This window comes from Ancylobacter novellus DSM 506 (assembly GCF_000092925.1).
Classification (GTDB): Bacteria; Pseudomonadota; Alphaproteobacteria; order Rhizobiales; family Xanthobacteraceae; genus Ancylobacter; species Ancylobacter novellus.
In genome coordinates this window covers 4,657,929-4,713,698 of record NC_014217.1, presented here as the reverse complement: position 1 = coordinate 4,713,698, position 55,770 = coordinate 4,657,929, and the positions used below count along the sequence as shown (strand labels likewise).

Annotated in this window: 51 protein-coding genes (1 of these 51 cut by a window edge); 20 read left to right on the top strand and 31 right to left on the bottom strand. The window is 68.9% G+C overall.

Annotation, left to right across the window (positions count from 1 at the left end; translation table 11 throughout):
* Nucleotides 1-35: 35 nt before the first annotated feature.
* The 7 genes from hisG to SNOV_RS22130 form a co-directional block, all read right to left on the bottom strand.
* Entirely contained in the window at nt 36-1,007 is a 972-nt protein-coding gene (gene hisG / locus SNOV_RS22160; protein WP_013169214.1) for an ATP phosphoribosyltransferase, read from the bottom strand.
* Nucleotides 1,004-2,122, bottom strand: coding sequence for an ATP phosphoribosyltransferase regulatory subunit (locus SNOV_RS22155; protein ID WP_013169213.1), 1,119 nt, complete (start codon nt 2,120-2,122; stop codon nt 1,004-1,006). Before SNOV_RS22155 ends, hisG begins: the two co-directional genes overlap by 4 nt.
* 284 nt (nt 2,123-2,406) lie before the next feature.
* A complete protein-coding gene (hisS, locus tag SNOV_RS22150) occupies nt 2,407-3,957 on the bottom strand; it encodes a histidine--tRNA ligase (RefSeq protein WP_417872120.1) in 1,551 nt (516 codons plus the stop codon).
* A 518-nt stretch (nt 3,958-4,475) separates the two neighbouring features.
* The gene (locus SNOV_RS22145; RefSeq protein ID WP_013169211.1) at nt 4,476-6,071 is read right to left on the bottom strand and encodes a hypothetical protein; all 1,596 of its coding nucleotides are present in this window, start codon (nt 6,069-6,071) and stop codon (nt 4,476-4,478) included.
* A gap of 153 nt (nt 6,072-6,224) precedes the next feature.
* Complete coding sequence (phnX, locus tag SNOV_RS22140) at nt 6,225-7,025, bottom strand: phosphonoacetaldehyde hydrolase (RefSeq protein WP_013169210.1); 801 nt, start codon at nt 7,023-7,025, stop codon at nt 6,225-6,227.
* A gap of 12 nt (nt 7,026-7,037) precedes the next feature.
* Entirely contained in the window at nt 7,038-8,153 is a 1,116-nt protein-coding gene (locus SNOV_RS22135) for a TIGR03364 family FAD-dependent oxidoreductase (RefSeq protein WP_013169209.1), read from the bottom strand.
* Between the two features lie 99 nt (nt 8,154-8,252).
* Nucleotides 8,253-10,169, bottom strand: coding sequence for a hypothetical protein (locus tag SNOV_RS22130; RefSeq protein WP_013169208.1), 1,917 nt, complete (start codon nt 10,167-10,169; stop codon nt 8,253-8,255).
* Nucleotides 10,170-10,428: 259 nt separating this feature from the next.
* On the opposite strand from SNOV_RS22130, the gene aptA reads away from it, so the two are divergent.
* The 3 genes from aptA to SNOV_RS22115 all read left to right on the top strand — a co-directional run bounded on the left by aptA (nt 10,429) and on the right by SNOV_RS22115 (nt 14,829).
* The gene (gene aptA / locus SNOV_RS22125; RefSeq protein ID WP_013169207.1) at nt 10,429-11,778 is read left to right on the top strand and encodes an omega-aminotransferase AptA; all 1,350 of its coding nucleotides are present in this window, start codon (nt 10,429-10,431) and stop codon (nt 11,776-11,778) included.
* Between the two features lie 154 nt (nt 11,779-11,932).
* Nucleotides 11,933-14,416, top strand: a complete 2,484-nt coding sequence (gene hrpB, locus SNOV_RS22120; RefSeq protein WP_013169206.1) for an ATP-dependent helicase HrpB — start codon at nt 11,933-11,935, stop codon at nt 14,414-14,416.
* A 215-nt stretch (nt 14,417-14,631) separates the two neighbouring features.
* Complete coding sequence (locus tag SNOV_RS22115) at nt 14,632-14,829, top strand: hypothetical protein (protein ID WP_244412821.1); 198 nt, start codon at nt 14,632-14,634, stop codon at nt 14,827-14,829.
* Here the strand turns inward: SNOV_RS22115 and SNOV_RS22110 are convergent, their stop codons facing one another.
* On the bottom strand, nt 14,830-16,149 hold the full coding sequence (locus SNOV_RS22110) for a hemolysin family protein (protein WP_013169204.1): 1,320 nt from the start codon (nt 16,147-16,149) through the stop codon (nt 14,830-14,832).
* Nucleotides 16,150-16,305: 156 nt separating this feature from the next.
* On the opposite strand from SNOV_RS22110, the gene aroC reads away from it, so the two are divergent.
* From aroC to SNOV_RS22095, 3 genes are all read left to right on the top strand, one after another.
* Nucleotides 16,306-17,418, top strand: a complete 1,113-nt coding sequence (gene aroC, locus SNOV_RS22105; RefSeq protein ID WP_013169203.1) for a chorismate synthase — start codon at nt 16,306-16,308, stop codon at nt 17,416-17,418.
* A gap of 925 nt (nt 17,419-18,343) precedes the next feature.
* On the top strand, nt 18,344-19,648 hold the full coding sequence (gene ribB / locus SNOV_RS22100; protein WP_013169202.1) for a 3,4-dihydroxy-2-butanone-4-phosphate synthase: 1,305 nt from the start codon (nt 18,344-18,346) through the stop codon (nt 19,646-19,648).
* 163 nt (nt 19,649-19,811) lie between these two features.
* On the top strand, nt 19,812-20,615 hold the full coding sequence (locus SNOV_RS22095) for a DUF1194 domain-containing protein (RefSeq protein ID WP_013169201.1): 804 nt from the start codon (nt 19,812-19,814) through the stop codon (nt 20,613-20,615).
* 37 nt (nt 20,616-20,652) lie between these two features.
* Here SNOV_RS22095 and SNOV_RS22090 read toward each other — a convergent pair whose 3' ends face one another.
* Together SNOV_RS22090 and SNOV_RS22085 are read right to left on the bottom strand one after the other, a co-directional pair.
* Nucleotides 20,653-21,219 (bottom strand): DUF4142 domain-containing protein, encoded by a 567-nt coding sequence (locus tag SNOV_RS22090; protein ID WP_013169200.1) that lies wholly within the window; start codon nt 21,217-21,219, stop codon nt 20,653-20,655.
* Between the two features lie 97 nt (nt 21,220-21,316).
* Nucleotides 21,317-22,597 (bottom strand): class I SAM-dependent RNA methyltransferase, encoded by a 1,281-nt coding sequence (locus tag SNOV_RS22085; RefSeq protein WP_013169199.1) that lies wholly within the window; start codon nt 22,595-22,597, stop codon nt 21,317-21,319.
* 186 nt (nt 22,598-22,783) lie between these two features.
* On the opposite strand from SNOV_RS22085, the gene SNOV_RS22080 reads away from it, so the two are divergent.
* Nucleotides 22,784-23,320, top strand: a complete 537-nt coding sequence (locus SNOV_RS22080; RefSeq protein ID WP_013169198.1) for a DUF1097 domain-containing protein — start codon at nt 22,784-22,786, stop codon at nt 23,318-23,320.
* A gap of 37 nt (nt 23,321-23,357) precedes the next feature.
* Here the strand turns inward: SNOV_RS22080 and SNOV_RS22075 are convergent, their stop codons facing one another.
* Nucleotides 23,358-24,089 (bottom strand): TlyA family RNA methyltransferase, encoded by a 732-nt coding sequence (locus tag SNOV_RS22075; protein WP_013169197.1) that lies wholly within the window; start codon nt 24,087-24,089, stop codon nt 23,358-23,360.
* Nucleotides 24,090-24,095: 6 nt separating this feature from the next.
* On the bottom strand, nt 24,096-26,018 hold the full coding sequence (dxs, locus tag SNOV_RS22070; RefSeq protein WP_013169196.1) for a 1-deoxy-D-xylulose-5-phosphate synthase: 1,923 nt from the start codon (nt 26,016-26,018) through the stop codon (nt 24,096-24,098).
* Nucleotides 26,019-26,235: 217 nt separating this feature from the next.
* On the opposite strand from dxs, the gene SNOV_RS22065 reads away from it, so the two are divergent.
* Nucleotides 26,236-27,522, top strand: a complete 1,287-nt coding sequence (locus tag SNOV_RS22065; RefSeq protein ID WP_013169195.1) for a hypothetical protein — start codon at nt 26,236-26,238, stop codon at nt 27,520-27,522.
* Nucleotides 27,519-28,106: a protein-S-isoprenylcysteine O-methyltransferase gene (locus tag SNOV_RS22060; protein ID WP_013169194.1), complete on the top strand. Its 588-nt coding sequence runs from the start codon at nt 27,519-27,521 to the stop codon at nt 28,104-28,106. The genes SNOV_RS22065 and SNOV_RS22060 overlap by 4 nt, the downstream gene beginning before the upstream one ends.
* Here the strand turns inward: SNOV_RS22060 and SNOV_RS22055 are convergent.
* From SNOV_RS22055 to SNOV_RS22045, 3 genes are read right to left on the bottom strand one after another with little or no spacing between them, the layout of a single operon-like run.
* A complete protein-coding gene (locus SNOV_RS22055) occupies nt 28,064-28,531 on the bottom strand; it encodes a DUF1284 domain-containing protein (protein ID WP_013169193.1) in 468 nt (155 codons plus the stop codon). The genes SNOV_RS22060 and SNOV_RS22055 overlap by 43 nt on opposite strands.
* Before the next feature lie 25 nt (nt 28,532-28,556).
* The gene (locus SNOV_RS22050; protein ID WP_013169192.1) at nt 28,557-28,802 is read right to left on the bottom strand and encodes an exodeoxyribonuclease VII small subunit; all 246 of its coding nucleotides are present in this window, start codon (nt 28,800-28,802) and stop codon (nt 28,557-28,559) included.
* A 59-nt stretch (nt 28,803-28,861) separates the two neighbouring features.
* Nucleotides 28,862-29,791, bottom strand: a complete 930-nt coding sequence (locus SNOV_RS22045) for a histone deacetylase family protein (protein ID WP_013169191.1) — start codon at nt 29,789-29,791, stop codon at nt 28,862-28,864.
* A 182-nt stretch (nt 29,792-29,973) separates the two neighbouring features.
* On the opposite strand from SNOV_RS22045, the gene SNOV_RS22040 reads away from it, so the two are divergent.
* On the top strand, nt 29,974-30,981 hold the full coding sequence (locus tag SNOV_RS22040; RefSeq protein WP_013169190.1) for an L-threonylcarbamoyladenylate synthase: 1,008 nt from the start codon (nt 29,974-29,976) through the stop codon (nt 30,979-30,981).
* A gap of 164 nt (nt 30,982-31,145) precedes the next feature.
* Nucleotides 31,146-32,423 (top strand): cell wall hydrolase, encoded by a 1,278-nt coding sequence (locus SNOV_RS22035; protein WP_013169189.1) that lies wholly within the window; start codon nt 31,146-31,148, stop codon nt 32,421-32,423.
* Between the two features lie 297 nt (nt 32,424-32,720).
* Here the strand turns inward: SNOV_RS22035 and SNOV_RS22030 are convergent, their stop codons facing one another.
* The 6 genes from SNOV_RS22030 to SNOV_RS22005 all read right to left on the bottom strand — a co-directional run bounded on the left by SNOV_RS22030 (nt 32,721) and on the right by SNOV_RS22005 (nt 39,211).
* Nucleotides 32,721-33,203 carry a F0F1 ATP synthase subunit B family protein gene (locus tag SNOV_RS22030; RefSeq protein WP_013169188.1) on the bottom strand — a complete coding sequence of 161 codons (483 nt, stop codon included), beginning with the start codon at nt 33,201-33,203 and terminating at the stop codon, nt 32,721-32,723.
* Between the two features lie 10 nt (nt 33,204-33,213).
* Nucleotides 33,214-33,828 (bottom strand): F0F1 ATP synthase subunit B, encoded by a 615-nt coding sequence (locus tag SNOV_RS22025; protein ID WP_013169187.1) that lies wholly within the window; start codon nt 33,826-33,828, stop codon nt 33,214-33,216.
* An 80-nt stretch (nt 33,829-33,908) separates the two neighbouring features.
* Nucleotides 33,909-34,136 (bottom strand): F0F1 ATP synthase subunit C, encoded by a 228-nt coding sequence (locus tag SNOV_RS22020; RefSeq protein ID WP_013169186.1) that lies wholly within the window; start codon nt 34,134-34,136, stop codon nt 33,909-33,911.
* 60 nt (nt 34,137-34,196) lie between these two features.
* Complete coding sequence (locus tag SNOV_RS22015; RefSeq protein ID WP_187291167.1) at nt 34,197-34,946, bottom strand: F0F1 ATP synthase subunit A; 750 nt, start codon at nt 34,944-34,946, stop codon at nt 34,197-34,199.
* 130 nt (nt 34,947-35,076) lie between these two features.
* Complete coding sequence (locus tag SNOV_RS22010; RefSeq protein ID WP_013169184.1) at nt 35,077-35,463, bottom strand: AtpZ/AtpI family protein; 387 nt, start codon at nt 35,461-35,463, stop codon at nt 35,077-35,079.
* Nucleotides 35,464-35,758: 295 nt separating this feature from the next.
* Nucleotides 35,759-39,211, bottom strand: coding sequence for a chromosome segregation SMC family protein (locus SNOV_RS22005; protein WP_013169183.1), 3,453 nt, complete (start codon nt 39,209-39,211; stop codon nt 35,759-35,761).
* A 198-nt stretch (nt 39,212-39,409) separates the two neighbouring features.
* Here SNOV_RS22005 and SNOV_RS22000 point away from each other — a divergent pair, with 198 nt between their 5' ends.
* Nucleotides 39,410-40,063: a methyltransferase family protein gene (locus SNOV_RS22000; RefSeq protein WP_013169182.1), complete on the top strand. Its 654-nt coding sequence runs from the start codon at nt 39,410-39,412 to the stop codon at nt 40,061-40,063.
* Between the two features lie 110 nt (nt 40,064-40,173).
* Here SNOV_RS22000 and SNOV_RS21995 read toward each other — a convergent pair whose 3' ends face one another.
* The gene (locus SNOV_RS21995; RefSeq protein ID WP_013169181.1) at nt 40,174-41,229 is read right to left on the bottom strand and encodes an FUSC family protein; all 1,056 of its coding nucleotides are present in this window, start codon (nt 41,227-41,229) and stop codon (nt 40,174-40,176) included.
* 101 nt (nt 41,230-41,330) lie between these two features.
* On the opposite strand from SNOV_RS21995, the gene SNOV_RS21990 reads away from it, so the two are divergent.
* Nucleotides 41,331-42,518, top strand: coding sequence for a site-specific DNA-methyltransferase (locus SNOV_RS21990; protein ID WP_013169180.1), 1,188 nt, complete (start codon nt 41,331-41,333; stop codon nt 42,516-42,518).
* A gap of 6 nt (nt 42,519-42,524) precedes the next feature.
* Here SNOV_RS21990 and mutY read toward each other — a convergent pair whose 3' ends face one another.
* Nucleotides 42,525-43,604, bottom strand: coding sequence for an A/G-specific adenine glycosylase (gene mutY, locus SNOV_RS21985; protein ID WP_013169179.1), 1,080 nt, complete (start codon nt 43,602-43,604; stop codon nt 42,525-42,527).
* Between the two features lie 65 nt (nt 43,605-43,669).
* Between mutY and SNOV_RS21980 the strand changes: the two genes are divergently transcribed.
* Both SNOV_RS21980 and SNOV_RS21975 read left to right on the top strand, forming a co-directional pair.
* Entirely contained in the window at nt 43,670-44,173 is a 504-nt protein-coding gene (locus SNOV_RS21980) for a DUF721 domain-containing protein (protein ID WP_013169178.1), read from the top strand.
* A gap of 103 nt (nt 44,174-44,276) precedes the next feature.
* Nucleotides 44,277-44,942 (top strand): DsbA family protein, encoded by a 666-nt coding sequence (locus SNOV_RS21975; protein ID WP_013169177.1) that lies wholly within the window; start codon nt 44,277-44,279, stop codon nt 44,940-44,942.
* A 205-nt stretch (nt 44,943-45,147) separates the two neighbouring features.
* Here the strand turns inward: SNOV_RS21975 and SNOV_RS21970 are convergent, their stop codons facing one another.
* Both SNOV_RS21970 and SNOV_RS21965 read right to left on the bottom strand, forming a co-directional pair.
* Complete coding sequence (locus SNOV_RS21970) at nt 45,148-45,690, bottom strand: VOC family protein (protein ID WP_013169176.1); 543 nt, start codon at nt 45,688-45,690, stop codon at nt 45,148-45,150.
* Nucleotides 45,687-46,802, bottom strand: coding sequence for a PA0069 family radical SAM protein (locus SNOV_RS21965; protein ID WP_187291166.1), 1,116 nt, complete (start codon nt 46,800-46,802; stop codon nt 45,687-45,689). Before SNOV_RS21965 ends, SNOV_RS21970 begins: the two co-directional genes overlap by 4 nt.
* Before the next feature lie 320 nt (nt 46,803-47,122).
* Here SNOV_RS21965 and SNOV_RS21960 point away from each other — a divergent pair, with 320 nt between their 5' ends.
* Nucleotides 47,123-47,707, top strand: a complete 585-nt coding sequence (locus tag SNOV_RS21960) for a glycosyltransferase family protein (protein ID WP_013169174.1) — start codon at nt 47,123-47,125, stop codon at nt 47,705-47,707.
* Between the two features lie 4 nt (nt 47,708-47,711).
* Here SNOV_RS21960 and moaB read toward each other — a convergent pair whose 3' ends face one another.
* The 4 genes from moaB to SNOV_RS21940 form a co-directional block, all read right to left on the bottom strand.
* The gene (gene moaB, locus SNOV_RS21955) at nt 47,712-48,275 is read right to left on the bottom strand and encodes a molybdenum cofactor biosynthesis protein B (RefSeq protein ID WP_013169173.1); all 564 of its coding nucleotides are present in this window, start codon (nt 48,273-48,275) and stop codon (nt 47,712-47,714) included.
* The gene (gene ypfJ / locus SNOV_RS21950; RefSeq protein WP_013169172.1) at nt 48,275-49,171 is read right to left on the bottom strand and encodes a KPN_02809 family neutral zinc metallopeptidase; all 897 of its coding nucleotides are present in this window, start codon (nt 49,169-49,171) and stop codon (nt 48,275-48,277) included. The genes moaB and ypfJ overlap by 1 nt, the downstream gene beginning before the upstream one ends.
* A 100-nt stretch (nt 49,172-49,271) precedes the next feature.
* Nucleotides 49,272-49,904 (bottom strand): alpha/beta hydrolase, encoded by a 633-nt coding sequence (locus SNOV_RS21945; RefSeq protein ID WP_041783771.1) that lies wholly within the window; start codon nt 49,902-49,904, stop codon nt 49,272-49,274.
* 174 nt (nt 49,905-50,078) lie between these two features.
* The gene (locus SNOV_RS21940) at nt 50,079-51,011 is read right to left on the bottom strand and encodes a ring-cleaving dioxygenase (RefSeq protein ID WP_013169170.1); all 933 of its coding nucleotides are present in this window, start codon (nt 51,009-51,011) and stop codon (nt 50,079-50,081) included.
* Between the two features lie 192 nt (nt 51,012-51,203).
* Here SNOV_RS21940 and SNOV_RS21935 point away from each other — a divergent pair, with 192 nt between their 5' ends.
* On the top strand, nt 51,204-52,154 hold the full coding sequence (locus SNOV_RS21935) for a LysR family transcriptional regulator (RefSeq protein ID WP_013169169.1): 951 nt from the start codon (nt 51,204-51,206) through the stop codon (nt 52,152-52,154).
* Here SNOV_RS21935 and SNOV_RS21930 read toward each other — a convergent pair.
* Nucleotides 52,144-52,593 carry a MarR family winged helix-turn-helix transcriptional regulator gene (locus SNOV_RS21930; RefSeq protein ID WP_013169168.1) on the bottom strand — a complete coding sequence of 150 codons (450 nt, stop codon included), beginning with the start codon at nt 52,591-52,593 and terminating at the stop codon, nt 52,144-52,146. The two genes, SNOV_RS21935 and SNOV_RS21930, sit on opposite strands and share 11 nt — an antisense overlap.
* 181 nt (nt 52,594-52,774) lie before the next feature.
* Between SNOV_RS21930 and SNOV_RS21925 the strand changes: the two genes are divergently transcribed.
* Together SNOV_RS21925 and SNOV_RS21920 are read left to right on the top strand one after the other, a co-directional pair.
* Nucleotides 52,775-53,797, top strand: a complete 1,023-nt coding sequence (locus tag SNOV_RS21925; RefSeq protein ID WP_013169167.1) for a sugar-binding transcriptional regulator — start codon at nt 52,775-52,777, stop codon at nt 53,795-53,797.
* 123 nt (nt 53,798-53,920) lie between these two features.
* On the top strand, nt 53,921-55,255 hold the full coding sequence (locus tag SNOV_RS21920) for an NAD(P)H-dependent oxidoreductase (RefSeq protein WP_013169166.1): 1,335 nt from the start codon (nt 53,921-53,923) through the stop codon (nt 55,253-55,255).
* Nucleotides 55,256-55,267: 12 nt separating this feature from the next.
* Here the strand turns inward: SNOV_RS21920 and SNOV_RS21915 are convergent, their stop codons facing one another.
* Nucleotides 55,268-55,522, bottom strand: a complete 255-nt coding sequence (locus SNOV_RS21915) for a GlsB/YeaQ/YmgE family stress response membrane protein (RefSeq protein ID WP_013169165.1) — start codon at nt 55,520-55,522, stop codon at nt 55,268-55,270.
* 75 nt (nt 55,523-55,597) lie between these two features.
* On the opposite strand from SNOV_RS21915, the gene SNOV_RS21910 reads away from it, so the two are divergent.
* Nucleotides 55,598-55,770, top strand: partial view of a YidB family protein gene (locus SNOV_RS21910; protein WP_013169164.1) — the 5' portion only. 376 nt of this gene lie beyond the right edge of the window; 173 of the gene's 549 nt are visible here — the first part of the coding sequence; the start codon lies at nt 55,598-55,600; its stop codon lies beyond the right edge, outside the window.

Here is a 55,770-nt window from a genome sequence, read left to right as displayed (position 1 = left end):
GGCACGGCCATGAGGGCGCGAGGTTAGCTCCGCCCTTACCCGATCTTCTCTTCCAGCTTCTCGTAGAGCGGGTTCTCGGCCGCGAACACATAGTCCAGCGGGCCGACCGAGACCGTCGCCGCGCCCTTCTCCCGCAGATAGACCGCGAGCGCGTGCAGCGTGTCCGGCGGGCAGTGCAGCGTCACCATGCCGGACGAGGTCGGCGCGCCGAAGGGTGCGATGGCGTTGAAGCGGCGCACCGCCTCCAGCACCACCGTGCTGTCGCAGGCAGGAAAGCGCGTCTTCACCTCGCGCATGGTCGCCGCGCGCTTGGCGGCGGTGATGCGGTCGAGCAGCGCCCGCGCCGCCGCCTTGGCCTGCGGCGTCCAGTCCGCCCCGAGCGAGGCGACGAGGTTCGCCTCCGAGCGCAATATGGTGCCGTCGTCGACCACCTTCAGCGCGTTGGCGGCCAGCGTAGAACCCGTCGTGGTGATGTCGACGATCAGCTCCGCCGTCCCGGCCGCCGGCGTGCCCTCGGTGGCCCCGAGGCTCTCGACGATGCGGTAGTCGACGATGCCGTGGCGGGCGAAGAAGCCGCGCGTCAGGTTCAGGTACTTCGTCGCTACCCGCACGCGCCGCCCGCGCGTGGCATGGAAATGCGTGGCGACATCGTCGAGGTCGCGCATGGTGCGCACGTCGATCCAGGCCTGCGGTACGGCCACCACGACATTGGCGTAGCCGAAGCCCAGCCCTTCCACCAGCAGCACCTTGGCATCGGCATCGGGAATGCTCTCGCGCACCAGATCCTCGCCGGTGACGCCGAGATGCACCGCGCCGAGCGCGAGCTGGCTGGCGATCTCGGAGGCCGAGAGATAAGCCACCTCGACGCCCTCGACGCCCGACAGCGCACCGCGATATTCGCGGGCGCCGCGCGCCTGCGTCAGCGTCATGCCGGCACGGGCGAAGAAGGCGGCGGCGTTCTCCTGCAGCCGGCCCTTCGAGGGCAGCGCGACGATGAGAGCGCTCATTGGCGGGCCTCCACGGCGTCGAGCCGTTCCAGCCAGACGGCGAAGCCGACCGCCGGGATCGGCACGCCGGCGCCGAGCCGGGCGAGCAGCCCGTCATAGCGCCCGCCGGCGACGAGCGGGGCGCGCGAGCCGTTCTCGTGCAGCTCGAACACCATGCCGGAATAATAGTCGAGCGGCCGGCCGAAGGCGGCGGCGAAGGAGAGCTTCTCCACCTCGATGCCCTGCGCGGCGATGAAATTGGTGCGCACCTCGAAGGCGTCGAGCGCCGCGTCGAGGTCGAGCCCGGCTTCGCCCGCGAGCCTGCGCAGCGCCGCCGCGGCGACGTCCGGGTTGCCCTGGATGGCAAGATAGCGCTCGATCACCGCGACCTTCTCCGCCGACAGCCCCTCGGCGTCGCCCGGGGCCGCCTGTTCGAGGAAGCGCTCGGCGATCTCCGAGACGCTGCGCCCGCCCACCGTCGAGATGCCGGCGATGGAGAGCAGGTCCGTCACCAGCGCATGCGCGGCGGCGGGGTCCGAGCCCGCCAGGGCCGAGAGCACGCCGGCATGGGCAGTGACACCGCCGCCTTCCGGGCGCTGCTTCAGCGTGGCGAGGTCGGCGCCGAGGTCGCCGGAGCGGGCGAAGTCCTTGATCAGCCGCCGCCGCCAGCCGGGCGGCAGGTTCAGCGCGTCGAGCAGCGTGGCGAACAGGCCGGCATCGCCGAGCCGGATGGTCGGCTCGAACACGCCCCACAGCGCCGCGGTCTCGAGGCCCAGCGCCAGCAATTCGGCGTCCGCCGCCTCGCGGTCGGGCCGGCCGAAGGATTCGACCCCCGCCTGCAGCACCTCGCCCTCCGGCGCATCCGAGCGGAACACCGTGCCGAGATAGGCGAAGTCGCGCGGCTGCACGGCGCCCTCGGCGATGTAGAGCCGGCACACGGGCAGCGTCAGGTCCGGCCGCAGGCAGAGCTCGCGCCCTTCCGGGTCGGTGGTGAGGAACATGGTGCGCCGCATCTCCTCGCCGGAGAGATCGAGGAAGGCGTCGGCGGGCTGGAGCACCGGCGGCTCGACGCGCGCGAAGCCGGCGCGCGCATAGAGCGCGAGCAGTTCCTCGGCGTGGCTGAAGTCGGCGGGCATGCGTCGGGTCCGGTGTTCGGATGGGTTGCGCGCTTCTAGCAAAGGGGGCGGGCGGGGTCCATGCACGGGAGATGACATGGTTGCCTGCGGGACAACGCGCCCCATCTGCCCTGCCCCTGCTCCCCGTCATCCCGGCCGAAGCGAAGCGGAGAGCCGGGATCGCGTCCCGCCTCTCCCTGCCTGCGATCCCGGATCGGCCTTGCGGCCGTCCGGGATGACGTCACGCCCTGCGCTTCCCGCCCGGCGCAGCCGCCGGCGGAGCGCCGAGCCGGGAACAAGGATCCTCAGCCCAGCTTGTCGCCGTGTGGCACGCCGTGATGGTCGAGCACTTCCTTCACCTTCGCGATCAGCTCGGCCTCGGGGCAGGAGAATTGCGCCGGACGGCTCTCGCGCCATTCGGCATTGTCGGTGATGGCCGCCGCTGCCTTGGCGCCCTCGATCAGATCCTTGATCTGCACCTGCCCGGAAGCGCGCTCGTCCGACCCCTGGATGACGACGCAGGGGGCGTTGCGGCGGTCGGCATATTTGAACTGGTTGCCGAGATTCTTCGGGTTGCCGAGATACATCTCGGCGCGGATGCCTTCCTTACGAAGACGCGCGACGAGGCCCATGTAATGGGCGGTCTGGTCGCGATCCATGACCACGACGACCACCGGGCCGAATTCCGGCTTGGCGTCCGCCTTGAGATAGGAGAGCGCCGAGGCAAGGCGGGAGACGCCGATAGAGAAGCCGGTCGCCGGCACCTGTTCGCCGCGGAAGCGCCCGACCAGCCCGTCATAGCGCCCGCCGCCGCCCACCGAGCCGAAGCGCACCGGGCGGCCCTTCTCGTCCTTCACCTCGAAGGTCAGCTCGGCCTCGAAGACCGGGCCGGTGTAGTATTCGAGGCCGCGGACGACGGAGGGGTCGATGCGGATGCGGTCGGCGAAATAGCCAGTCCGAGCGGCGAGCGCCTGAATTTCTTCGAGTTCGTTCAAGCCTTCCAATGCCAAAGCATTGTCGGCGAACTCCTTCTTGAGAACCTTGATAGTCCAAGCATTATTGATTTGGAATTCACGGGAGACGTCACCGAAGTCCTGGCCGAACCAGGTCTCACGCTCGGTTTCGATCCAGGCTGTGACGTCGCCGTGCTCGGCTGCAACTGCGGCGCCGTTCTCCCAAACAGGCACTCCTGCTTGGACATAAGCCAGAACGCGGTCGGCTTGCTCGTTGGAGAGCCCCGCGCCTTTGGTGAAGTCGCCGCTCTTGGCCTCGGGGTTCTCCCAGCGGCCCTCGCCAAGCAGATCGCGCACACCGGCGGTGCCGACCTTGTCCAGCTTGTCGATGGCGCGCAGCACCGTGAGCCGGCGGGCGGCATTCTCGTCGCCGCCGAGGCCGATGGCCTCCAGCACGCCGTCGAGCACCTTGCGGTTGTTGACCTTGATGACGTAGTCGCCGCGCTTGATGCCCAGCGCCTCCAGCGTGTCGGCGGCCATCATGCAGATCTCGGCATCCGCCGCGACGGTCGGCGCGCCCACGGTATCGGCGTCGAACTGCATGAACTGGCGGAAACGTCCGGGGCCGGGCTTCTCGTTGCGGAAGACCCAGCCGGCCCGATAGGAGCGGAAGGGCTTCGGCACGCGGTCGAAATTCTCCGCGACATGGCGGGCGAGCGGCGCGGTGAGGTCGTAGCGCAGGCTCAGCCACTGCTCGTCGTCGTCCTGGAAGGAGAATACGCCCTCGTTCGGCCGGTCCTGGTCGGGCAGGAATTTTCCCAGCGCGTCGGTGTACTCGATGAAGGGCGTCTCCAGCGCCTCGAAGCCGTAGAGCTCGTAGACCTTGCGGATGGTCTCCAGCATCTCGCGCGTTCCCGCGAGCTCGCCCGGCCCGCGATCGGCGAAGCCGCGCGGCATGCGGGCCTTGAGCTTGGTGGATTTGTCCTTGGCCATCGGGCGCCGTTCCTTCGGGAATTACGGCGCGGGGTTTAGAGGACGGGCGGGTGGCGGGCAAGGGTAAGGCGGTCGCAGAAAAAGTGAGGCGGGAACAAACAGGAAACTTCCATAAGTTGCATATGATGATATTATGCAACCTAAAATAGGAACTCGCTGATGTTCATCCGCTGCTCTGTTGGCCTTCTCGCACTCGCACCTAATCCTCTTCCCGAGCGGAGCCGAAGCGCAATTCTTCGGGTTGCCCCCGCCACCGCCGCCGGTCTTCGCTGCCCCGCCGCCAATGTATCCGTCACCGGTGCCGGGCTTCCAGCAAGGCCTCGGCCAGCGCTGCGCCACGCAGTTCGGCGTCTGCTTGATGAATGGCGGTGGTCCGCTCAATGCCCCGTGCTTTTGTCAATCGATACAAGGGCCGATGGGCGGCGTGATCATCCCTTGACCGGCGCCAAGGTCGTGAAGAGCTGACGCTCACTCTTGCGTAGTACCGCCGCAAGCAAGGGCTGGAACCGCCCGGGCACCTCGATCTTCTCGTCGATCCATTCGCCGATCTTGTTCTCGTCGACCCGCACCGCGTCCGCCAGATCTTTCACGGTCATACTGCGTTCCTGCATGGCCGCTGCGAGGCCAAATCCCCAGCGGTCGCCATGCTGGCCGAGCCCGCCGAGCCAAGCGGAAGCCCGATCGTGAAACACCTCGATCACACGTCCCGCCACGAGGCCCGCCGTGATCCCGACGAATCCCAGAAAGAACGGGCTGATCGTGGACTCGTCCTTCATGCCGCTGTTGTCGGCGATCGCCAGCACGCCCGATCTGAGTATGATGTAGAGGATGAGCGCACAGACAACCCCTTGTATGGGGGCGATTAACAGGCTGCCGAGCGTCGGATCCTTCCCAATGCGTTGGTTCATGAAGAGGATATTCATGAACCCGCCAAGGGCACCACACATGGTGACAAGCCAGATCGAAATATAATCACTTGGGCTTAGAATCAGCTTTTCAAAAAAGTCGGTTTTTATGAAGAAAACGTACTCATCCAGAGTGGTATAAAACATATAGTTGCTGACCAGTTCGAAACTTCGCTGGTGACCGCTCGTGTCCAGGGCCGAAAGATCTGGCGGCTGCAGATTCAGACCGGCGTTAGGCTGCCCAGGTGCCCCGCTTCCGAGCGTCGGCTGCGTGGCTTCGCCGGCTGCGCTGGCAAGGAGAATATGATCCGTCCAATAGGACGGCAGGACCAAATCGTGACATTTCTGCGCAGAGACGCGGCGATAGGCTATCGTCGATCTGATTTGGTTATATTCGTTGCATATGTAATTGAATTCATCGATACGACGCTTGTATATAGTTTGTAGATCTACATAAAAATCAGCATTAAGTAACACAATCTGCGAGATTTTATTACGTAATGATTCCTTGATTGACGGCTTCTCCTTGCTTCCTAGATCCGCATAAAGAGACGCGGCTATATCGACAACTTCATCTTCGTCCAATATTCCATACTGCGGCTGAATATCGGGGGACACGTCGCTGAATGCGAACCGCGTGCCGCCGAGCACCGGTATTGGACGCTCCATCCTGGATGGAAGAACCCCGCGCAGGAATCGGACACACCGGTCATGTTTCGATGTAGCGCCCTCAGCCACAAGCGAGTTGACCAAGATCTTGCAGAAGCTGTCGATCTCTCCGCGCACACGCGTAAGAACACCGCTTGTCTCCTGCTCCACGTTCAAGACGCTATCCCGCCGGTCGTAAAGCTCCGACACGACCTGAACCGAACGTCGTTCCGCCTCGACATATTCGATCAACTGTCCAGGCGTCAGGTTCGGCATGGCGTTCAGTAGTCGCGTCTGGAACTGCATGAACGCGATCAGCCCACCGACGATGAGCATCAGCACTACAGCAAAGATGCTGGAGATGATCAGCGTCGAGCCGTGATTCAGCCGGACCAGCCAGTCGCAATCCGCCTCTCGTTGGTGAGACGGCGTCATCTCCTGATGTGACTTGTCAGGCAATTGCCCAGCCATCGCCATCCCCGCCCATAGAGACCGGATCGTACAGCCAGCCGCGCATCGCAATCAATAGGTTTATTGTTAAATCAATAAATCTTAGGTTGTATAAATTCGATCAATCAACACTCCGGCGCTCGGCGGTGCGTGGCACCAACCGTCCCGAAGTCCCTAAGGCCGCAGCCCCGCCGCCAGCCGGGCTTCGATCGCATCCAGCACCGGCAGCAGGTCGGCCACACTGTCGATGACGAAATGCGCGCCGGCACGGAACAGCTTCTCGGCCGCCTGCGCCCGCACCGCCGCCAGTTCCTCAGCCGACAGGGCCTCCAGCTCCTCGCGGGAGAACCCTGCGCTGTTGCCTGACAGAGCGAGGCCGACGGTCCAACAACCGGCGGCCAGCCCCTCGGCGATGCCGGGCTCGGTGTCGTCGAGTTTCACGCAGGCAGACGGCGGCCACACGCCGATATCGGCAAAGGTGCGGTACATCATGAGCGGGCTCGGCCGCCCGGCCGCGAGGTCGCCGGCGCAGACTACATTGTCCGGCGCGTAGCCGGCGGCGGCGGCCAGAGGCATCAGCTTCTCCATGATCGGGCGGGTATAGCCCGTGGTGGAGCCGATCTTCATGCCACGGGCGCGGGCTTCAGTGATCACGTCGAGAAGGCCGGGGATCAGGTCGGCATGGCGCGGGATCACCTCGACGTTCAGCGGTTCGAACACGGCGAGCACCGCGTCGACGTCCGCTTCCGTCGGCGCCGCGCCATGCGCCTTCTGCCAGCGGGCGGAGATGTCCGGGCTGGCCAGCAGCGCCGCCACATGGTCGCGCTTGGGCAGGCCCATCGGCCCGCGCGCCTCGGGGATCGAGATGCTCACGCCGAAACGCGAGAACGCCTCGACGAAGGCGCCCATCGGCGCGCGCGAGCCGAAATCGACCGCCGTGCCGGCCCAGTCGAGGATGAGCGCCTTTAGGGCCATGATTATCTCCCGTCAGTCGAACAGCTCCGCAATCGCCTCTTCGGCGATGGCGAAGCCGGTGGAGGCGCCGGTGCCGCTGGTCACCACCACCAGGCGGATATGGTCGTGCGGCCGGTCGATGAAGGCGAGGCGGTCGGGCGCGGAGGCATAGGTGCCGATCCAGCGCTCCAACACCTGCGGACGGCGCCCGAACAAGGCGGCGTATTCGTCGAGGATCAGCTCATCGACGAAATCGGGCGCGAAGGGGTCGGGCGTCGCCGCGTAATGGTGGCTGTCGCCCACCACCAGCGAGCCGTCCGCCGACTGCACCACGATGAGGTGGATGCCGTGCGCGAGGTGGTCGGCCTGCTCGGCTTCCAGGATACGCTTCAGCGGTTCCGCCTCGGGCAGCTCGGCATAGCCGAGATAGCGGCCGAGCGAGAGGTCGGTCATCACCGAACCGGGCAGCCGGCCGAGGGCCGGGTCGGTGACGCGCAGCATGTGCAGCTTGCAGCGGGTGAGCCCGTAAGGCTTGAAGCGATCCTCGAACAGGGTGTGGAAGTCGTCGCCCGGCGCCACGACGATGCGCGCCGCCTCGACCGTGCCGCCGGAGGTGTGGACGCGGCCCGGCTCGACGCCCGTCACCGCCGTCTCGCGGCGGAATTCGATGCCCTGCGCGGCGAGCCAGGCGGCGAGCCTGGGGATCGCCAGGCGCGATTCCACCCGCATGTCGTGCGGGCTCCACAGCGCGCCTTCGATCCCGCCGGTCAGCGCCGGCAGCCGGGCGCGGGCCTCGGCGGGCGAGAGCAGCGCGCAGTCCTCTCCCATCTCGGTCGCCATGAAGGCATCGAGCACCGCCACCGCTTCGGGCCGGCGCGCGGCGACCAGCAGGCCCTGATGGATCACCTCGATGCCGGCGGCCGGGGCGATCTCGGCCCAGATGTCGCGCGAGCGCATCGCCCGGCGCCAGCATTCCCCGCGCTGCTGGCCGGTGACGGTGACGAAGCCGAAATTGCGCACCGAGGCGCCGTTGGCCTGCGCGTCGCGGTCGATCACGACCGTTCGCAGCCCGCGCCGCCGCGCGGCAATGGCATGGCCGAGCCCGACGACGCCCGCGCCGACGATGGCGAGATCGAAGCTGTCCGACATGGGTGTGATCCGGCTGGAGGGACACCGATGCTCATAGCCGCTTCGCGGCGCCGATGCCACGCGATCTTTGCGCCGGCGCGCAATAAGCGTGGAGTGCGCTCAGTTGGCCACGGCGGCGGAGTTGCGGATCGGCAGGCCGACGGCGGCGAGGTCGGAACGTACCCGCCGCGCCACCGCCGGATCGGGGAAGAAGCGGGCGATCATGGCGTCGGGCTCGCTGCCCCAGACGGGCACGAGGGCGATAAGCTTGCGCACGTCGGCGCGCGCTGCCTCGTCCTCACCGGCAAGGTGGCTCGCCAGGGCACGGGCGAGCAGGCCAGGCGCATAGCCTTCGCCCATCAACTGGTCCGCGGCCGTGGCCGCCGCCGGCGCGTCGTGCCTGAGATAGGCGGCGATGACGCGGTGATAGTCGACCCAGGGTGGCAGGCCCGGCGCGGCTTGCGCTGCCTTGGCAAGCATGGCCTCGCCGCGCTCGATCTCGCCCAGCGCGGCAAGCCGGCCGCCGAAATCGGCGAGGACATCGACATCGTAGGGGTTCAGCGCCAGCGCCGCCTCCCCGGCCGCGATGGCGGCGCCGCGCTCGCCGCGGAAGAAGTGCACGTCCATCAGCACGCGCTGGGCATAGGCGCTGGTCGGGGCGAGCTCGACCGCCTGCTCGGCGGCGGCGAGCGCCCGGTTCAGCGGCGGCGCGCCCGGCTCCGGGTTCACGCCGTTGCGCACCTCGTCGAGATAGAGCTCGGCCAGCAGCGCGTTGCCGAGGGCGAAGGTAGGATCGGCAGCCACCGCCTTCTCCAGGCACTCGCGCGCCTGCTTGTGCTCGGCCGGCAGATAGGAGCGCCAATAGGAATAGGCCATCAGCACGCAGCCATAGGGACCGGCCGCGGACGTCCCGCCGGCGGCGGTGACACGGGCGCGGGCGCGGGCCTGGATGATGCCGTAGGGCTCGGCGATGGCGGCCATGATGTCGCGCACCAGCGCCACTTCGGAGGCTGTGGCGTCGCTGCCGCGCCTCAGGCTGTCGAACTCGCGCGACCAGACGATGGTGCCGTCGCACAGGTCGGAGAGCCGCAGCAGCACCGAGATGCTGCCGTCGTCATGGTTCTCCACGAGACCCGCGAGGGCGAAGACGGAATAGGGCGAGACGCCCTCCGCGCCGCAGCTCAGTGCCGGACGGGCATCGGGGCTTGCCAGCACGTCGAGCAGGTCGAAGCGGGCCAGCGCGTCGCGCACCCGCACCTCGATGGCGCGGGCGGTGAAGTCGCCGCTGCTGACCGCGCCGGCGCTGCCGGCGATCTCGCTCGGCGGCAGCGGCGCGCCACCGGTGACGTCGAAGTCGCGCACCTCCACCATCGGGATGCCCAGCCGGTTGGTGCGTTCCAACGGCTGCCAGGCGGCGCCGGTGATGAGGGCGCGCAGGCCGAGCGGATCGGTGGTCTCCACCACCACGCCGGCGGTGAGCACCAGGATCACCAGCGCGGCCAGCGCGACCGCCGTGCCCCAGCGCAGCCGCCAGCGCCGCGCCGCCGGCACGGTGCGGCCCGGCGGAAGCGCCTCCCTGGGCTCTTCGGCGGTGGCCTCGATCGCGGGGGCGATGTCGGAATCGTGCTCCTCCGCCCGGGCGGCGCCGCGTGGCAGGAATTGCGGCACATAGCTGCCGCGCGGCACGACGATCTCGATCTCGTCGCTCGCCCCGGCGCCGGCATAGTAACGCTCCAGCGCCCGGCGCAGCCGCGTTGCCTCGACGCGGACGATGGGATCGGCCTGCGGATCGAAGGAGGCGTCGCGGCCCAGCGCCTCGACGGCGATGGTATAGCCCTTGATCGCCTCGCTGCGGCCGTCCAGCGTCACCTCGACGACGAAGCGCAATATGTTGGCGAGCTGCGGCGAGGAGCGCAGCTCCTCCGAATCGAGCACACGCGACAGCGCCCGCCGCACCGCCTCGGGCGTGACGCCGGCCGCCCCGTCCGCCGGCTCCGCGCCGGCGTCGGGCTTCTCAGCTATCGTGCTCTCGGGCACTCGCAATCCAATCGTAATGCCGGCCCCGACCGGAGGCCCTTGAGCCGCCACGGGAAAGAGAACGCATGACGCAAGGTGACTGTAGCATGCCTTGCGGCGAGTTGATGGCCGCGAAGGGGCCTTGCGGTCAAGCGGCCGGGCGAGACAGAAAGGAAAGTGATCACATCATCATTATTTCTCGTGAGCGCCCGCTGCCCACGCATTATACATGACTAAAAAAGCGCGGCTGTCCCTGCCCACCGCCCGACCGGAGCTCATCATGTCTGTCGCTTACGATTTCGGCGCGAATGCCAATGCCAGCCCGAACGACCTCGAGGCGTTCTTCATGCCCTTCACGCCCAACCGGGCGTTCAAGGCGCGGCCCCGCCTGCTGTCGCGCTCGAAGGACATGCACTACTACACGCCGGAGGGCCGGGCGGTGCTCGACGCGACCGCCGGCCTGTGGTGCGCCAATGCCGGCCACAACCGCGATCCCATCGTCGAGGCCATCCAGAGCCAGGCGGCGGAGATGGACTTCGCCCCGCCCTTCCAGTACGGCCACCCCAAGGCCTTCGCGGTCTCGGCCCGCATCGCCGCGCTGGCGCCGGGCGATCTCGATCACGTCTTCCTGTGCAATTCCGGCTCGGAAGCGGGTGACACGGCGCTGAAGATCGCCCTCGCCTATCACGCTACCAAAGGCAACGCGACGCGCACCCGCCTCATCGGCCGCGAGCGCGGCTATCACGGCGTCGGCTTCGGCGGCATCTCGGTCGGCGGCATCTCGCCCAACCGCAAGATGTTCGGTTCGCTGCTGCCCGGCGTCGACCACCTGCCGCACACCTATAACCGCGAGAAGCAGGCCTTTTCCAAGGGCGAGCCAGAGTGGGGCGCCGAGCGCGCCGACGCGCTGGAGAGCCTCGTCGCCCTGCACGATGCCTCGACCATCGCCGCGGTGATCGTCGAGCCGATGGCCGGCTCCACCGGCGCCATCCCGGCGCCGCAGGGCTATCTCAAGCGGCTGCGCGAGATCTGCGACAAGTACGGCATCCTGCTCATCTTCGACGAGGTCATCACCGGCTTCGGCCGCCTCGGCTATGCCTTCGCCGCCGAGCGCTACGGCGTGGTGCCGGACATGATCACCTTCGCCAAGGGCGTCACCTCCGGCGCGGTGCCGATGGGCGGCGTGCTGGTGCGCAAGCACATCTACGACACCTTCGTGAAGAGCGACGACCCGGTCATCGACCTGTTCCACGGCTACACCTATTCGGCGCATCCCCTCGCCTGCGCCGCCTCGCTCGCCACGCTCGACCTCTACCGTGACGAGGGCCTGTTCGAGCGGGCGCGCGCGCTGGAGCCGGTCTGGGCCGATGCCTTCCACTCGCTGCGCTCGAAGCCGGGCGTGCTCGACATCCGCACCGTCGGCCTTGTCGGCGCCATCGACTTCGAATCGCGCGCCGACGGCGTGGGCCGCCGCGCCTATGAGGGCATGGAGCGGCTGTTCCACGACGAGGGCATGATGGTACGCACCGCCGGCGACACCTTCGCGGTGAGCCCGCCGCTCATCGTCAGCGAGAGCCAGATGGGCGAGATCGTCGAGAAGATCGGCCGCACGCTCGACGCGATCTTCTGAAGAACATTTGCGTCATCCCGGCCGCAGCCCGAAGGGCGGAGAGCCGGGATCGCTCTCCAATTCCGCAGACGATCCCGGATACGGCCTGACGGCTGTTCCGGGATGACGTTCGATAGTTCCGGGATCCGGCAACCGGCTGTATAGCCATCGCCCGATGCCGGTCTCTCATCCCACGCCCTTGCCCATCGACGACGCGCTGCCGGCGCTGACCGCAGCGCTGCGCGTGGGCTCGTCGGCCGTACTGGTCGCTCCGCCTGGCGCGGGCAAGACCACGCGCGTGCCGCTAGTGCTGCTCGACGAGCCGTGGGTTAAGTGCCGGCGCATCCTCGTGCTGGAACCGCGCCGCATCGCCGCCCGCGCCGCCGCCGAGCGCATGGCGTCGACGCTCGGCGAGAGCGCCGGGCAGAGGGTCGGCTACCGCGCCCGCTTCGGCTCGAAGGTCGGGCGCAGCACCCGCATCGAGGTGATCACCGAGGGCATCTTCACACGCATGATGCTCGACGATCCGGAACTGTCGGACGTCGCCGCCGTGCTGTTCGACGAGTTCCATGAGCGCAGCCTCGACGCCGATCTCGGCCTGGCGCTGGCGCTCGATGCACAGGGCGCGCTGCGCGAGGATCTGCGGCTGCTGGTGATGTCCGCCACGCTCGACGGCGCCCGCGTCGCCAGGCTGCTCGGAGAGGCGCCGGTGATCGAGAGCTTAGGGCGCGCCTACCCCGTCGAGACCCGCTATCTTGGTCGCGCCCCCCGCGCGCCCATCGACCGGCAGATGACCGATGCGGTGCTGCGCGCGCTCAATTCCGAGACCGGCTCGGTGCTCGCCTTCCTGCCCGGCGCCGCCGAAATCCGCCGCACCGAGCGCGCCCTGCGCGAGGCGGTCCGCGATCCCGCCATCGACATCGACCCGCTCTATGGCGCGCTCGATCCGCGCGATCAGGACCGCGCCATCTCCCCCGCCCCGGCAGGCCGGCGCAAGGTGGTGCTCGCCACCTCCATCGCCGAGACCAGCCTGACCATCGAGGGCGTGCGCATCGTGGTGGATAGCGGCCTCGCCCGCGTGCCGCGCTTCGAGCCGGGCGTCGGGCTTACGCGGCTGGAGACGGTGCGCGTCTCGCGTGCCGCCGCCGACCAGCGGCGCGGACGCGCCGGCCGCACCGAGCCGGGCGTGTGCCTGCGCCTCTGGAACGAGCCGGAGACCGCGAGCCTGCTCGCCTTCGCGACGCCGGAAATTCTCGCCGCCGACCTCTCCCGTCTCGTGCTCGACCTCGCCGTGTGGGGCGTGCGCGATCCGGCCACCCTCGCCTTCCTCGACCCGCCGCCCGAGCCGGCGGTGAAGGAGGCTAAGGCACTGCTCATTGCGCTGGGTGCGCTCGATGCGGGCGGTCAGGTGACCGATCTCGGCCGCGCCATGTCCCGCCTGCCGCTGGAGCCGCGCCTCGCCCGCATGGTGATCGAGGGCGCGCGGCGTGGCGCGGGCGAACAAGCCGCGCTGATCGCCGCCATCGCCTCCGAGCGCGGGCTCGGCGGCGACGCGCCGGACCTCATGCACCGCCTCGATGATCTCAGGCGCGACCGCTCCCGCCGCGCCGAGGAGGCCCGCCGGCTGACCGAGCGCTGGGCGCGCGAGGCGGCGGGGCTGACGGCGCAGGTTCAGATCACGGGCCCGCAACCAACCTGCGCCGCGTTGCTCGCCCTCGCCTTTCCCGACCGCGTCGCCCGCGGGCGCGGCGATGGACGGCGCTTCGTGCTGGCAAACGGGCGCGGCGCGGCGCTCGACCCCGCCTCCCCGCTCGCCCGCGCGCGTTATCTGGCGGTGGCCGAACTCACCGGCACGGCGGACGAGGCGCGCATCCTGCTCGCCGCCGAACTGACCGAAGCCGAGATCGAGGCCGAGTTCGGCGACGCGATCACCGAGGGCGTCGAGACCGGCTTCGACGCCGCCTCCGGCGCGCTGCGCGCCCGCCATGTCCGCCGGCTCGGTAGCCTCGTCCTCGCCGAGCGCACCGCTGCCCTGAAGCCGGGACCGGAGACCGCCCGCGCGCTCGCCCGTGCCGCCGCCGCACGCGGGCTGGAGCGGCTCTCATGGTCGGATCACCAGCGCCAGTGGCTCGACCGGGCCCGCTTCCTCCACGCCAGCGCGCCGGACATCTGGCCGGACCTGTCCTGGCCCATGCTGGCGGAAACGGCCGAGGACTGGCTGGCGCCGCAGCTCGACGGCGTCACCGCGCTCGGCCAGATCGATGCCGACGTGCTCGGCCGCGCGCTCTCAGGCCTGCTGCCCTGGGAACTCGCCCGCCGCATGGAACGGGAGGCGCCGACGCATTTCGAGGTGCCGACCGGCTCGCGCCTGCCCATCGATTATGCCGCCGAGGGCGGGCCGACCCTGAGCGTACGGGTGCAGGAGCTGTTCGGCCTCACCACCCACCCCGCCATCGCCGGCGGGCGGGTGCCGCTGGTGCTCGCGCTGCTCTCGCCCGCGCACCGACCGATCCAGCTCACCCGCGACCTGCCTGCCTTCTGGAACGGCTCCTGGCGCGACGTGCGCGCCGACATGCGCGGACGCTATCCCAAGCATCCCTGGCCCGAGGATCCGGCCCACGCAGAGCCCACCCGACGCGCCAAGCCGCGCGGCCAATAGGGATAGCCGCAGCTTCGAAGCATTAACCACTTCGCGGCGGCAAACATTAACCACGGACCAAGAGTCCGCGCCCCGTCAGTCCCCTCAAGGCTTGCTTTAACGCCCGCGCAAGGTCTGCGGCGCAGGGTATCCGCACAACAAAATCTGTCCCGAGACAGATATCGGCGGATGAGCGCAAGCAGAGTAGAGCCATGAGAGAAATGGTGGACAGGGACATGATCGGACGGGAGCTGGCGCAGCGCCGGCGCGCCGCCGTCGCCCGCCGCTCGCACGGCACCGGCCTCGAATACGGCCTCATCGCCGCGGCGCTCGCCGTGGCCATCGTCACCGTGGTGGTCGGCGTCGGCACGCGCTACGGCGCCTCGGCCGGCGCCGCCAGCCCGGCCGCAATCAGCAGCGAGATGTCGCGCTGATCACCCTAGCAGCGGTGCGCGCCGGCGCGGCGTCACCGCCCGGCTGACCAGCAGCTTGTCGACGCGGCGCCCGTCCATGTCGACCACCTCGAAACGCCAGCCCATCGCCTCGAAGGCCGCGCCTTCCTGCGGCAGCGCCTTCAATTCATGCAGCACGAAGCCCGCCGCGGTGTGGAAGCCGGCATCGTGCGGGATGCGGATTGCCAGCCCGTCCGACAACTCGTCGATCGGCGTCGAGCCGGCGACGAGATAGGAGCCGTCGGCGCGCTCCACAATGTCGGGCTTGGCCTGCCCCGCCTCGTCCAGCACCACCGAGCCGGCGATGGCGTCGAGCAGGTCGGCCGGGGTGAGGATGCCGACCATCGAGCCATACTCATCTACCACCAGCGCCAGCGGCGATTCCGCGTGGCGCAGCACCTTCATCGCATCGAGCGCGCCGGCGGTCTCCACCAGTACGGCGGCCGGTTTGACGAACTGGCGCGGGTCCGGGGTCTCGCCGTTGAGATAGGCCTCGAGCAGGTCGCGTATGTCGATGACGCCGACGCTCTCCTCCGGCGTGCCCTCGCAGGCCGGCATGCGGGTGTGGCGGGTCTCGCGGATGGTCTGGCGCACCAGGTCGGGATCATCCGTCAGGTCGATCCAGTCGACATCGGTACGCGGCGTCATCACCGCCCGCACCGGCCGGTCGGCGAGCCGCATCACGCCGGCGATCATGCGCCGCTCGTCGGGATCGATGACGCCCGCGGTCTCGGCCTCCGCGACGATGGCGCGGATCTCCTCGTCGGTGACGTTGCTGTCGTCGCCCTTGCCATGCTCGCCGAGCAGATGAAGCACCGCGCGCGAGGAGATGTCGAGCAGCCACACCGCCGGCGCGGCGATGCGCGAGAGCAGCATCATGCTGGGCGCGATGAAGCTCGCCAGCTTTTCCGGGCTTTGCAGCGCGAGGCGCTTGGGGATGAGTTCGCCGATGATCAGCGAGATATAGGTGATCGCCGCCACCACCAGTGTGTAGCCGAAGCCCTGGGCGATGGCAGGGGAGAGTCCCTGCTCCTGCAGCCAGTCGCCTAGCATGTCGCCGAGCGTGGCGCCGGAGAAGGCGCCGGCGATGATGCCGATCAGCGTGATGCCGATCTGCACGGTGGAGAGGAAGCGGCCGGGATCGGCGGCCAGCGCCAGCGCTATGCGGGCGCCGCGGACACCGTTATCGGCCATGGCGCGCAGGCGCGCAGGGCGGGCGGAAACGACGGAAAGCTCGGCCATGGCGAGGACGCCGTTGAACAGGACGAGCAGAATAACGACAGCGATTTCAAACAGTGGCATGGGGTAATGGAGGAAGCCTCGTGTCGGCATTATGTAGCACGAATGCCGGCTTTCTCCATGGTCGCGGCCGAAAGATGGCGGAAAACCGGATGTTTGACGCCCGCCGCACAGGCGCCTAGAAGCGCCGCAAACCCTTTCTCTCGCCGGCGATCAGCGATGTCCTTCAACAGTTTCGGCCTGCTTTTCCGGGTCACCACCTTCGGCGAGAGCCATGGGCCGGCCATTGGCGGGGTGATCGACGGCTGCCCGCCCGGCATCCGCTTCAAGCTGGAGGACGTGCAGGGCGCGCTGGACAGGCGCCGCCCCGGCCAGTCGCGCTTCACCACCCAGCGCCGCGAGCCGGACGAGGTACGCATCCTTTCCGGCACGCTGGAGGAGGCGGACGGGGTGCTGGTGAGCACCGGCACGCCCATCGCCTTCCTGATCGAGAATGTCGACCAGCGCTCCAAGGACTATGCGGCGATATCCGAGAGCTACCGGCCCGGCCACGCCGACTACGCCTATGACGTAAAATACGGCCTGCGCGACCATCGCGGCGGTGGCCGCTCCTCGGCGCGCGAGACCGCAGTGCGCGTCGCTGCCGGCGCCATCGCCGCCAAGGTGCTGCCGGGCGTCACCATCACCGGCGCGCTGGTGCAGATGGGCGAGATCGCCATCGACCGGAACAACTGGGACGACGCCGAGATCGGCCGCAACCCGTTCTTCTGCCCGGACGCCAAGGCGGCCGAGCGCATGGCGGATTATCTCGACGGCATCCGCAAGTCCGGCTCCTCGGTCGGCGCGGTTATCGAAGTGGTGGCCGAGGGCGTACCGCCCGGCCTCGGCGCGCCGATCTACGGCAAGCTCGACGCCGATCTGGCAAGCGCGCTGATGAGCATCAATGCGGTGAAGGGCGTGGAGATCGGCGAGGGCTTCGCGAGCGCCGCGCTCACCGGCGAGAACAATGCCGACGAGATGCGCATGGGCAATGACGGCCGCCCGGTCTTCCTCGCCAACCATGCCGGCGGCATTCTCGGCGGCATCTCCACCGGCCAGCCGGTGGTGACGCGCTTCGCGGTGAAGCCGACCTCGTCGATCCTCACCCCGCGCCGCACGGTGACGCGGCACGGCGAGGACGCGGAGATCGTCACCAAGGGCCGGCACGACCCCTGCGTCGGTATCCGTGCCGTGCCGGTGGGCGAGGCCATGGTCGCCTGCGTTCTGGCCGACCATTTCCTGCGCCACCGTGGCCAGGTCGGCACGCCACCGGCGTGGCCGTTCCCGCGGTAACGATCCCCTTTTTCGTCATCCCGGCCGCAGCCCGCAGGGCGTAGAGCCGGGATGACAATGCAGAAACAGGAACCACGTCATCCCCGGGCTTGGCCCGGGGATCCACGCCTTCCTTCGGCGGCATCCAAGTCGTGGATGCCCGGGCCAAGCCCGGGCATGACGGCATAGGCGGAAGGGATGACGGCCCCTGGGATGGTTGAGGAATATAATCCTAGACAAATGCCCTTCCGTCTGCCATCCTTTGCTCACCTCGTCCCGATGAGGGGGCGCAACCGGAGCGGCCGGCTCGCGCGGGACGGGGGGCGGTGGCCGTCTGGCGGGGATAACGCACCTCGTCCGGGCGGCGGCCCAAGCCGTGCGTTCCCGGCTCGCACTTTCCGCGAGTCACCGTGGCTGGCGCAAACCGGTTCGCCGGCAAGCGCGCAAGCCCCCCCAGCGGAGGATAGCAACGGTAGTTCCTCCGGGGGCCGCATGGAGCAAGCCCGAAAACACCGTGTGCGGGGCGCCGGAGATCGGCGCGTCGGTTGGTTGAATGAAGGCTTGCACCACCTTTTCACAATCGGTGCAGGCGACCGCCGGAGTGTCCGCTCCGGCGCCCCGCACGCCCTTCCTCGAAGGGCGACCGAACAGGCCCGAAGACCCGCGCCATAGGGCGGCGGGGCGATTTGGTGTGTCTGGCTCACCTTTCCTCACACCCTCATCCTGAGGTGCCCGGCGAAGCCGGGCCTCGAAGGATGCTCGTCCAGGTGCGCTGTAACGACCATCCTTCGAGGCCGCCTACGGCGGCACCTCAGGATGAGGGCGTACGGTGGTCAGAGAGGCTGGGACTGTGCTTCACGACGAGGGCATCTCCGCAATTTCAGTATTACTGAAAGATTTTCATCATTTCATTGCCACCTAATCACACCCGCCTTATACTCTCGCCATGAAACTCGCGGACTGGCTCGCCACGACCGGAACGACGCGCAGCGCCTTCGCGCGCGCGGTCGGCCTGTCGCCGGCCAGCATCACCGCGCTGTGCAACGAAGACCGGGCCTGGGTCTCCCGCGAGGCGGGGGCGCGCATCGCCGCCGCCACCGGCGGGGCGGTGACGCCGAACGACTTTCTCGGGCTCGATAGCGTCGAGGTGGCTTACATGAGCGACAATCTGCAGGCCCGCGTGGAAGCGGCGATCGAAGCCTTTGCCCGCGGCGACATGCTCGTCGTCACCGATGACGACGACCGCGAGAACGAAGGCGACCTCATCCTCGCCGCCGTCCATGCGACGCCGGAGAAGCTCGCCTTCATCGTCCGCCACACCTCGGGCATCGTCTGCGCGCCGATCACTGCCGAGCACGCCAAGCGGCTGCGCCTCTCGCCCATGGTGAGCGACAACGACGCCCCGCACGCCACCGCCTTCACCATCTCGGTCGACTACCGCCACGGCACCACCACCGGCATCTCCGCCGACGACCGCACCGCCACCGTGCGTGCGCTCGCCAATTCCAATGCCGGCGCCGTCGACTTCGTGCGCCCCGGCCACATCTTCCCGCTGATCGCCAAGGAAGGCGGCGTGCTCATGCGCTCCGGCCATACCGAGGCGGCGGTGGACCTGTGCCGCCTCGCCAATGTCGAACCGGTCGGCGTCATCTGCGAATTGGTCAATGACGACGGCACGGTGATGCGCGGGGCGAAGGTCACCGAGTTCGCCAATGCCCACAAGCTCACCCGCGTCTCGGTGGCCGACCTCATCGCCTATCGCCAGCTGCGCGAGAAGCTGGTGAGTCGCACCGCCGAGTTCGCCGCGCCGACCGTGGTCGGTGAGATGCATGGCATCTCCTATGTCACGCCGTTCGAGCCGGTGAACCACATCGCGCTCGTGCACGGGAAGATCGGCGATGGCCGCGACGTGCTGGTGCGCCTGCACCGCGCCGACCCGATCGGCGACGTGTTCACCGGCGGCAAGGCGATCCGCGCCTCGCTGGAGCGCATCAAGGCGGAGGGGCGCGGCGTGCTGGTCTATCTGCGCGACGGCACCACCGGCGTGCCGGTCTCTTCCGTCGGCGGCGAGGAGAAGCTGGAAAGCTCCAGGCTGCGTGACGAGAACTGGCGTGAGGTCGGCCTCGGCGCCCAGATTTTGCGCGACCTCGGCATCTCGTCGATCCGCCTGCTCGCCTCCCGTGCGCGCACCTATGTCGGCGTGGCCGGCTTCGGCATCGAGATCACCGGCACAGAGACGCTGGACGTGTGATCACGCTACCGGCGGGCGTTACTCCGGTAGCGCCCGCTCACGCGAATGGCATCGCGAACGTTCGCCTGCCTGCAATTTCGACTTCTGGCCTCTCGCCGGCCATGCCACGATGATTGTGACGCGTCTCTGACACGTCGAGGTCCCGTCACCGACGGAGGTCGCGATGTCGTGCGTGCGTGTATGGCTGGCTGCGTTTGCGCTGCTGCTGGGTCCGCTGGCGATCCCCGACGCCCGGGCGGAGGATCAGGTCGACGTCGAGCTGGTGCTGGCGGTCGACGTTTCCTACTCGATGGACCTCGATGAGCTGGCGCTGCAGCGCGACGGCTATGTAAAGGCGGTGACCTCGCCGGAATTCCTCAATGCGCTCAAGCTCGGCCCCAATGGCCGCGTCGCCATAGCCTATGTCGAATGGGCGGGCCTCGACGAGCAGAAGCTGGTGGTCGACTGGACTTTCATCGGCGGGCCGGGCGATGCCCGGCGCTTCGCCGAGGCGATCCACAACGCGCCGCTGCGCCGCGTCTACCGCACCTCCATCTCGGGCGCGATGGAGTACAGCGCCGGACTGATCGAGCAAAACGCCATCAAGGGCCTGCGCCGCGTCATCGACATCTCCGGCGACGGCACCAACAATCAGGGTCCGCTCGTCGATGCCACGCGCGATTCCCTGGTCGGGCGCGGCATCATCATCAACGGCCTGCCGCTGATGCTGAAGGAGCCGGCCGGCTCCATGCTCGATATCGGCCAGCTCGATATCTATTACGAAGACTGCGTCATCGGCGGGCCCGGCGCCTTCGTCATCCCGGTGCGCGGCACGCATGAATTCGCCGACGCGATCAAGACCAAATTGGTCATGGAGATCGCCGGCGTGGTCCCGCCGAAGCCGCAGCTGGTGCACAAGGCCGCCGACGAGCAGCGCGTCTCCTGCTCGGTCGGCGAGCGCATGTGGATGGAGCGTTGGGGGAACTGAGGGGATATCGCCATCCCCTCGTCCCGCCGAGCCGCGGCTATTTCTTCAGCGATGCGGCGAGCTCGTAGCACATGGCGAGATGCATCTGGATGGTGGGAAGCGTCGCCTTGGCGAAGGCCTTCATCACCGGATTGGCGCCGCCCCTGGCATAGCCCGCAAACAGCCCGACGGCCGCCTGATGGCCCTTGGTCTGCGCAGCAACGTATTCCGCCTCGAAGGCGGGACCATAGGTGCCGCGCAGCTTTGCCATGACCGCATCGAGATCGGCGCCGAGGCCGGCGGGCGGTGTGACGCCCGTATCCGCCTTGCCGAGCGCGGCGACGAAGTTCTTGCCGATAAGGGTGTGGTCCTCGACCATCTTGGCGGCGAAGGCGCGGATCTTCGGGTTGAAGGTCTTGAATAGCGCGAGCCAGCTCGAGGCGATCTCGAACTGGTTCGCGGCCGCCGCGGTGTTGATGAAAGCCGCGGTCGACGGCACCTTGGCAGCGGCGGCGAGCGCCTGCGGCGTCGGACCGCCCATGGACGGCATGGTCATCGTCTCGGTACGCGCGCAGGTCGACCCCACGACCAGAGCGATGGCCGAGGCGAAAAGCAGAACCCTCATGGTTCACTCCCAAAACGAGGCGAGGCCTCATCCTCGCCAGCTCCGGGAACGGACGCCAGCAGATTCGCATTCATCGACGCCATTGGTTCGGAAAATATTACCTCCGGAACACCCCGACCAATTCCACATGCGCCGAGTAGAGGAACTGGTCGACGGGGGTGACGCGCTCCAGCCGGTAGCCGCCTTCGACGAGGATCTGCGCATCGCGCGCGAAGGTCACGGGATCGCAGGACACGCCGACCACCAGCGGCACCTTGCTCGCCGCCAATTGGCGCACCTGTGCTTCCGCGCCCTGGCGCGGCGGATCGAACACCACGGCGTCGAACGCCTTCAGCTCCAGCGGCAGGAGCGGGCGGCGGAACAGGTCGCGCGCCTCGGCGGTGACCGGCTTGAGGCCGGAGACGCCGCGCGTCGCCTTGACCAGCGCCTCGACCGCCGGGGCGGAAGATTCATAGGCCGCCACCCGTGCCCGCTCGGCGAGGCGCAGGCCGAAGGTGCCGACGCCGGAGAACAGGTCGGCGATCCGCCCGGCCTTCTCCGTCGCCTCCATCACCAGCGAGGCGAGCGTCGCTTCCCCCGCCGCCGTCGCCTGCAGGAAGGAGCCGGGCGGCAGCGGCACCCTCGCCCGTCCCATGGTGAGGAGCGGCGGCTCGCGCTGCAGCACCAGTTCGCCATGGCGGGTGAGGCGGGCAAGCCGGTGCTTGCCGGCGAGCTCGGCCAGGGTGGCGATGCGGTCGGGCTTCAATGGGCCGCTGCCGCGCACATCCATGTCGAGCCCCGTCTCGGTCGCGGTGACCTGGATGTCGAGCGGCTTGGCGAGCGGCGCCAGCACCTGCGCTACCGCCCAGGCCGCCGGCAGCGCGCCATCGAGGCCGGGCGCAAGGATCGGGCAGGCGTCGATGGCGACGATGGCGTGGCTGCGCCGGCCGGCGAAACCGACCGCCAGCAAATCGCGCCCGGCCTTCGCGGCGCCGCCGGTGCCGCGGGCATGGAAGGTCGCGCGGCGCCGGCCCGCGCCATGCGCGGGGATCAGCGACGCCACTTCGGTCTCCAGCCCGGCGCGCGCCAGCGCCTCGACCACGAGGCCGCGCTTCCACGCCTGATAGGGCTCGGCCGCCCAGTGCTGCAGGGCACAGCCGCCGCACACGCCGAAATGCCGGCAGATCGGCTCGATACGCTGCGGGCTCGGCGCGATCACCGAGACGAGTTGCCCACGGTCGTGCTGGCGCGCAACCTCCACCGTCTCGCCCGGCAGGGCCAGCGGCACATAGATCGGGCCTTCCGGCGTGTCGGCGACGGCATCGCCGCGATGGCCCATATGGTCGAGGTGGAGCGTGACGGGCACATTCATTTGCGGCAGGCCGCTGACATGAGCCATGAAGTATTATGTATTGGCGAGATAATCATGTGGGCCAATTTATCACTCGTTCCGTAAAGACCTATTCGACACATCGAATCTATGTATTTTGACCAAGGCTGATTCCTATTTTTCAAATGGACAGCCTCATTTACTTAGCAAGTGCACATAATAATAAGTCCTGAAGCACACGCAATGGGGGATGAAATGTCGCTTATCTCGGCACTCGCGATCAGTATCGGCGTCCTGGGGGGCGTCGCCACCTGGCTCTTCCTCGGACCTCTCGCCGGCGGCCTGCAAATCTGGGCCGCCTTCATCGCCTGGGCCTGCTTCTTCCACTGCGGAGGCAAGGAGGCCGGGTTCAAGGCGACCGTGCTGGCGAACATCGCCGGTGCGGTCATGGCATGGCTGACGCTGCTCGCGGTCAGCCGCGGCGGCCTCGGCGAAAGCCTCGGCCTGCCGGTCTGGGCCGGCATCTGCGTCGGCGTCGGCGTGCTGGTGATGATCCTGCTCGCCAATATGCCGGCCTTCGCCGCCATCCCGGCGCTGGTCTACGGCTTCGCCGCCACCGCCGGCTACGCTTTGCTGGCGGCCGACGGCCTCGCCAACCTCACCGCAGCGAGCCTGGGCAATCCGCTGGTGACCATCGTCCTGTCGATGATCGCCGGCGCCGCCTTCGGCTACGTCTCGGAGAAGGTCGCCGGGGCGTTGGTCGCCAACAGCGAGGCCCGCCGCCACGCCTGAGGAAGGCAGCCGAGCCGAGACTACCGGCGCGGGCGGTCTATTCCGCCCGCGCCGCCACCAGCAGGAACTCCTCATTTCCGTCGCCGCCGAGGATCGGTGAGGACAGACGGCGCATCACCCGCCAGCCGAGCTCTTCCAGCCGCGCCTCGATGCGCGCCACCGCCTCCGCACGGGCGGCGGCGTCCTTGACGATGCCGCCCTTGGAGAGTTTGTCGCGCCCCACCTCGAATTGCGGCTTCACCAGCGCGACGAGATACGCGCCCGAGGCGGCATGGGCGAGCGCGGCCGGCAGCACCTGCTCCAGCGAGATGAAGGAGACATCGATGGTGACGATGCCGGCCGGCGGCAGCGTTCCCATGGCGATGTCGCGTATGTCGGTCGCCTCCAGCGAGACCACCCTGGGATCGACGCGCAGGCGGGCGTGAAGCTGGTCGCGGCCGACATCGACCGCATGGACGCGGGCGGCACCGCGCGCCAGCAGCACCTCGGTGAAGCCGCCAGTGGAAGAGCCGACGTCGAGCGCTTCCAGACCCTTCACATCTAGGCCGGCGGCGTCGAGCGCGGCTTCCAGCTTGAGGCCGGCGCGGGACACCCATTCATAGGCCTCGCGCGCCTCGATCCGTGCATCCGCCGCGATCAGCTCCGAGGGCTTGGCGATCTGCTTTCCGTCGACGCTGACCAGCCCGGCGGCGATGGCCGCCTGTGCCCTGGCGCGGCTGTCGAACAGGCCACGCGCCACCAGGACGCGGTCGGCACGGTCGCGGGACACGGCAGTTCAGCCGCGCAGCAGGGTCGGAGCGACCTCGTCCGCACGACCCAGCGCCGCGAACACACCGCGCACGATGCCGTCGGTGTCGAGCCCCGCCTCTGTGAGCTGGGCGGCCGGAGAATCCTGCTCGATGAAGCGGTCCGGCAGCGCGAGGCATCGCACCTTAAGCCCGCGGTCAAGCGCCCCCGCCTCGGCCAGCAGGGTCAGCACATGGCTACCGAAGCCGCCAGTAGCGCCCTCCTCGACGATAACCAGTACCTCGTGCTCGCGGGCGAGCCGCAGCACCAGCTCGCGGTCGATCGGCTTGGCGAAGCGCGCATCCGCCACGGTGGTGGAGAGGCCGAAGCCGGCAAGCTGCTCGGAGGCGGCAAGGCAGGCGGCAAGCCGCGTGCCGAGCGACAGCAGCGCCACCTTGGAGCCTTCGCGCACGATGCGGCCGCGGCCGATCTCCAGCGGCACGCCATGCTCCGGCCGCTCGACGCCGACACCCTCGCCGCGGGGATAGCGGAAGGCGATGGGGCCCTCGTCATAGGCCGCGGCGGTGGCGACCATGTGCACCAGTTCCGCCTCGTCGGCGGCGGCCATCACCACCATGCCGGGCAGCGTCGCCAGCATCGGGATGTCGAAGGCGCCGACATGGGTGGCACCGTCGGCGCCGACCAGCCCGGCGCGATCGAGCGCGAAGCGAACGGGCAGGCGCTGGATCGCCACGTCATGCACGATCTGGTCGTAGGCGCGCTGCAGGAAGGTCGAGTAGATCGCGCAGAACGGCTTGAAGCCCTCGGTCGCCAGTCCGGCGGCGAAGGTCACCGCGTGCTGCTCGGCGATGCCGACGTCGAAGGTGCGCTCGGGGAAAGCCTGCCCGAATAGATCGAGGCCGGTCCCGGCCGGCATGGCGGCAGTGACGGCGACGATGCGCTCGTCGCGCCGCGCCTCGTCGATCAGGCTCTCGGCGAAGACGCTGGTATAGGTCGGGGCGTTGGAGGCCGCCTTCTTCTGTGCGCCGGTAGCGACGTCGAAGCGCTGCACACCGTGATACTTGTCCGCCGACTCTTCGGCCGGCGGGTAGCCCTTGCCCTTCTGGGTGACGACATGCACCAGCACCGGTCCGGTCGGCGCATCGCGCACATTGCGCAGCACAGGCAGCAGGTGGTCGAGATTGTGCCCGTCGATCGGCCCGACATAGTAGAAGCCGAGTTCCTCGAACAGCGTGCCGCCGGTCCAGAAGCCGCGGGCGAACTCCTCCGCCTGCGCCGCCTTCTTGCCGAGGAAGCGCGGCAGGCCGCGGGTGAGTTGCTTGGCGGTCTCGCGCAGCGTGCGGTAGGTCGGGCCGGAGATCAGCCGGGCGAGATAGGCCGACATGGCGCCCACCGGCGGGGCGATCGACATGTCGTTGTCGTTGAGGATGACGATCAGCCGGGAATCCATCGCCCCGGCATTGTTCATCGCCTCATAGGCCATGCCCGCCGACATTGCGCCGTCACCGATCACGCACACCACGTTGCGCTGCGCTCCCGCGAGGTCGCGCGCCACCGCCATGCCGAGGCCGGCGGAGATGGAGGTCGAGGAATGACCGGCGCCGAAGGGGTCGTATTCGCTCTCGGCCCGGTTGGTGAAGCCGGAAAGGCCGCCGCCCTGGCGCAGCGTGCGGATGCGCTCGCGCCGGCCGGTGAGGATCTTGTGCGGATAGCACTGGTGGCCGACGTCCCAGATCAGCCGATCATTGGGCGTGTCGAAGACATGGTGCAACGCCACGGTGAGTTCGACCACGCCGAGGCCGGCGCCGAGATGACCGCCGGTGACCGAGACGGCATCGATCATCTCCTCGCGCAGTTCGGCGGCGAGCTGGGCGAGCTGTTCCTCGGGCAACCGACGCAGATCGGCAGGCTCGCGGATCATGTCGAGAAGCGGCGTCGAGGGACGGGTCAAGAACGGCTCCGAATGCACTTCCGCCAATGGGACAGAGAAGAGAGCAAGGATCATGCCCCGGGGCGAAGCCCTACGGCATACACAAAGGTCGCACGCGGTGCAACGCGCGCGCCCTCCTTGCAAGCACCCTACTACCGGCCACAACAGAATGTGGAGATGATGACGCAATCTCGCCCGAGGATTGGCCTAGAGGCCCCGCTTCCATTAGAAACGCCGCATGGCAGTGGCAGAGAACATCGTGACCGACGACGCGCAGGCCTCCCCCTCCGCCGACCCGCGCCGGGAGTGGCGGCGGCTGGCGATCTTCCTGCCGGGCCATGACCCGACCGACATGACGTATCACCATGGCCGTTTCGCCCATCAGGCGAAGCTGTTCGGCGAATTATGGTCGGTCGACGTCGACGTGACCGACCGGCTCGACGGCGGCGACAAGCCTTATGCGGGCTGGACCGTCAAGACCCGCGCGCCAAACTGGGCCACACGTACCGACTATCGCATCCTGCGTTGGGAGGACATCGTCGCGGCGCTGGACGCGCGCCCCGATCCGATCCGGCTGTGGAAGGGCGTCGGCGGGCTGACAAGCTTCCTGTTCGGCGGCGCGATGCGGGCCTATTTCCGCGCCAGCGTGCGCTACGGGATGTTCTTCTTCTATCCCTATATCATCCTTCTCGTGTTCATCCTCGGCGGGCTGCTGGCCGGCGGGCTCGCCGGCTTCGCCGCCAGCTATGCCTTGCCTTCGCTCGCGGCGTGGGCCATCGGGCTGGTCGTCGGCATCGCGGTCTTCTTCGGCCTGTTCCACCGGCCGGGACGGGACTGGCGCCTGCACCAGGCGCTCGACGACTGGGACCTCGCGCGCGAATACCTCAACGACCGCACGCCGGAGCTGGACGAGCGGCTCGACAGCTTCGCCCAGGTCATCATCGATGCGGTGAACTCCGGCAAATATGACGAGATCGTTCTCGTCGGCCACAGCCTCGGCGCCACGCTGGTGCTCGGCGTGCTGGAGCGCGCGCTCGACCGCGACCCCGGCCTCACCAGCGGGCCGACCCGGCTCTGCCTGCTCACCTGCGGCGCTACCATCCCCAAGCTCGCCTTGCACCGGCACGGCGGCAAGGTGCGCCGGCAGGCGGCCCTGGTCGCCCGCACGCCGGGCCTCTACTGGGTCGAATATCAGGCACGGCACGACGTCATCAATTTCTACAAGTTCCACCCGGTCACGCTGCGCCGCACCCAGTTCGAGGACAACGAGCTGTGCCCGCCGCAGCTGCGCAACGCCAACCTCAAGGACATGCTGAGTGACGAGAAGCTGCACAGGCTGCGCTGGCAGCTGATGCGCCTGCACTACCAGTTCCTGCTGGCGAACGAGCTGCACGCCCCCTACGACTACTTCATGTTCATCCTCGGCCCGCTGCCGCTTGCCGACATCACCTCGCGGCCGGACGGCCCCCTCGGCCGCTTCGCGCCGGACGGCGCGCTGATCACCGAAACCACGGACCCTTCATGAACCTTATCGTCGCCGCCAAGATCGCCTGGGCCGTCGGTGTCGTCAGCTGGTGGCTCATCCGCCGCCCGTTCGAGCGCAAAGTGAAGCGCGAGCGCGTCGTCGACGCCCGCGATCGCGTGCGCGAATTCGTGCTGCTCTCCATCTCGACGCTCGGCCTCGGCATCACCCCGCTGGTATGGGCCGTCACCAAGGCGCTCAACTTCGCCAACTATCCCTATTCGCCGGTGCAGTTCGCTCTGGGCGTGCTGGTGTTCCTGTTCTCGCTCTGGCTGTTCCGCCGCACCCACAAGGACCTCGGCAAGAACTGGTCGGTGACGCTGGAGATCAAGGACACCCACAAGCTGATCACCGAAGGCGTCTACCGCTATGTGCGCCACCCGATGTACACGGCGTTCTTCCTGTGGGCTCTGGCGCAGCTGATCCTGATCCCGAACTGGATCGCCGGCCCGGCCGGGGTGATCGGCTTCGGCACGCTGTTCCTCTTCCGCATCGGGCGGGAGGAGCAGATGATGCTCGACACCTTCGGCGACGAGTACCGCGCCTATAGCGCGCGCACGGCGCGGCTGATCCCCGGCGTGTTCTGAGCCTCGCCGCTGAGCCGCACGCCGGCATAGCCGCCGGCGGCGATGTCGGTGCAGAGCGCGTGCCATTGGCAGCCGGTGCAGGCTTCGCGCGTAGTGCCTTCGGCAAACGCGGAGCGCAGAGCGGCGAGAAGATCCGCGTCGAGCACAAGCTGCATTCCCACCGCCAGCGGCCTGCCAATGAGCGCCACGACATCGGCCAGCGCCTGCGCGTCGCGCTCCGTGGCGCTGGCGTTGAGGCAGTGATGGTCCGCCTCCGCCAGCATGGGCGTGCAGATGTCGTCTGGGCCGCCGACGAGCTCGACGGCCTCGCCCTCGTTCAGCCGGGCGACGATGCGCCGGTAATTGGCGGTGAAGGTGGGCGTATAGCCCTTGCCGACGAAGGTCAGCAGGCAGAGCAGGTGATGACCGCGCAGGCGGACGGTCATGTCCGTAGCGTGCTCAATCGCCCGATCACTCGCCGTCCAGCGGCTGCGTGCCGGCGGGGCGGCCATCAGTACCGAGCGTGATCTTCTCCACCCGTGCCTCGGCGTCCTTCAGCAGCGCGTCGCAGCGGGCCTTCAGCGCCTCGCCGCGGGCATAGAGGGTGATGGATTCCTCCAGCGGGACGCTGCCGCCCTCCAGCTTGGCGACGATGGCCTCGAGCTCGGCGAGCGCCTTCTCGAAGCTCAGCGCGTTCACATCGGCCACATCGGTCATCGCGTCCTCCCGCTATGAGTCGCGCCCCTTATACAGCCTGACGCGCGCGGGCTCACCCCTCAGCCGCGCATCAGCGCCATGACATGGGCAGAAGCGGAGCGGGCAAGGCCTTCGAGGTCGTAGCCGCCCTCCAGCACCGAGACGATCCTGCCGCCGCAATGCTTGTCGGCGACATCCATCAGCTTCCTGGTGACCCAGGTGTAGTCGTCTTCCAGAAGGTTGATGTTGGCGAGCGGGTCGCGCGCATGGGCGTCGAAGCCGGCGGAGATGATGATCAGCTCCGGACCGAACGCCTCCAGCCGGGGCAGGATGCGGCTCTCGACCGCAGCCTTGAAATTCTCGCCGTCGTCGCCCGAGCGCAGCGGCGCGTTGACGATATTGTCGGTGGTGCCGCGCTCGCCGACCGAGCCGGTGCCGGGGAAGAGCGGCATCTGGTGGGTCGAGGCGTACATCACGCTCGGGTCGGACCAGAAGATCTCCTGCGTGCCGTTACCGTGGTGCACGTCGAAATCGACGATGGCAACGCGGCCGATGCCATGCACCTTCTGGGCGTGGCGGGCGGCGATGGCGACATTGTTGAACAGGCAGAAGCCCATGGGCGTGCGGGTCTCGGCATGGTGGCCCGGCGGGCGCATGGAGACGAAGGCGTTGGCCGCCCGGCCGGCGAGCACCTCGTCCACCGCCAGCACCGAGCCGCCGACGCCGCGCCATATGGCTTCGCCGGTGCCGGGCGACATCACCGTGTCGCCGTCGATGCGCACCAGCCCCTCGCTCGGCATCGCCTCTTCCAGCGCCGCGACGAAATCCTCCGGATGCACCCGCACGATGTCCTCGCGCTCGGCGACCGGCGCCTGCTCGCGCGCCAGCGTCGCGAACTGCTCGCCCTCGAAGACGCGGTTGAGCACCCGCACCCGGTCAGGCCGCTCGGGATGGCCGGCGGGGGTGAGATGTTCGAGGCAGGCGTCGTGGGAGATCAGCAGCGTGCTCATTGGTGTTCCTTGGGCGCTCTCGGCGGGAGCGTTCGTTCTTATATGAATAGGAAAGTGGTGGACGATATGCCACGTCGCTGCCCGGGGCCAGCCGGGCAGATGAGATGACGGGGGAATTCCCCGCGGTTGACCCGCTCGGGCGGACGCCCTATCCGAGCGCGCCTGACCGGGAGAATGCAAGGGTGAAGCATATAGTCGCGCCGCGCGTGACCAAGCTGCTGGCGGCTGACGCCGCCGGCATCGCCGAGGCCGCGCGCGTGCTGAAGGTCGGCGGTCTCGTCGCGCTGCCGACCGAGACGGTCTACGGCCTCGCCTGCGACGCCACCGATCCGCACGCGGTCGCCGGGCTCTATGCGGCCAAGGGCCGACCGAGCTTCAATCCGCTGATCGCTCATGTGCCGGACATCGACGCCGCCCGGCGCGTGGGCCATCTCACCCCGGCCGCCGAGACGCTGGCGCGGCGCTTCTGGCCCGGCCCGCTGACACTGGTGGTACCGGCCATCGAGGGGGCGACCAGCGAGCTCGCCCGCGCGGGGCTGTCCAGCGTCGCCATCCGCGTACCGGCGCATCCGGTGGCGCAGGCGGTGCTACGCGCGGCGGGACGGCCGATCGCCGCGCCGAGCGCCAACCGCTCCGGCCATGTCTCGCCGACCAGCGCCGCACATGTCTCCGCCGACCTCGACGGGCGGATCGACCTGATCCTCGATGCCGGCGCAAGCGCAGTCGGCGTGGAATCGACCATCCTCGACTGCACCGGCGAAGTGCCGGTGATGCTGCGCCCCGGCGGCCTGCCGCGCGAAGCCATCAAGGAAGCCCTCGGCGCGCCGCTGGCCAGCCCTGCGCCGCGCGTGGTCGAGGAGGCGGAAGCCGGCGAGGCTCCCCTCGCCCCCGGCATGCTGGCCTCGCACTACGCGCCGACCATTCCCGTGCGGCTCCGCGCCCGCGAGGTGAAGCCAGGCGAGGCGCTGCTCACCTTCGCCGGCGCGCAGCCGCCGGGCGCCGAGCAGGCGGTGGCCCGTCTCGACCTCAGCCCTACCGGCGACCTCGTCGAGGCGGCGGCCAACCTCTTCGCGCATCTGCGCGCGCTCGATTCGAGCGGCGCCATCGCCATCGCCGTCGTCGCCCTGCCCCGCCATGGCCTCGGCGAGGCCATCGCCGACCGTCTGCGCCGCGCAGCCGCGCCACGTTGAGGCCACATCACGCCTTCGGCGCGACATGCTCTCGCCCATAGCGCCCGCCATTAACCGGCTCGCAAGGTTAATGAGCGACAACCATAAGGCCTGACACGCGAGGGCTTGCCTGTCGCAGGCAAGTCACGCGGCGACAAGGGCCGGGTTGTTGCGTAGGCGCGTATATGTGGGCTGGGACACGGATCAATCGCCACGGGGCCAGGGCTGCCGTGCTGCTTGCCATGATGGTCGGCGGCAGCACCTCCATCGGCCTGCAGGACATACTCGCCCGCATGGCGCATGAGCCCGGCGTGACCGAGCGCGCCCGCCTCTCCATCCTCGGCGGGCCGTTGCACCTGCTCAAGGCCTCGACCTTCATCTGGCCGTCCGCCTCCTCGCTGCTGGCGGGGTCGGCGATCCCCGCGCCGCCCGCTCCCGCGCTCACCGTCGACGTCAACCGCGACGCCAAGACCGACCGGCTGGCGCTGGCGGCCGAGGAGCCGCTGGAGGCCGATCCGTTCGCCGGCGCGGGCGATGCCACCCCCGCGAGCCTTGCCGGTAGTGGCGTCGTCAGCACCGGCTCCGTCGGGATGGGGACCGGCATGGTCGCCGCCTTCGCCGGCGCCGGCACCGACCCTTACGAGGACGGCGAGATCCCCGACGTGGCGGCCGAAACCGAAGGCCTCTATTCCGTTCCCGCCGGCGATCCGACCGGCGATCCCTCGCAGCTCGAACAGGCCGGCCCCGCCGTCGCGCTGGGCGTCGACGGGCACGACATCACCGTGCCGGGCGACGGCGCGCTCGCCGCCATGGACGATGACGAGCCGGGCGACTCCTACGAGCTCGACCCCGATCTGCCACTCTACCGGCAGAACGCCTTCATCTTCGGCCTCGACCAGGCGGCGCTGCCGCCGCAGCCCTTCCTGCACCTCGCCCCTTCCGCCCTGCCGCCGGGCGACAGCGGCACCACCACGGCGGAGAAATCCGGGGACGACGCACTTCGCGTGGCGCGCGGGCCGAGCCCGGCCGAGCGGCTCGGCCTCTCCGGCAAGCGCCGCGACCGCGCCGAGAAGTGCCTCGCCGAGGCGGTCTATTTCGAGAGCCGCGGCGAGCCCAAGCGCGGCCAGGTGGCGGTGGCGCAAGTGGTGATGAACCGGGTCTTCTCCGGCTACTACCCCGCCGACATCTGCCGCGCCGTCTACCAGAATGCCCATCGCCGGCTTGCCTGCCAGTTCACCTTCGCCTGCGACAACATCCGCGACGTGGTGACCGAGCCGCGGCTGTGGAAGCAGGCCAAGGAGATCGCCGCCGACATGCTCGACGGCCTTGTCTGGGACGACAAGGTCGGGCGGGCGACGCACTACCACGCGCGCTCGGTGCGGCCGAACTGGATCCGAGAGATGCGCAAGCTCGACCGCATCGGCGAGCACACTTTCTACCGCCCGCGACGCTGGACGAGCTGAGGGCCATCCCTCAAGTCGTCATCCCGGACGGTCGAAGGCCGATCCGGGATCGTGACCCGATTGGCAAGCTATCCCGGCTCTCCGCTGCGCTTCGGCCGGGAGGACGGGATATCGACAGGCCGAACCTCGGCATACGGCATCGCGCTCCGAGCAACGTCATGCCCGGACTTGTTCCGGGCATCCACGTCTTCCCTCACGACTTTGCGGAGAGGGGGACATCCAACAGCCAAAACGAAAATGCCCGGCGCGAAGCCGGGCATTTCATAACTCATACGACGAAGAGCCGGCGAGCGAAGCTCAGTTCAGCTTCGACTTCACTTCCGACACCGCCTCGCCCAGCACGCGCTCGGCGGTCTCGCCGACGACCTGCGCGGCGAGCAGGGTCTCGGCGGCTTTCACCGCGGCATCGGCCGCGGCGGCCTTCACGTCAGCCAGCGCCTGCGCCTCGGCCTGGGCGATCTTCTGCTCGGCCATCTTGGTGCGGCGGGCGATCATGTCCTCGAGCTTGGCCTTGGTCTCGGCAGCGAGACGCTCGGCTTCCGCCTTGGCGGTGGTGATGATCGCCTCGGCCTCGTCCTCGGCCTCGCGCTGGCGGCGCTTGTACTCGGCGACCAGCTTCTGCGCCTCTTCCTTCAGCTTGCGCGCTTCCTCCAGCTCGTGGCGGATACGCTCGCCGCGGGCGTCGAGCTTGGCGGCGATGCCGGAGAAGGCGCCGGCGCGAGCGACGATCGCCATGAAGATGACGAAGGCGACGGCGACCCAGAGAGTATCACTTCCCATGGCGCGCTCCTCAGCCCTTGATGGCGGTGTCGACCGCCGCCTCGACCGCCTGCGGCGCCGGGGCGGTGCCGATCAGGTTGCCGACGATGGCACCGGCCGCGTCCACCGCGATGCCGCGCACATTAGACATGGCGGCGTCCTTGGTGGCGGCGATCTGCGTCTCGGCCGCGGCCAGCTTGGCGGAAAGCTCCGCCTCCAGCGACTTGCGGCCGGCCTCGCTGTCGGCGGCGAGCTTGTCGCGCGTCTCGGTAGCGATGCCGTGGGCCTTGTTGCGGGCGCTGGCGAGCGCCTGCTCATAGGCGTAGGCGGCGGCCTCGCTCTCGGCCTTCAGCTTGCCGGCCTCCTCGAGGTCGTCCGCGATGCGGTCGTGACGCTCTTCAAGGATGTTGGCGATGCGCGGCAGGGCGATGCGGCTCATCAGCAGGTAGAGCGCGCCAAAGGCGATCGCCAGCCAGATCAGCTGCGAGGGGAAGGTATGGACATCGAAAGGCGGGAAGCCCCCGCCATGCGCTTCCGCCGGCGGCACTGCGATCTCCACGCCTTCATGGGCCGGCGCAGCGCCGTGCACCGCGGGCTCTGCCTGCGCGATGACAAATGTACCGGCCGGACCCTGGGTCTCGGGCATGGTTCAGGCTTCCTTGGTCGATGCGGACGTTGGTTCGAAGCAGGCCGGGCGCGCCATGGACGCGCCCGAGCCCTACTACGTCAGACCACGAAGAGCAGGACCAGCGCGACGACGAGCGCGAAGATGCCGAGACCTTCCGCGAGCGCCGCACCGATGAAGGCGCGGGCGAACTGGCCGTCGGCCGCCGACGGGTTGCGCAGGGCGCCCGAGAGGAAGTTGCCGAAGATGTTACCCACGCCGATAGCGGCAAGGCCCATGCCGAGACAAGCGAGACCGGCGCCGAGGAACTTGGCGGCAATCGGATCCATGGTCTTCTCCTATTGAATTTCGCTGATTGAGTTGAAGGCTGGATTCCCGCGACGCGCCGATCAGTGCCCCGGATGCAGCGCGTCGTTGAGATAGATGCAGGTCAGCACCGCGAAGACGTAGGCTTGCAGCGCGGCGACCAGGAATTCGAGCGCGGTCAGCGCCACCACCATGCTGAGCGGCAGCACGGCGCCGAACCAGCCGACGACGCCGCCCGCGGTCATCATCACGATGAAGCCGGCGAACACCTTCATGGCGATGTGGCCGGCGAGCATGTTGGCGAAGAGACGCAGCGACAGGCTGATGGGGCGCGAGAGGAAGGAGATGACCTCGATCGCGACCATGAAGGGCAGCAGGAAACCCGGCACGCCCGACGGCACGAAGAGATGCAGGAAATGCATGCCGTGGCGGACGAAGCCGTAGATGATGACGGTGAGTATGACGATCGCCGCCAGCGCCGCGGTGACGATGATGTGGCTGGTGACGGTGAAGGTGTAGGGCACCATGCCGACGAAGTTCGCCACCAGCACGAAGATGAACAGCGAAAACACCAGCGGGAAGAACTTCATCCCCTCATTGCCGGCGGTCTGGCGCACGGTCGAGGCGACGAATTCGTAGGAGAGTTCCGCCAGCGACTGCACCCGGCCCGGCACCAAGGTGCGCCCGCGCGTCGCGAAGGTGAGGAAGAAAAACACCAGCGCCACGATGCCGAACATGTAGGCGGCGGAATTGGTGAAGGCGAGCTCGATGCCGCCCGGCGTTCCCAGATCCACAATCTTGACGATCTGGAACTGGTGGATCGGATCGATCACGCTTCCGCTGGCCATCGCCGGTCGCTGCCCTCAATCACGCGACGCCGGATGGCGCCCGTCCCCGTCTTTAAAAGGCGCCGCGAAGCGACGCCGCCGAAACCCTTCACGCCCCGCCCTTCGGCGGCGATGCTTACCGTCCGCCTTTCGGCGGGGTCTTGCGGCCGGTTTCCCCGGCGGCGCGCAGCATGTTCACGATGCTCGCGCCGAAGCCGAGCAGCAGGAACACGATCATTCCCCACGGCGAGGTGCCGAGGAAATAGTCGAAGCCCCAGCCGAGGCCGGCCCCGACCAGAACACCCGCGACGAACTCGCTCCCCAGCCGGAAAGCCAACGTCATCCCCGCAGAGGTCGACGCCCGGTCCGGCGACGCGGAAGCCGCCTTGGCGTCGGCCCGTCGCTCGGCGCGAACCTTGTCCAGTTCGCTGCCCAGCCCGCGAAGCCTGCCGGAAAGCTCGTCATCGGAGATTTCCGGCCGGATCGAGCCGCCCTGGCCGTCCGTCTTGTCCCGGTCGTCCATGATTCACGCTCAAGCCCGACCGAGTAAGGATTTCCCCACCCCGAAGCCGGGCGCACCATAGTGATCACCCCTTGGGGTGTCAAGGACGTGAACACATGTTTCAAGTCATTGAAATGACACATGAAAACTGGCAGGTGGACGCTCTGTCGCAGGCCTGCGCGACCGCTTTCGCACCAAGGGAAGGTGAACGGCGTGTTTTTGGCATGCCAGCGTTCGTGCGGGAATACGGCGAACGCCCCATGACACCCACGACTCCACCCGCGGCGCTGGCCTGCCGTAGCGGCAGAAACCCGACTCAGCTCGCCTCGCGCCAGCTCTCGGCGGTGGCGAGATCGACTGAGACCAGCTTGGAGACGCCGCGTTCGGCCATGGTGACGCCGAACAGCCGGTTCATCCGGCTCATGGTGATCGGGTTGTGGGTGATGGTGACGAAGCGCGTCTCGGTGAGGCGGCGCATCTCGTCCAGCAGGTTGCAGAAGCGCTCGACATTGGCGTCGTCGAGCGGCGCATCGACCTCGTCGAGCACGCAGATCGGCGCCGGATTGGTGAGGAAGACCGCGAAGATCAGCGCCATGGCGGTCAGCGCCTGCTCGCCGCCCGACAGCAGCGAGAGCGACTGCGGCTTCTTGCCCGGCGGCTTGGCGATGATGTCGAGCCCAGCTTCCAGCGGATCGTCCGAATCGGTCAGCACCAGTTGCGCCTCGCCGCCGCCGAACAGCGTGGCGAAGAGCTGGCGGAAATGGCCGTCGACCACGGTGAAGCTCGCCTGCAGCCGCTCGCGCGCCTCGCGATTGAGGCCGTAGATGCCCTGGCGCAGCCGCTTGATCGCCTCGGTGAGATCGTCGCGCTCGGCGGAGAGGCCCTTCTGCTGGCCCTCGACCTCCGACAGTTCCTCCTCGGCGCGCAGATTGACCGCGCCGAGCCGCTCGCGATCTGCCTTGAGTCGGGCGAGTTCCGCCTCGACCGTGGCAAGCTCAGGCATCTGGGCGTCAGGCGCAAATCCGGCGATCTCGTGCGCGCTCTCCGGCGGGCCGTCGAGCATCTCGGCGATCTCGCGTACCAGATCCTCGCGCCGCTGCCGGCCGGCCTCGACACGCGCCTCGCTGCGGGCGTTCTCCTCGCGGGCGGAGGCGAGGGCATCGAGAGCGGCGCGCGCGGCCCTGTCGGCCTCGGCCTGCGCCGCCTCGGCAGCGGCGAGCTGGTCGGCCGCCTCGCGCCGTGCCGCCTCGGCCTTGGAGGTCTCGTCGAGCAGGGCGCGGCGACGAGCAGCGAACTGAACGGGAGCATCGTCGAGCGCGGCGCGCTCGGTCGACGCCTCGGTAAGACGGGCTTCCAGGGCCGCCACGCGCTCCCCGGTGCCGCCGGCACGGGCCTCCCAGGAGGTCCGCTCGGAGGCGATGGTGGTGAGGCGCCGCACACGCTGCTCGCGCTCGCGCACCAGCGCATCCGCCCGGGCACGCGCCTCGGCGAGAGCGGCGCGATCCTGCGCCACCCGGGCCCGCACCTCGGCCAGTAGGGCCTCGCCCTCGACCGCCGGTGGCAGGGTGGCGACGGCCTCACGAGCCTCGGCGAGTCCCGCCGCGCTCTTCTCGCGATCCACCTCCAGCCGGCCGCGATTGGCGGTCAGCGCGGCGAGGCGAGCGGCCTGCTCGGACGCCGCACGCTCGGCGCGGGCGAGGTCGTCGCGCGCCGCCTCCATGGTGCGCAGCGCGGCGCGGCGGGCCTCGCGCGCCGAACTCTCCCGCGATCCGGCGGCGCGCAGCGCGGTCTCGGCCATCTCCAACGCGGCACGGTGGATGGCGACCTCGGCCCGCGCCCCTTCCAGCTCAGCGGCGATGTCGGCGAGCCGGTTGCGCTCGGCGAGGCGGCGGGCGGCAGCGGTCGGAGCGTCGGCGGCGGCGTTCAGCCCGTCCCAGCGCCACAGGTCGCCCTCGCGCGAGACGAGGCGCTGGCCGGGCTTCAGCAATGGCGCAAGGCGCGGGCCGTCATGGTTCAGCACCACGCCGATCTGGGCGAGGCGGCGGGCCAGCACCGGCGGCGCCTCGACATAAGCGGCGAGCGGCTCGACGCCCTCGGGCAGCGGCGCATCGCCGCCACTATCGACCAGCGCCCAATGGACCGGCGCAGCGCTATCGGCCGGCGCATCGAGATCGTCGCCCAGCGCGGCGCCGAGCGCGGTCTCGTAGCCGCGCTCCACCCGCACCGCGTCGAGCACCGGCGGCCAGCGGCGGTGGGAGCCTACATCGAGCAGCTTGGCGAGCGTGCGCGCCTCGGTGTCCAGCCGCTGGGCGGCGCGCTCGGCCTCAGCCAGCGGCCGGCGGGCCTGGTCGAGCGCCGCACGGGCAGCGATATGGGCGGTCTCGGCCTCATGCGCGGCGGTCTCGGCGCGGGCGAAGGCCTGCTGCGCCGCCTCCGCTGCCATGCGGCGTTCGTCGAGCCGGGCAGCACCGGCGCTCGCCTCGACCTGCCGCTGCTGCTCGGCGAGTTGGATGAGTTCGCGCTCCAGCCGGGCGAGGCGCTCCGTCTCCTCACGCAGCGCGCGTTCCAGAGTCCCGCGCCGGGCGGCGCGCTCGGCATTGGCAGCGGTCGCTTCTGTAAAGTCGCGCTCGGCATCGGCGAGCTTTGCGGCCGCGGCCTCGCGGCCTTCGACCGCCTCCTCCTCCAGCTGCGCCGCCTCCCCCTGCGCCGCCTCCAGTTCCTCGGCCTCGGTGGCGAGGCGCTGCAGCATCTCGCCGGCGTCGGCGGCAAGAGCGCGCTCGCGTGCCATGTCGCCGCCGAGCTGGGCGAGGCGGCGGTCGAGCTCATCGCGGCGAGCACCGGCGCGGGCCTCCTCGCGGTCGAGCTCACCACGGGCCAGCGTCAGGCGCTGCAATGCGGCAGCGGCGGAGGCATCCGCCTCGCGCAGCGGCGGGATGACATGGGCGGCCACCGCCGCGGCGCGAGCGGCCTCACCCTGTGCCACCGTACGGGCGGCGACCTCGCGGACAGCGAGGTCGAGCGCGCGGCTCGCCTCGCTCAGGCCGCCGGTCGCCTCCAGCCAGCGCAGCCAGAGCAGCGCAGCCTCGTTGCGGCGAATGTCGCCGGAGAGCGCACGGTAGCGCACCGCCTGCCGCGACTGCCGGCGCAGCGCGTCGAGCTGGCCGGTGATCTGGCCGATCACGTCCTCGAGGCGCGTGAGGTTGGTCTCGGCGGCGCGCAGCCGCATCTCCGCCTCGTGCCGGCGCGCGTGCAGGCCGGCGACGCCGGCGGCTTCCTCGAGGATGCGCCGGCGGGCGGCGGGCTTGGCGCCGACGATCTCGCCGATCTGCCCCTGCCGCACCATGGAGGGCGAGCGCGAGCCGGAGGAGGCGTCGGCGAACAGGATCTGCACGTCGCGCGCGCGCACCTCGCGCCCGTTGATGCGGTAGGAGGAGCCGGCCTCGCGCTCGATGCGGCGGGAGATCTCCAGTAGGTCGGCGTCGTTGAACACGGCCGGCGCGGAGCGCTCCGCATTGTCGACGACCAGCACGACCTCGGCGGTGTTGCGCGCCGGGCGGGTGGTGGTGCCGCCGAAGATAACGTCGTCCATACCTTCGGCGCGCATCGCCTTATAAGAGCTCTCGCCCATCACCCAACGCATCGCCTCGACGAGGTTCGACTTGCCGCAGCCGTTCGGGCCCACAATGCCGGTGAGGCCGGGCTCGATCAGCATTTCCGTCGGCTCGACGAAGGTCTTGAAGCCGACAAGGCGCAGCCGGGTGAATTTCATGCCCTGAGCGTGCCGCTGCTGGAACACAAGTTCAAGTGGGCGGCAAGGCTCGATCCACGAGATGTTGCGGTAAAAGCGACATTCGCCATGGACCGAAGCCGGCTGGCGGCCTATGCGGAGGAACGCTTAGCCGGCTCGCCCGAAAAAAGCCGCGACGGGCGGATTGAACGGGCCTTCACATTTCGCGGAATCTTCCTGATGAACGACGCTCCTCGCACGCCGCACGCCACGCCCAGCTTCGACATCGCGGCCGTGCAGAACACGCGCAAGCTGGTGCTCTACGCCATCGGCGCGGTCGCCATCGGTGTGCTGCTGTTCGGCCATTCGGTCTGGCCGGACACTGACGAGCACGGCATGCACGAGATGATCGAGCAGGCCGGCCTGGTGCTGCTCTTCGTCGCCATCATCGGGCGGACCTGGTGCTCGCTCTATATTGGCGGGCGCAAGAAGGCGACGCTGGTGGATGTCGGCCCCTATTCGATCTGCCGCAACCCACTCTATTTCTTCTCCTTCATCGGCGCCGCCGGCGCCGGCGCGCAGTTCGGCAGCCTCACGGCGGCAGCAGCAGGCGCGATCGTCACCGTCCTCGTCTTCGCCGTGGTCGTGCGCAAGGAGGAGCGGTTCCTCGCCGAGCGGTTCGGCGAGACTTACCTTGCCTACAAGGCGCGGGTGCCGCGCTTCGTGCCGGATGTGCGGCTGTGGCGGAACGTCGACACGCTGGAGATCCGGCCGCAGCTGGTAGTGCGTACCTTCATCGACGCCTGCGTCTTCCTCGCCGCCATCCCGGTCGCCGAGGGCATCGAGATCGCCCAGGGACACGGCCTGCTGCCGATCCTGTGGATGGTACCTTGAGCTAGAGCCCTTTCCGTTCGGATGAAACATCCGAACGACAAGAAAGCGCTCGAGATTCAATAGGCGAGAGCATTTCCCGATCAGATGATTCCATATGATCGGGAAATGCTCTAGCGCGGCAGCATCCGCCGCAGCAGCGCCTGTCCCAGCCGGTCGAGACCGAGCGCCACCATGGCGAAGGCGCAGCCGACCATAACGTCGATCAACCGCTCGACGATGTCATGCGCCGCCCCACCCACGCTGCCGGCGACCAGTTCCAAGAGCAGCATGATGAAGGCGGTGAGCGCGGCGGTGCCGAGCGCGCCGTGGAGTTGCTGCGCCGGCCAGCGGATCAGCGCCGCCACCGCCATGCCGACCAGCAGCGCGGCGTGGAAGGGCAGCGCATAGCCATAGACGAGCGCCGCCGCGATGCCGAGCAGGGTGCCGGCCAGCGTCTGCACCATCAGTCGCCGGCTCGACAGCGCATCCGCCCTGAGCACCAGCACGATGGCGATGAGCGCCCAGTAGGGCCGGTGCAGGCCGAGCGTCAGGCTGGTGAGGAAGGCGAGCGGCACGGCGATGGCCACGGCGGCGGCGAATACCCAGCGCTCGCGCTCGGTGGCGCGGAGGCGGGCGAACACCATGGCGAGCGGCGGCGCCGTCGAGGGGCGCAGCAGGCCGGTCAGCGCATCCCAGGCCAGCGAGACTGCCCAGGCATAGAGCACGAAGGCAGCGACCACCGCGACATCCACCGCCTTCAGCGGCGCGTAGAGCGCCCCGACCGCCAACGTGAGGCACATGAAGCGCGCCGCGGCGGCGGCGCTCGGATGGATGCTCTCCACCAGCGCATAGAGCACGCCGACGAGGCCGAAGGCGGCGACGATGAGCGGCATGTCGCCGGCCACCAGCGTACCGATGCCGGTGCCCGCGATCACCACCAGCCCCGCCGCGCCCATCCAGCCGAGCCGGTGCAGCGCTGGTCCGCCCGTGTCCAGCGTGAAGGCGAGGATGCTGGTGACCATGGCGTAGATCATCCAGAAATCCACGCCGACCACGAGACCGGCGCTGATCGGCGCCATCACCGTCAGCGCGAAGCGGATCGAGCGGGCGACGAGCCCGTCGCCATGCCAGCGCGCCCGCGCGGTCTCGCCTTCCGGAACCGGCCGTTCGCGGGAAGTCTCGGCCACGCACTGCTCCTCGCTGTACCGCTTTACCCGGTCTTTACCGTGCCCGACGGAGATTGTGGACACAGTGTTGTTGTGTTGCGTCCTGAGTAGGGTAGCCGTCCATGAAGGTGGTTCGTAACGGGGAGGCCCATCGGGCATCCCGCACCGGCGTCATTCGCCCGTCGGGCCGGCCTTCCGATCTGTCGTCCGAGTTGCCCCTCGACACCATCCTGCGTGGCGACTGCGTCGCCGAGCTGTCGAAGCTGCCGGCCCGCTCGGTCGACATGGTGTTCGCCGACCCGCCCTATAACCTCCAGCTCCAAGGCGAGTTGAAGCGCCCCGATGACAGCCGGGTCGACGCCGTCGACGACGCCTGGGACAAGTTCGAGAGCTTTCAGGCCTATGACGCCTTCACCCGCGCCTGGCTGCTGGCGGTGCGCCGGGTGCTCAAGCCCACCGGTACGCTGTGGGTAATCGGCTCCTACCACAACATCTTCCGCGTCGGCGCGCTCTTGCAGGACCTCGATTTCTGGATCCTCAACGACATCGTCTGGCGCAAGACCAACCCGATGCCGAATTTCCGCGGGCGGCGCTTCACCAATGCGCATGAGACGCTGATCTGGGCCGCGCGCGAGCCGGGTGCCAAGGGCTACACCTTCAATTACGAGGCGCTCAAAGCGGCCAATGAGGACGTGCAGATGCGCTCCGACTGGCTGTTCCCGATCTGCTCGGGCGGCGAGCGGCTGAAAGACGAGGACGGGCGCAAGCTGCACCCGACGCAGAAGCCCGAGGCACTGCTTGCCCGCGTGATCCTGTCCGCTTCCAAGCCCGGCGACGTGGTGCTTGATCCCTTCCTCGGCTCCGGCACCACGGCGGCGGTGGCAAGGCGCCTCGGCCGGCATTTTGTCGGCATCGAACGCGACCCGACCTATGCCGACGCGGCGCAGGCGCGCATCGACGCGGTGGAACCGCTCCCCGACCTCGCCCTCGCCCTTGCGCCGACGGCGCGAGAGGCGCCGCGCGTGGCCTTCAACTCTCTGATCGAACGCGGACTGCTCGCTCCCGGCACGCTCCTGACCGACGCCAAGGCGCGCACGCGGGCTCTGGTGCGCGCCGACGGCACGCTGTCGCTGGAGACGGCGCCGGGCCTCGGCCAGATCGGCTCCATCCACCGCGCCGGCGCGCTGGCGCAGGGGCTCGACGCCTGCAATGGCTGGACCTACTGGCATGTCGAGACCCGCGAGGGACTGAAGCCGATCGACACGCTGCGCGCCGTCATGCGCTCGGAAATGGCGATGGCGGCGGAGTAGCGGCGCCTAGAGCTTCGCCAGCACCTTGCGCATCACGCTGGGAAACGCTTCGGCGTCGAAGCCTTCCGGCCGCACCCAGCGATGCCCGGCTGGTGCCCTTGTCGCGGCCGAAAGGTCGGCGCGCCAGACATCGAGCTCCAGCGCGAAATGGCTGAAGACGTGGGTGACCGGCGCATTGAGCGCGCACCATTGCGCGTTGAGCGGCGCGTGGCCGGCGGGGCTGGCAACGCCGTCGACCTCCCAGGGCGTCGAGGGTACTTCGCTCATGCCACCGAGCAATCCGCTCGCCGGGCGTGAACGCACCAGCACGGCGCCGTCGGCCCGCACGGCGAGGAAGGCGACGCCGCGGCGAGTCGGGCGGGCGGCCTTGGCGGCCTTGAGCGGGTAGACCTCAGGCGCGCCCGTCGCATAGCCGGCGCAATCCGGCCGCCATGGGCAGAGCGCGCAGGCCGGTTTTCGCGGGGTGCAGATGGTGGCGCCGAGGTCCATCATCGCCTGCGCGAAATCGCCATAGCCCTCGTCGGGCAGAAGGGTGAGCGCCAGCGCCCGCAGCTTCGCCCGTGCCTTGGGCAGCGGCTCGTCCACCGCGAAGAGGCGCGCCACCACGCGCTCCCAATTGCCGTCCACCGGCGCGGCGCGGCGGTCGAAGGCGATCGAGGCGATGGCCGCCGCCGTATAGGGGCCGATGCCGGGCAGATCGAGCAGCGCCGCCTCATCCGCCGGGAAGCGCCCGCCATGGCGCGCCACCACGGCCTTCGCGCAGGCATGCAGGTTGCGGGCGCGGGCGTAATAGCCGAGCCCCGCCCAAGCGGAGAGCACCTCTTCCAGCGGCGCGGCGGCGAGCGCCTCCACATCGGGCCAGCGCTTGAGGAAGGCGGCGTAGTAAGGCCGCACCGTCACCACCGTGGTCTGCTGCAGCATGATCTCGGAGAGGAACACGCGATAGGGGGCCTCCCGTTTGCCCGCCTCGGCGCGCCAGGGCAGGCGGCGGCGGTGGCGGTCGTACCAGCCGAGCAGCGCCTCCGGCGGCGGGACGGCTTTGCGCGGCGGGGCGGCGCGTGCGGCTGGATTGGCGGCGGCTGGCATGCGATCCTCGGGCAAGACGCCTGCAAGGTGGCGGCAGAAGCCGCCGTGGGCAAGATGGGACACCGATGGCTCCACCGATACCGCGCCCGCTCGCCGACCTGATCGACGCGACCATCGCGGAGAGCTGCCGCCAGCGCGGCATCGCATCGGTGGAGATCGTCACCCGCTGGGCGGAGATCGTCGGCGAGGTGCTGGCGGCGCGGGCGGTGCCGGTCAAGCTCGCCTGGCCCTCGCGACAGGACAGCCCGGAGCCGGGCGTCCTGCATGTGCGGGTCGAGGGCGGCTTCGCCATCGAATTGCAGCACGACGCGCCGATCGTGATCGAGCGCGTGAACCGCTATTTCGGCTGGCGCTGCATCGGCCGCCTCGCCTTGCGCCAGGGGCCGGTGCCGCGACCGCGCGCCGCGCGCCGGCCTTTCACCGAGCCGGACGCCGACGCTTGCGGCGAGGTCGAGCGCCGACTCGGCCGCACGGTCGGTCCGTTCGAGGATCCGGCGCTCGCCGCTGCGCTGGGGCGGCTCGGCGCGCTCATCGCCCGCGATGCCCGCCGGTGCATCACGCAGCGGTGACGCAACGTCCCGTCGCCCCACCGTTGCCATGTTCGCGCGCTGCCTGTAGGCGCTAGCCCATCAAAAGCCGGCGAGAGCGTCCGGCGCGTCCTGGAGACCGACCATGATCGACCGCCGTCGCTTCCTTGAAGGAGTGGGCACCCTTGCCCTGACCACGGCCGCCATCGCCGCCTTCGGGGCCGGCGATCTCGGCTTCATCGGCCGGGCCGAGGCGCAGTCGGCGGACGAGGCCAAGCTGATGGCGCTGGGCGCCCTGCCCGACCAGGTGCTCGGCAAGGCCGACGCGCCGGTGACCATCGTCGAATACGCCTCGCTGACCTGCAGCCACTGCGCGCATTTCCACGAGACCACCTATCCGGTGCTGAAGTCGAAATATATCGACACCGGCAAGGTGCGCTTCATCCTGCGCGAGTTCCCGCTCGACATCGTCGCCAAGGCCGCCTTCATGCTCGCCCGCTGCGCCGGCGACGGAAAGTACTACCCGATGACCGACACGCTGTTCGAGACGCAGAAGAACTGGGCCTACAGCCAGAATCCGGCGCAGGCGCTGATGGCCATCGCCAAGCAAGGCGGCATGAGCGAGCAGCAGTTCAACGCATGCCTCAACGATGCCAAGCTCGCCGGCCAGATCGACGAGGTGGCCAAGCGCGGCAGCGAGCTCGGCGTCGATGCGACGCCGACCTTCTTCATCAATGGCAAGAAGGTCTCCGGCGCCCTCAGCCCGGAGGACCTCGACAAAGAACTGGCGCCGCTCCTCGGCTCGAACTGAGGCGTAGAGGGACTGCGGCGGCCGGCTGCGGTGCCGCCATCCAGGCCACGCCGTCATCCCGGCCGAAGCGGAGCGCAGAGCCGGGATCGGTCCCCTATGTTTGCACGATCCCGGATCGGCCCTGTGGGCCGTCCGGGATGACGGCTGCGATACGGGCCGCCGCCCCCCCCACTCCTCTCCGTCATACCCTTCGCGCGCGTGCGCCTCACTCCGGCAGGGTGATCCGCCCCTCGGCGTCGAGCGGAAAGCTCGGATTGTGGGCGATCTCCCAGGGATGGCCGTCGGGATCGGCGACATAGCCGATATAGCCGCCCCAGGAAGTCGGGTGCGCCGGTCTCAGCGCGCGCCCACCGGCGGCGACCAGGCGGATCAGCGTGGCGTCGACCTCGGCGCGGCTCGCCCGGTTGCAGGCGAGCGTGATGCCGCCGAACTGCCCGGCGCGGCCGGCCAGCATCCCGGCATCGGTGGCGAGCTCGTGGCGCGGATAGAGCGACAGCACCACCCCGCCCATATCGAAGAAGGCGACGCCCTCCGCCGCCTTCACCTTCCGCTCCAGCCCCAGCGCCTCGTAGAAGGCGATGGCGCGCTTGAGGTCGGTGACGCCTAGCGTGACGAGCGAGAGGCGCAGCGGCGGCATGGCGCGCCTGCGGAAGGCGGCCACCTTGCCGCTCCTCTCCTCGTGTTCGACCGCATCTTGAGGCTCCGCCTCCGGTCCCTTCGCCGGGTCTTCCATGGTCGTGGCGCTCATGTTTCCTCCCCGAACAGCGACAATTGCTCGCCCCGCTTCGGTGGGCGGCTGAAATGACGGGTGGTCAGCTTCGTATGGCGGCGGTTGAGGCCGAGCCGCTCGACGGCGATCTCGAAGCGCCGCGCCATGGTCCAGGCATAGGGCCCCGAGCCGGTCATGCGGTGGCCGAAGGTGGAATCATATTCCTTGCCGCCATGCAGCTCCTTCAGCAGCGATGTTACGTGACGATAGCGGTCGGGGAAATGCGCGAGCAGCCATTCCTTGAACAGGTCGCGGATCTCCAGCGGCACGCGCAGCATCACATAGCCGGCCTCCTTCGCCCCGGCGGCAGCGGCGGCATCGAGGATGCGCTCCATCTCGGCGTCGGTGACGGCGGGAATGACGGGGGCCACCAGCACCGCCACCGGCACGCCCGCTTCCGAAAGTTGGCGGATGGTGTCGATGCGGCGCTGCGGCGTCGTGGCGCGCGGTTCCATGATGCGGGCGAGCTTGTGGTCGAGCGAGGTGACCGAGAGCGCGACCTTGATCAGCCCACGCTCGGCCATGGGGGCGATGATGTCGAGATCGCGCAGCACCAGTGCCGACTTGGTGACGATGCCGACGGGGTGGCCGAAGTCACGCAGCACTTCGAGGATGCGCCGGGTCAGCCGCCATTCGCGCTCGATCGGCTGATAGGCGTCGGTGTTGATGCCGAGCGCGATGGTGCGCGGCTCATAGCCGGGCTTAGAGAGCTCCTTCACCAGGAGCTCCGGCGCGTCCGGCTTGGCGAAAAGCTTGGTCTCGAAATCGAGCCCGGCGGAAAGGCCCTGATAGGCGTGGGTCGGCCGCGCGAAGCAGTAGATGCAGCCATGCTCGCAGCCGCGATAGGGGTTGATCGAGCGGTCGAAGCCGACATCGGGCGAATCGTTGCGGTTGATGATGGTGCGCGGCTTCTCCACCGTGACGCTGGTGCGGAAGGGCGGAAGGTTGTCGAGCGACTGCCAGCCATCGTCGAACGCCTCGCGCGCGCCCGGCTCGAAACGCCCGGCGGCATTGGAGAGCGCGCCGCGACCGCGCCGGCGTTCCTCCTCCACCAGCCAGTCCGGCTTCGGCGCGGGTGGCACCGCATCCATGTCCGACAGGGTCGAGAGGTCGCGGGCGGCAGCACGGTGCTCCTCGTCCCGGCGCACGCGCCGTTCCTCCGCCAGCCGCCCCACATGCTTGGGAGCGGGCCGGGAGACCGGCGGCGCGCCAGCGGCGCGGGGAAGTTCGGGCGATCGGCGTTCCATGGGCGGATTCCTACTCCACCAATGAGAACATATCAAGAACATCCAGCGAATTGTGACGGTCGGGCTATACGCGCGCAAAACGCTGCGATAGGCAGGAAAATGCTGCATCCGTCAGGCCTGCGGGCCTTCTCCAAGCCAAGATCGTCGAAGGGGTGGCTGGGCGCGTGATCTCGGTCGTCATACCCACGCAGGAACCGGCCAAGCTGCTGATCCCGACGCTGGCGGCGCTGGTGCCCGGCGCCGCCGCCGGCATCGTGCGCGAGGTGGTGCTGGTCGATTCGGGCGGCTCGCCGGAGGTCGCGGAGATAGCGGACGCGGCGGGGTGCGAATATGTGGCCGGCCCTGCCGACGAGGGCGAGCGGCTGCGCATGGGCGCGCAGGCGGCGCGCGCACCCTGGCTGTTCTTCCTCGAGCCGAAAGGCCTGCTGCAAGACGGCTGGACGCGCGAGGTGCGCAACTTCACCGACCAGATCGAGCGCACCGGCGTGACCGATGCGAGAGCGGCGACCTTCCGGCTGGCGCTGGATGGCTTCGGCGTCTCGCCCCGCATCAGGGAAGCGGCGGCGGTGCTGCGCCATGCCGTCACCGGCAGGCCACGGCCCGAGCAGGGGTTGCTCATCCACCGGCGCTTCTACGAGGCGATCGGCGGCCACGAAGCCGGGGCGAACACGTCCCGGCGCCTGCTGGGCTGCGTCGGGCGCAACCGGCTGGTGCTGCTGCGCTCGCAGATATTGCTGCCGGACGGCTGACCGCTCAGGCTGACGTCCCAGCCGGCACGCGCAGCTTGCCGCGCTTCAGGTGCTCGTCGAGCCGGGGCAGGATCTCGACGAAATTGCAGGGCTTGTGGCGTATGTCGAGCTGGTGGACGAGGATCTCGTCCCAGCCGTCGCGGCAGGCGCCGGGCGAGCCCGGCAGGCAGAAGATGTAGGTCGAGTTCGCCACCCCGGCGGTGGCACGGCTCTGCAGCGTCGAGGTGCCGATCTTGCCGAACGACACCATGTGGAACACGGTCGAGAAGCCTTCCATGCGCTTCTCGAACAGCGGCTCGATGGCTTCAGGGGTCACGTCACGGCCGGTGAAGCCGGTGCCACCGGTGGTGATGACGACATCGACCGCCGGATCGGCGATCCAGCCGGAGACGCGGGCGCGGATCGCCTCGACGTCGTCCGGCACGATGGCGCGGTCGGCGAGCCGATGGCCGGCCTTCTCCACTCGCTCGACCAGCGTGGTGCCCGAGCGGTCGTCGGCGAAGCTGCGCGTGTCGGAGATGGTCAACACCGCGATGGCGAGCGGCACGAAGGGTGTCTCGGCGATCATCAGATGTTGCCCTGGAAGGTGTTGCACTGCTTCATGGAGCCGGATTTCAACCCCTGCTTGAACCACTTCACCCGTTGCGCCGAGCTGCCATGGGTGAAGCTGTCCGGCACCGCATAGCCCTGCGCCTGCTTCTGCAGCCGATCATCGCCGATGGCGCTGGCGGCGTTCAGCGCCTCCTCGATGTCGCCCTCCTCGAGGATGCGCCACTGCTCGTTGGCGTGATAAGCCCACACGCCGGCGAGGCAGTCGGCCATCAGCTCGACGCGCACCGAGAGCGCATTCGCCTCGGCCTGCGAGGCCTGACGCTGGCGCTGCTGCACCTGCGGCAGGATGCCGATCTGGTTCTCGACGTGATGGCCGACCTCATGGGCGATGACATAGGCGGCGGCAAAGTCGCCCGGCGCGCGGAAGCGGCGTTTCATCTCGTCGAAGAAGGAGAGGTCGAGATAGACCTTCTGGTCGCGCGGGCAATAGAACGGGCCGACGGCCGACTGCGCGGTGCCGCAGGCAGAGCGGGTGACACCGGTGAAGAGCACCATGCCCGGCTCTTGGTAGGTCTCGCCCTGCGCCTTGAAGATCGGCACCCAGACGTCCTCGGTCTGGGCGAGCACGACGGAGGCGAATTCGCCAAGCTTCTTCTCCTCCGGGCTGAGCTGGCGCTGCGTCGGCGCTCCCTGCTGCTGGCTGGTGCCGCCATTGCCATCGCCGAGCAGAATCTCGGCGCCGCCGATCAGCACCGCGGGATTGATGCCGGTCGCCCAGGCGATCAGAGCGACGACAATGAGCCCGCCAATGCCGAGCCCGCCGCGCCCGCCGGGTATGCGACCGCCGCCGAAACCACCCTGCCCGCGCCGGTCCTCGACATTGTCGCTGCGCCGGAAATCCTCCCACCGCATCCTCGTGTCCCTCCGCCGCGTCAGCCTGCCACCACGGTGCGATTGTGATGCACCCGCACCGTGGCGGCAATGCGCCGATGGGCCGCCGGTTCCCGAAGCGTCACGCCGCGAGCGGCTGCGAGGCCGCAAGCCATTGCCGTGCAAGGTTCAGATCGGCCTGCGAAAGACCATGCCCGACGGGGAGCGTGCGATGGTCGAGGCGCGCCCCGGCCGCCGTGAGCTGGGCGACGAGCCGGGCGGCATTCTCCTCCGGCACGATGGGATCGACAGCGCCGGAGAGCAGCAGCACACCCTTGCCTCGCAGGTCCGCCGCCGGCGGATCGGCGAGCGGCACCATGGCGCGCAGCAGCACCGCGCCGGCCAGCACCTCGGGGTGCGTCAGCAGCGTGGCGGCGGCGATATTGGCGCCATTGGAGAAGCCGACCGCGATGGGCGCGGCAATGCCATAGGCCGCACGCGCCTCGCCGACGAAATCCGCCAGTTCGGCGGCGCGGAAACGCACGTCCTCCTCGTCGAACACGCCTTCGCGCAGGCGGCGAAAGAAGCGCGGCGCCCCGCCCTCCAACACCTTTCCGCGCGGCGACAGCAGGGCGGTGCCAGGCGCGATCATCCGGCCAAGCTGGATCAGGTCGCTCTCGTCCCCACCGGTGCCGTGGAGCAGCAGCAGCGGCCGGGCGCCGGCATCGGTGCCGGGCTCGAAGCGATGCACGAAGGAAAGCGCAGTGTCGGTCATGGCAGCCTCCTCGTTCGGGACCTCATTCATGTTCCCTCATCCCCGGGCTTGACCCGGGGACCCAGAGGGACTGGGTGCACCCGGGCACTGGGTGGCCGGGTCAAGCCCGGCCATGAGGGAGACAGATATGCTTGGGAAAAGGCGCCGCCCGGTAAGGGGCGGCGCCATATGGGTTCAGGCGATCTCCGGCAGCACGGCCTCGATCTGGCTGCGGCGGCCTTCGAGGAAGTCCGGCAGCTTGAGCGCTTCGCCGAGCTTGGCCGGCGCCTCGTCCGCGGCGAAGCCGGGAACGTCGGTGGCGATCTCGAACAGCACGTGGCCGGGCTCGCGGAAGTAGACGGACCGGAAGTAGTTGCGGTCCTTCTGCTCCGTGGTGCGGATGCCGTGGTTCTCCACGAGCTTCCTCACCATCTCCTCCTGGCCGGTGTCATCCGCGGCGCGGAAGGCGATGTGATGCACCGAGCCGCCGCCCATGCGGGCGGGGAGGAAGCCGCCGGCTTCATGGATGTCGACGATGCCGCCGATATCCGTGCCCTCGGCCTTGAAGCGCACCAGCGAGCCCTCGCGGCCGATCTCGGTGAAGCCGAAGACATCGGTCAGGATCGCGCCGGTGGGCGCCGCCTCGGCCAGCAGCAGGTTCACGCTGTGGAAGCCGCGGATGGCGTGCTCGGCAGGAACGTCGGTGCCGATCCAGGCCGGCTCGTTCTCCGCGCCGGGGACGCCGACGAGAGCGAGGCGCATGCCGTGCGGGTCCTTGAACGACAGCACGCTCTCGCCGAAGCGCTTCACCGGCGCGCTGTGCGACACGCCCTTCTCGACGAAGCGGTGCGTCCAGTAGCCGAGCGAACCTTCCGGCACGCGGAACGCGGTCTCCTGCGTCTCGCCGATGCCGAGCCGGCCGGGCGCCACATGGTCCCACGGGAAGAAGGTGAGGATGGTGCCGGGCGCGCCGGCCTCGTCGCCGTAATAGAAGTGATAGGTACCCGGATCGTCGAAATTGACGGTCTTCTTGACCAGCCGGAGGCCAAGGGTGCGGGTGTAGAACTCGACGTTACGGCGCGCATTGCCAGCGATCGCCGTCACATGATGGATGCCGTTGCGGTTCATGGTTTGCCCTCCTGTGAGCGCGACCTGCGCTCGTCTCGGGACAAGAGATAACCCGGCATCGACGCAATGCCATGCCCATTCAATTGCGTTGACGCAATGTCGTTTCTGCTGCTATGGTCGCCTCCGTCATCGACAGGAAAATTCCTTTCCAGACAAAAGCTTAACTAGAGAGACGGCAACGCGGGGAGCAGCATGGCCGAGGCTTTCAAGAATCTCGCCTGGGACGACTTCCGGCTGATCAAGGCCGTGGCGGACGCCAAGGGCCTTCCGGCGGCAGCGGCGGCGATGGGGGTGAACCACTCCACCGTGTTCCGCCGGCTCAAGCAGATCGAGGAGGCGCTGGGCGCGGTGCTGTTCGAGCGCCACCGCACCGGCTATGCGCTCACTCCCGCCGGCGAGGAGATGGTGGCGCTGGCCAACCGGCTCGACGAGGAGATCACCGCGGTCGGCCGCAAGCTCGCCGGGCGCGAGCCGGCGCCCTCGGGCGAGTTGCGCGTCACCACGCCGGATTCGCTGCTGATCCACCTGCTGATGCCGATGCTGGCAACCTTCCGCGAGCGCTACCCCGAAGTGCGGCTCGACATGGTGCTGAGCAATCAGGCGCTGAATCTCTCCAAGCGTGACGCCGACGTCGCCGTGCGCGCCACCGACAACCCGCCGGAGAACCTCGTCGGCCGGCGCGTTGCCCGCATCGCCTGGGCGCTCTATGGACGTGCCGCCGATTTCCCCGCGCCGGGCGAAGTGTCGCCGGAGGAGCTCGACGCCCATAACTGGGTGTCGCTCGGCGACAGCCTCGGCTCACTCAAGACGGTGAAGTTCGTGCAGGAGAACGTCGCGCCGGAGAAGGTGGCCTACAAGATCAACTCGGTGCTTGGCCTCGCCGAGGCGGTGGAGGCAGGCATCGGCATCGGCCACATACCCTGTTTCATCGGCGATGCGCGCCCCTCGCTGGTGCGCCTCGGCCCGGCAAATGACGACTATGCCGCCGACCTCTGGCTGCTGACTCATCCGGACCTGCGCCACTCGCCGCGCGTGCGCGCCTTCCTCGACTTCCTCGGCGGCGAGATTGCCCGCCACCGTCGCTTCATCGAAGGGCAGACCGGCCTGCAGGAGATGACGGAAGGCGGCGCGGTTACGGCTTGAGGCGGGAGAGCAGCTTGTCGCGCACGCGGGTGAGCTCGCCGGTGAGCTCACCGATCGCCTCGGCGTCGCGGTCGAGGCAGATGCCCATCTCGCGCGGGATGCGCTCGGCTTCGGGGCGTAGCGCCCGGCCTTTCTCGGTGAGATGAATGCGCACCTGCCGCTCGTCGGCGGCGTCGCGCACCCGGCGCACCAGCCCGGCACTCTCCAGCCGCTTGAGCAGCGGGGTGAGCGTATTGGTCTCGAGCATCACGCGGTCGCCGATCTGGCCGACGGTGAGCCCATCCTCCGCCCACAGCGTGACCATGGCGACATATTGCGGATAGGTCAGGCCCAGCCGGTCGAGCAGCGGCTTGTAGACGCGGTTGAAGGCGTGGTTGGCCGAATAGACGGCGAAGCAGAGGAAATCCTCGAGCTTCAGTTTATCGTGTGTGCTGGACATGCCGGGACCGAAGGAGCCTAGGCTGGGCACCGTGCCCCGTGCAGGACGCGACGACAAGCGGGTTTTTGCGTAAACTCGTCATTCGCGCCTTGCAAAGGGCGCAACCGGCCTCTAGGCGGCCAATTTTGAGGACGGCGGCGCTTTCTCAGGGCAGCGTCGCATCATTTGGGGAAGAGTGCGCATGTCGGGGGAAGCCGCGACGACCAGGCCGGGCGGGCAGCCCGAGCCGGAGCCGCTCGGCGAGCTGAGCCCGATCGGCCGGCGCTCGGCGCGGCTGAGGCTGCGCGCAGCCTGGATGTACTATGTCGAGGGCATGACGCAGAGCGCCATCGCCGAGGCGCTCGATATCGGCCGCGTCACCGTGGTGCGCCTGCTCGCCGATGCCCGCCAGCTCAACGAGGTCAAGATCTCGCTCAGCCGCGAGATCGCCGAGCTGCCGCGGCTGGAGATGGGGCTGCAAAAGGCGTTCGGCCTGCGCGAGGCGGTGGTCGCCCCGCTCTCCGGCCCGCTTGCCGACCCGACCAGCGCCATCGGCGCGGCGACCGGCCAGTTCATCTCCGAGCTCATCCGCTCCGACATGACCATCGGTTTCGGCTGGGGCCGCACGCTGATGCGCGCGCTCGGCTTCATCGACGAGAAGACGGTGTCGAACCTGTCGGTGATCTCGCTGCTCGGCGGCATCACCAAGGCCAAGCAGTACAACCCGTCCGAATTCGCCTGGCAGCTCTCACGGCTGTTCCAGGCCGACTGTCACCTCATCGCTGCGCCCGCCATCGTCGACAGCATCGAGACCAAGCAGGCGCTGATCGAGCGCTGCGGCCTCGGCGCGGTCTACAGCCTGGCGCGCGAGATGGACGCGGTGGTGGTCAGCGTCGGCGAGATGGAGGCGGAGAGCACTGCGCTGCGCTTCGGCTTCTTCTCCGACGCCGATTGGGCCTCGCTGATCGCCGCCGGCGCGGTGGGTGACGTGGTCTACAACTTCATCGACATGGACGGCCGGCCGATCGACCACCCGATCAACACCCGCGTCATGTCGATCCCGGTCGAGACCATGCAGGCGACGCCCGAGCGCATCCTCACCTCCGGCGGGCCGGGCAAGACCCGGGCGGTGATCGCCGCGCTGCGCATGCTGCGCCCGACCGTGTTCATCACCGACGAGGTGACCGCCGCCGCGGTGCTTCAGGAGGTTGGCGCGGCATATTGAGGCCGCCCTTGCGACAACCCGCTCTTTGCCTTCGATGAAATGTCGAGTACCGAAGAGCGCGACACGTCCGCTTCAAGACGGACGCACAAGGAACGCCGGGAACGCATGAGGAAAGGTCAGTCGATGCTCGGGGCAAACGGGATCGTGCGGTCGGGCATCGCCGCCGAGCTGGAACAGTGGACCGCCAAGCACGGGCCGGTGACGATCGGCCTCGCCGGTGCCGGCCAGATGGGCACCGACCTCATCGTGCAGGCGGCGCTGATGCCGGGCGTGCGCATCGGCGCCGTGGTCGAGATGAACCCGCAGGCCGCGATCGACGCGGCGCTGATGGCTGGCCATTCCCGCGAAGACATCGTCTCCGCCTCGACGGCCGAGCAGATCGACCGCGCCATCGAAGCCGGCCGGCTGCCCATAACCGACGATTACCGCGCCATGTGCGCGGCCGGGCACATCGATGTCGTCATCGACGCCACCGGCAGCCCGAACATCGGCACCATCGTCTCGCTGGAGGCGATCCGCAACGGCAAGCACGTGGTGCTGCTGAGCGTCGAGGCCGACATCACCATCGGCCGCTTCCTCAAGGAAGAAGCGCGCAAGGCCGGCGTGGTGCTGACCGGCGCCGCCGGCGACGAGCCGGCCGCCACCATTGAGTTGATCGGCTTCGCCCAGTCGCTCGGCTTCGACATCGTCTGCGCCGGCAAGGCCAAGAACAACGCCTTCAAGCCCGACGCCGTGCCCGACGAATTCGCCGCGGAGGCGAAGGCGCGCAACATGAATCCGCGTATGCTGGTCGAGTTCGTCGACGGCTCCAAGACCATGGTGGAGATGACCGCGCTCGCCAACGCCACCGGCCTTGTGCCGGACGTGCCGGGCATGCACGGTCCGCACGCCGACCGCGACGTGCTGGCTCAGGTGCTCTGCACCAAGGAGGATGGCGGCATCCTCAACCGCGCCGGCGTAGTCGACTTCACCCTCGGCAAGGGCGTGGCACCGGGCGTGTTCTGCATCGTCAAGCCGCGCCATCCGCGGGTGATCGAGCGCATGGCCGACCTCAAGGTCGGTCCGGGACCGTGTTTCGCGCTGATCCGCCCCTTCCACCTCACCAGCCTGGAAGTGCCGCTCTCGGCGGTGCGCGCGGTGCTGCACAAGCGCCCCGACATGGAGGTGCTCGACCATCCGGTGGCGGAATGCGCGGCGGTCGCCAAGCGCGACCTGAAGCCCGGCGACACGCTCGGCAAGATCGGCGAGTACGACTATCGCGGCTACGCCATGGGTTGGCGCGATGCCCGAAACAGCTTCGCCCTGCCGCTCGGCCTTGCCGAGAGGTCGCGGGTTCTGAAGCCGATCAAGGCCGGCGAGCGGCTGACCTACGACAATTGCGCGCCGGACGAGCAGCTATTGGTGACGCAGCTGCGCCGCCGGCTCGACCAGGCCGATACGCAGTATCTCGCCGCCTGAGCCGGCCGCCGTTCAGGCGCGGCGGCGCACGATAGCGCCGTAGACGAACAGCACGATGAGCGCGCCGACCACGGCGCCGATGAGGCCCGCCCCCTCATTCGGCCCGTACCATCCCATCGCCTGCCCGAGGAAGGTGGCGACGAAGGCGCCGACGATGCCGAGAATGGTCGTCAGGATGAATCCCGACGGCTCGTTGTCGCCGGGCATGATGAACTTGGCGATGATGCCGGCCACGAAGCCGATGACGATCGTCCAGATGAATCCCATGGTGCTGCTCCCTCCGGTTCCGAGGGAACCGATCCCTCCCGGTTTGGTTCCTTGACTGACTTGGGAGGGACGACGATGAACAATCGCGCATTTCCGTCGATGACGGCGCTTCTCGCGCTGCTGGCCGTGGCCGGCTACCAGAACCGTGACAAGATCGCCGAGATGATCAGGGGCGCCACTCAGGGCGCCCAGCCCGGACAGTCGGGAACGCCCGACAGATTGAGCCCGCCCAATCCGCCCGTCTTGCC

Coding starts and splice junctions, on each gene's coding strand:
- hisG (WP_013169214.1), bottom strand. CDS start 1,007: ATGAGCGCTCTCATCGTCGCGCTGCCCTCGAAGGGCCGGCTGCAGGAG.
- SNOV_RS22155 (WP_013169213.1), bottom strand. CDS start 2,122: ATGCCCGCCGACTTCAGCCACGCCGAGGAACTGCTCGCGCTCTATGCG.
- hisS (WP_417872120.1), bottom strand. CDS start 3,957: ATGCTGGAGACCATCCGCAAGGTCTACGAGCTCTACGGCTTCGAGGCG.
- SNOV_RS22145 (WP_013169211.1), bottom strand. CDS start 6,071: ATGGCTGGGCAATTGCCTGACAAGTCACATCAGGAGATGACGCCGTCT.
- phnX (WP_013169210.1), bottom strand. CDS start 7,025: ATGGCCCTAAAGGCGCTCATCCTCGACTGGGCCGGCACGGCGGTCGAT.
- SNOV_RS22135 (WP_013169209.1), bottom strand. CDS start 8,153: ATGTCGGACAGCTTCGATCTCGCCATCGTCGGCGCGGGCGTCGTCGGG.
- aptA (WP_013169207.1), top strand. CDS start 10,429: ATGTCTGTCGCTTACGATTTCGGCGCGAATGCCAATGCCAGCCCGAAC.
- hrpB (WP_013169206.1), top strand. CDS start 11,933: ATGCCGGTCTCTCATCCCACGCCCTTGCCCATCGACGACGCGCTGCCG.
- SNOV_RS22115 (WP_244412821.1), top strand. CDS start 14,632: ATGATCGGACGGGAGCTGGCGCAGCGCCGGCGCGCCGCCGTCGCCCGC.
- SNOV_RS22110 (WP_013169204.1), bottom strand. CDS start 16,149: ATGCCACTGTTTGAAATCGCTGTCGTTATTCTGCTCGTCCTGTTCAAC.
- aroC (WP_013169203.1), top strand. CDS start 16,306: ATGTCCTTCAACAGTTTCGGCCTGCTTTTCCGGGTCACCACCTTCGGC.
- ribB (WP_013169202.1), top strand. CDS start 18,344: ATGAAACTCGCGGACTGGCTCGCCACGACCGGAACGACGCGCAGCGCC.
- SNOV_RS22095 (WP_013169201.1), top strand. CDS start 19,812: ATGTCGTGCGTGCGTGTATGGCTGGCTGCGTTTGCGCTGCTGCTGGGT.
- SNOV_RS22090 (WP_013169200.1), bottom strand. CDS start 21,219: ATGAGGGTTCTGCTTTTCGCCTCGGCCATCGCTCTGGTCGTGGGGTCG.
- SNOV_RS22085 (WP_013169199.1), bottom strand. CDS start 22,597: ATGGCTCATGTCAGCGGCCTGCCGCAAATGAATGTGCCCGTCACGCTC.
- SNOV_RS22080 (WP_013169198.1), top strand. CDS start 22,784: ATGTCGCTTATCTCGGCACTCGCGATCAGTATCGGCGTCCTGGGGGGC.
- SNOV_RS22065 (WP_013169195.1), top strand. CDS start 26,236: ATGGCAGTGGCAGAGAACATCGTGACCGACGACGCGCAGGCCTCCCCC.
- SNOV_RS22060 (WP_013169194.1), top strand. CDS start 27,519: ATGAACCTTATCGTCGCCGCCAAGATCGCCTGGGCCGTCGGTGTCGTC.
- SNOV_RS22055 (WP_013169193.1), bottom strand. CDS start 28,531: ATGACCGTCCGCCTGCGCGGTCATCACCTGCTCTGCCTGCTGACCTTC.
- SNOV_RS22050 (WP_013169192.1), bottom strand. CDS start 28,802: ATGACCGATGTGGCCGATGTGAACGCGCTGAGCTTCGAGAAGGCGCTC.
- SNOV_RS22045 (WP_013169191.1), bottom strand. CDS start 29,791: ATGAGCACGCTGCTGATCTCCCACGACGCCTGCCTCGAACATCTCACC.
- SNOV_RS22035 (WP_013169189.1), top strand. CDS start 31,146: ATGTGGGCTGGGACACGGATCAATCGCCACGGGGCCAGGGCTGCCGTG.
- SNOV_RS22030 (WP_013169188.1), bottom strand. CDS start 33,203: ATGGGAAGTGATACTCTCTGGGTCGCCGTCGCCTTCGTCATCTTCATG.
- SNOV_RS22025 (WP_013169187.1), bottom strand. CDS start 33,828: ATGCCCGAGACCCAGGGTCCGGCCGGTACATTTGTCATCGCGCAGGCA.
- SNOV_RS22020 (WP_013169186.1), bottom strand. CDS start 34,136: ATGGATCCGATTGCCGCCAAGTTCCTCGGCGCCGGTCTCGCTTGTCTC.
- SNOV_RS22010 (WP_013169184.1), bottom strand. CDS start 35,463: ATGGACGACCGGGACAAGACGGACGGCCAGGGCGGCTCGATCCGGCCG.
- SNOV_RS22005 (WP_013169183.1), bottom strand. CDS start 39,211: ATGAAATTCACCCGGCTGCGCCTTGTCGGCTTCAAGACCTTCGTCGAG.
- SNOV_RS22000 (WP_013169182.1), top strand. CDS start 39,410: ATGAACGACGCTCCTCGCACGCCGCACGCCACGCCCAGCTTCGACATC.
- SNOV_RS21990 (WP_013169180.1), top strand. CDS start 41,331: ATGAAGGTGGTTCGTAACGGGGAGGCCCATCGGGCATCCCGCACCGGC.
- mutY (WP_013169179.1), bottom strand. CDS start 43,604: ATGCCAGCCGCCGCCAATCCAGCCGCACGCGCCGCCCCGCCGCGCAAA.
- SNOV_RS21980 (WP_013169178.1), top strand. CDS start 43,670: ATGGCTCCACCGATACCGCGCCCGCTCGCCGACCTGATCGACGCGACC.
- SNOV_RS21975 (WP_013169177.1), top strand. CDS start 44,277: ATGATCGACCGCCGTCGCTTCCTTGAAGGAGTGGGCACCCTTGCCCTG.
- SNOV_RS21970 (WP_013169176.1), bottom strand. CDS start 45,690: ATGAGCGCCACGACCATGGAAGACCCGGCGAAGGGACCGGAGGCGGAG.
- SNOV_RS21965 (WP_187291166.1), bottom strand. CDS start 46,802: ATGGATGCGGTGCCACCCGCGCCGAAGCCGGACTGGCTGGTGGAGGAG.
- moaB (WP_013169173.1), bottom strand. CDS start 48,275: ATGATCGCCGAGACACCCTTCGTGCCGCTCGCCATCGCGGTGTTGACC.
- ypfJ (WP_013169172.1), bottom strand. CDS start 49,171: ATGCGGTGGGAGGATTTCCGGCGCAGCGACAATGTCGAGGACCGGCGC.
- SNOV_RS21945 (WP_041783771.1), bottom strand. CDS start 49,904: ATGACCGACACTGCGCTTTCCTTCGTGCATCGCTTCGAGCCCGGCACC.
- SNOV_RS21940 (WP_013169170.1), bottom strand. CDS start 51,011: ATGAACCGCAACGGCATCCATCATGTGACGGCGATCGCTGGCAATGCG.
- SNOV_RS21935 (WP_013169169.1), top strand. CDS start 51,204: ATGGCCGAGGCTTTCAAGAATCTCGCCTGGGACGACTTCCGGCTGATC.
- SNOV_RS21930 (WP_013169168.1), bottom strand. CDS start 52,593: ATGTCCAGCACACACGATAAACTGAAGCTCGAGGATTTCCTCTGCTTC.
- SNOV_RS21925 (WP_013169167.1), top strand. CDS start 52,775: ATGTCGGGGGAAGCCGCGACGACCAGGCCGGGCGGGCAGCCCGAGCCG.
- SNOV_RS21920 (WP_013169166.1), top strand. CDS start 53,921: ATGCTCGGGGCAAACGGGATCGTGCGGTCGGGCATCGCCGCCGAGCTG.
- SNOV_RS21915 (WP_013169165.1), bottom strand. CDS start 55,522: ATGGGATTCATCTGGACGATCGTCATCGGCTTCGTGGCCGGCATCATC.